Origin of the sequence: Pantoea sp. DY-17, from assembly GCF_019795975.1 — a bacterium.
Classification (GTDB): Bacteria; Pseudomonadota; Gammaproteobacteria; order Enterobacterales; family Enterobacteriaceae; genus Pantoea; species Pantoea leporis.
Genome location: NZ_JAIMIG010000005.1, coordinates 229,279 through 276,108, shown reverse-complemented (window position 1 = coordinate 276,108; position 46,830 = coordinate 229,279). Strand labels below are relative to the sequence as shown.

Sequence of the window (46,830 nt, the reverse complement as noted above, 5' to 3'; positions counted from 1 at the left end):
GTCCGCCACTCGTCACCCGAGAGCAAGCTCTCTGTGCTACCGTTCGACTTGCATGTGTTAGGCCTGCCGCCAGCGTTCAATCTGAGCCATGATCAAACTCTTCAATTTAAGTTTGATTTGCTGAAACAAGTTCAGCGATGCTCATCTGTAAAACGTCATAATGAATTTCATTATGTGTTCACTCGTGAGGCTTTGATATTTTTTGCGTCCGGAGACGCGGATATCAATCCTGCGAGTGCCCACACAGATTGTCTGATAAATTGTTAAAGAGCGTTGCGAACAGCGGCTGAACCGTCTGTCGCGAGGTGGCGTATACTACGCTACTCTCCTTCGGAGTCAAACACTTTTTTCAGCGTTTTCATCCGGCGGGATGAATTTCTTCACTCCCTGCTGAGCCGTCTGCGTTGCCGCTTTGCCGTCTCAGTGGTGGCGCATTATAGGGAGTTATTCGGAGCTGACAAGGGTTAATTGCAAAAAAATGACTGAGCGCCTCTTTTTTAAACGAACGCGTTAAAAACGGACATTTCCCGGCGAAGAATCAGTCAAAATCGCCGCTTCATCGGCATAAATCAGCGCCATCACCTTAAACACCAATGCTATTCTCTTTAACCAAACGTAATTTCTTTGTCGCAGGCTGACAATTATTCGAGAAGGACTTTCAATGATTCGCTCCGCGCGCAGCATGGCCGGCTTGCCCTGGATCGCCGCCATGGCGTTTTTCATGCAAGCACTTGATGCCACCATCCTGAATACTGCGCTCCCTGCTATCGCCACCAGCCTTGAACGTTCCCCTCTTGCCATGCAATCCGCCATCATCAGTTACACGCTAACGGTAGCGATGCTGATTCCGGTGAGTGGCTGGTTAGCCGATCGCTACGGCACACGCAAAATCTTCATTCTTGCGGTATCGCTATTTACGCTGGGTTCGCTAGCCTGCGCCTTATCCGGCTCGCTGAGCATGCTGGTGGTCTCGCGCGTGGTACAAGGGATTGGCGGGGCGATGATGATGCCCGTCGCGCGCCTGGCGCTGTTACGCGCTTATCCACGCAGTGAACTGCTGCCGGTGCTGAACTTCGTCACCATGCCGGGTTTAGTGGGTCCGATTCTGGGCCCAATGCTGGGCGGATTGTTAGTGACCTACGCCAGCTGGCACTGGATATTCCTCCTCAACATTCCCATCGGTATCGCCGGCATCTTCTACGCACGCAAATATATGCCGGACTTCACTACCCCAAAACGCCGCTTCGACTTTTCAGGCTTCCTGCTGTTTGGTTTGGGTCTGGTGCTGATCTCGGTCGGTATCGAGTTGTTTGGCGAGCGCGTGGTGTTGCCGTGGCAAGCGTTGTTGGTGCTGTTTGGCGGCATTGCATTACTTCTTCTCTATATAGTGCACGCGCGTCGCCATCCGGCACCGCTGATTAATCTGCCAATGTTTAAAACCCGCACCTTCTCGGTCGGCATCATTGGCAACATAGCTTCGCGCCTGGGTACCGGCTGCATTCCGTTCCTGATGCCGCTGATGTTGCAGGTGGGCTTTGGTTATCCCGCACTGATTGCCGGTTGCATGATGGGTCCAACGGCGATTGGCGCGCTGCTGGCGAAATCCACGGTGACGCAAGTGCTACGCCGCTTTGGTTATCGCCATACGCTGATAGGTATCACCATTATTATTGGCATATTGATCGCCACCTTCTCACTGCAATCGCCGGGTGGCAGCGTGGTGATGTTGCTGGCGGCACTGTTGATTCTGGGGATGGCGATGTCAACGCAGTTCACCGCGATGAACACCATCACGCTGGCAGATTTAAATGATGAGAACGCCAGCGGCGGGAACAGTGTGCTAGCGGTAACGCAGCAGCTGTCGATCAGCTTTGGCGTGGCGGTGAGTGCCGCAGTGCTGCGTTTCTATCAGGATGTCGAGGCCACAACCGTCGCGCAATTCCACGCCACCTTCCTGACGATGGGCGTCGTCACGGTGTTGTCTGCCTTTACCTTTATGATGTTACGTCCGAGCGATGGGCGTAATCTGATCGCCAACCGCGAGAAAAAGAAGAAAGCGACTTAGACCGAACCGCGCTCCACCAGCTCCGGCGTCAGCACCAGCGTTTGCTGACTGGCGTCGGGATCGCCCATACGATGAATCAAGGTATCAATCGCCAGTTCACCTAACTCATCTTTCGGCTGATGGATGGTACTAAGCGGCGGAGTCAGGTAACGCGCCAGCTCAATGTTGTCATAGCCCATCACCGCAATATCCTGCGGCACGCGCAATCCGGCCTGGAACAAGGCGTGATAGACGCCAACCGCCATCGCATCGTTGCTGGTAAATATCGCTTCTGGCAGCGTATCCAGCGTCAGCAGTTGATTCATGGCGTTGAAGCCGCCCTGAAACTCGAAATCGCCATCAACCACATAACCCGGCGGCACCGATAATCCGCTGTTGGCCATCGCTTTATGAAAACCTTCAAGACGCAAACGCGCGGGCGTTTTATCCTGCGGCCCGGCGATACAGGCAATGCGCGTATAGCCACGATCGATCAGATGCTGGGTTGCCAGTTCGCCGCCGAGCAGCGCATTGTCCTGAATGATGTCGCCGCGCCCTTCAAATGGCGCCCAATCCATCATCACCATCGGCACCGAGGGATAACGATTGAGGATCTCCGCCGACGGCAGATGGGTTTCGGTGCACATCATCAGTAAACCATCGACGCGCTTTTGCATCAGCGTTTCGAGGCTGCGATTCATACGCTCTTCATCGCCTTCGGTATTACACAGAATCAGGCTGTAGCCGCGTTCGTAGCAGCTGTTTTCTACGCCGCGCACCACTTCGGAATAGAACGGGTTACTGCTGGCGGTCAGCAGCATGCCGATGGTGCGGGTTTGTTTGATCTTCAGGCTACGTGCCAGCGCGGACGGCGCATAGTTCAGCTCACGAATTGCCTGTTCCACCTTTTCACGCACCTGCTCGCTGACAAAGCGATTGTTGTTGATGACGTGTGAAACGGTGGAGGTAGAGACGCCCGCCAGGCGGGCGACATCTTTCATGGTAGCCAAGCGCTTAGCCCTGTTGTTGCAGGAAGGCGTCAATCTCAGTGCGCCACGGCACTGAGGGCTGCGCGCCCGGACGCGTCACTGCAATCGCAGCGGCGGCATGGGCGAAACGTACAGCATCATGCATCGCCACACCTTCCAGACGTGCGGTAATAAATGCCCCGTTGAAGGTATCGCCCGCTGCGATAGTATCGATGGCCTGCACGCTGAAGCCCGGAATGCGCACGCCGTTGCCTTGCTCACTCAGCCACACACCGCGACGGCCCAGCGTGATCAACACGGTAGCAATACCTTTCGCATGCAATGCCGCAGCAGCACGCGCGGCATCTTCATCGCTCTTTACCGCAATGCCGGTGAGAATTTCAGCTTCGGTTTCATTTGGCGTGATGATGTCGATAAGCGCGAGCAGCTCATCAGAGAGCGCCGTGGCCGGTGCGGGATTCAGGATCACTTGCGTCTGCTGCGCGCGAGCAATCTTCGCGGCGGCCAGAACGCTTTCCAGCGGAGATTCCAGCTGCATCAGCAACGCATCAGCATCGGCAATCACCTGCTGATGCTGCGCAACGCGAGCCGGCGTCAGCGCGGCATTGGCACCGGAATAGATGCCGATATTATTTTCGCCTTCGCCATTCACGAAGATCATCGCTACACCGGTCGATTCATCTGCGACGGTTTCAACCGGTGCAGTATCAATGCGGTCTTGCTGCAACTGCTGACGAATACGCTCGCCAATATCATCAGCGCCTACGCAGGCAATAAAAGCAATGTCTGCACCGGCACGGCCCGCAGCCACTGCCTGATTGGCCCCTTTGCCGCCAAAAGCAATTTGATACTGTTTCCCGATCACCGTTTCGCCCGGACGTGGAAAATGGGCGAGGTTAAGGATGTGATCGGCATTGATGCTGCCGAGAACGGCCAGTTTTGCGCTTGTGGTCATTGGGATTCATCCAGAAAGATGCGCCACCAGGACGGTGGCGCGTTGCCCTGCTTTTCTTTACTTATTATTTGGTCACCAGCTTCAGGTCAACCGGATTAACCGCCTGCACCTTCTCGCCTTTCAATACTTTATCGGCAGTCTGCACGCCAATCACACCAATCTTGTCTGGCATCTGCGCCACAGTCGCGGTCAGTTTACCCGATTCTACGGCTTTCACACCGTCAGCGGTGCCGTCAAAACCCACCACCAGCACGTCGGTTTTACCCGCGGTTTGCAGCGCACGCAGCGCGCCCAGCGCCATTTCATCGTTCTGAGCGAAGACGGCCTGCACATCCGGATGTCCCTGCAGTAGGTTCTGCATGACGTTCAGACCTTTAGTACGGTCGAAGTCAGCAGGCTGGCTCGCCAGGATGTTGAATTTGTGGGCATCGGCTGCCTGTTTGAAGCCTTCGCCGCGCTCACGCGCCGCAGAGGTACCGGCAATGCCTTGCAGTTCAATAATTTTCGCGCCATCGCCCAGTTTTTTGGCGATGAAGTCACCGGCCATTTTGCCGCCGAAGCGGTTGTCAGAAGCCACGTGGCTCACCACGGTGCCTTGTGCTGCTACGCGGTCCAGCGTGATCACCGGAATATTCGCCTGGTTCGCCATCTTTACGGCGTTACCCACCGCATCAGAATCAGTTGGGTTGATCAGCAGCAGCTTGGTGCCGCGCACCGTCAGATCCTGCACGTTCGCCAGCTCTTTCGCCGGGTTGTTCTGCGAATCCAGCACCACGAGGTTATAACCCAATTGGTCAGCTTCTTTCTGTGCGCCATCTTTCAGTGACACAAAGAACGGATTATTCAGCGTAGATACCACCAGAGCAATGGTGTCCTTTGCCATCGCGCCAGCACTGAGGGTGGCGCCAAGAATGACGGCCAATGCAGTTAACTTTTTCATTTTTAAATCCTGTGTGAAGGTCAGAGTTATTTACTGCTTTTGTTATCCACCAGCACCGCTAGCAGAATGACGACGGCTTTAACAATCATTTGGTAGTAAGACGATACGCCCATCAGATTCAGGCCGTTATTCAGGAAACCGAGGATCAACGCACCAATCAGCGTGCCCATGATGCGACCTTTACCGCCCGCCAGGCTGGTACCGCCCAGCACCACCGCAGCAATCGCATCCAGTTCATAACCGGTGCCCGCTGTAGGTTGTGCGGAAGAGAGACGCGCCACTTCGATGGTGCCCGCCAATGCCGCCAGCAGGCCGCACAGCGAATAGACGATGATTTTAACGCGATTAACGTTGATGCCCGACAAACGCGTGGCCGCTTCGTTGCCACCCAGCGCATAGATGTAACGACCAAGGCGCGTGTGATGCAGCATGTACCACGCCAGCCCGAACACCGCGACCATCAGCCACACCGGCGTTGGAATGCCCAACGGGCGACCGATACCGAACCAGCCGAACAGATCGGCGTTATCGTTAAAACCGGTATTAATTGGGCTGCCGTTGGTGTAAACCATGGTGACGCCGCGCAGCAGCAACATCATCACCAGCGTGGCGATGAAAGCCTGCACCTTGCCGCGCGCCACAATCACGCCGGTAATACCGCCAATCGCCGCCCCCAGCGCCAGCGAAGCCGCAACGGCCACCAGCGCATTCACCTCTAATCCGACAATCGATGCCGCCACCGCGCCGGTCAGCGCCAGCAGCGATCCCACCGATAGATCAATGCCCGAGGTCAGAATCACCAGCGTCATGCCGACCGCCATGATGGCGTTGACCGACGTCTGCTGCAGAATGTTGAACATGTTAGCCAGCGTGAAGAAGTTCGGACTCTGGCTGGCAACCACGGCAATCAGCACTATCAATGCAATCAGTGATTTCTGCTCCAGCAGCCAGGCTTTGCTGAACCAACGACGGCTGGCGGGTAAGGTTTGGGTGCTCATACTACTAACTCCTCGCTGTGTTGCTTACCGACTGCCGCCGCCATCAGGGATTCCTGGGTAGCTTGCTCACGGGAAAATTCGCCACTCAGATGGCCTTCATGCATCACCACGATGCGATCGCTCATGCCCAGCACTTCCGGCATTTCCGACGACACCAAAATGATGCTCAGCCCTTCGGCTTTAAACTGGTTAATTAACTGATAAATTTCTTTTTTTGCCCCGACATCTACGCCGCGTGTCGGCTCATCAAGAATCAGCACATCGGGGCGCGTCATCAGGCCACGCGCAATCGCCACTTTTTGCTGATTACCGCCAGACAGCAGACCAATCGGCTGCTCCATTGACGGGGTTTTAACGTTGAACAGGCGGATAAAATCGCCCACCGCCAGCTGCTCGTCGCTGTGGCGCAGGTTGCCCGCGCCAGTGCTGAAATAGCGCAGCGCGGTCAACGACATGTTCTCTTTCACCGACATGCCGAGCACCAGACCATCGCGCTTGCGATCTTCCGAGATATACACAATGCCGCTGGCGAGGCCATCCTGCGGAGAGCGGGTCACGATCTCGCGGCCGTTCAGCGTCACTTTGCCTTTGCTGCGCGGCAGCGCGCCGTACAGCACTTTCATCAGTTCAGTACGTCCTGCGCCCATCAGACCCGACACGCCAAGGATTTCCCCTTTGCGCAGCGTAAAGCTGACGTTATCAACGCCCGGACCGCTGAGATTTTCGACTTTTAAGCGGATCTCGCCCGGCTGTTGATCGATACGCGGATATTGATCTTCCAGCTTGCGGCCGACCATCATCTCGATCAGGCTCTCTTCGCTGAGATCGCACACCGCGCGTTCGGCAATAAACTGCCCATCGCGGAACACAGTGACGTCATCGCAAATCTCGAAGATCTCTTTCATGCGGTGCGAGATATAGACGATGCCGCAGCCTTGCGCTTTCAGTTCATTGATGACGCGGAACAGCGACAGCGTTTCGGTATCAGTCAGCGCATCGGTCGGTTCATCCATAATGATGACTTTCGACTCGAAGCTGAGCACCTTGGCGATCTCGACCATCTGCTGATCGCCAATCGACAAATCGCCCACCAGCTTGTGGCTGTCGAAACGCAGATTGAGGCGCTTTAATAGCGCATCCGCTTCGGCATACATCTTTTTCCATTCGATGCGGCCAAAGCGGTTAACACATTCGCGGCCAAGGAAGATATTCTCGGCAACAGTCAGCTGCGGAATCAGGTTCAGTTCCTGATGGATAATGCCAATGCCGGCTTCCTGCGACGCCTTTGGACCGGAGAACGCCACATCCTTACCCAGCCACTGCAGGGAACCGGCATCCATGCTGTAAATGCCGGTCAGCACTTTCATCATGGTGGATTTGCCCGCGCCGTTTTCACCCACCAGCGCCATCACGCGTCCCGAATAAACGGCCAGCGATGCGCCATTCAACGCCTTCACGCCAGGAAACGACTTTTCAATTCCTTTGAGTTGCAATAACGGTTGCATAGCGGCCTCAGAAGGTCACGCCGGCGCTCAGGATGACATTCGCATACGGAGAACACTCTCCGCTGCGAATGACCGCCTGACTACGCTGCGTATGTTGTTTGAATTGTTCATGGCTGGTGTAACGGATGGTGATGACATTCCCCTGGTGCTGTTGCAAGGCTTCGAGCACGGCGAGCAGTGCGCTGTGGAGCTGCGGATTGTGCTGCTTAATCTCCTCCGCCATCAGGGCGCTTTCGACCTGCATCTCCTGCGTGACAACGTCAACTACCTGTAGAAATTCGGGCGTACCCGGCGTTAACGCCAGATCGATGCGCTGTGGACCGGCCGGAATCGGCAAGCCTGCATCTGCAATCGTCAGCGTATCGGTGTGCCCCAGGCGAGCAATCACATGTGAGACTTCAGCGTTTAACAAGCGACCTTTTTTCATTTATTCCACTCCACAGCGAAACGTTTCGCTGATCGGGAGTGTATAAAATGCGCACGGCAACTCAATGGCGGCATCGCGGAAATGTGATCGCCATCGAAACGTTTCGCTTGTGCCAGAGAGAATTTGAGTTTGGTGGGATTTTGGAGCCGCTGCTGCGGCCCCGAAGATGGGATTACGGCAGTTTACGTACCTGTTTCACGTCCAGTTCGATGGAGTTGAAATCTTTATCCAGTTCGCCGGTCAGTTCTACCTGATCCTTCGGCGTGATGGTCAAACCGTTCCAGCGTTTATGATCGATTTCAACTTTCATGGTGCCGGTGGCATCACGGAACTGATAATCCTCATCACCGATTTGCTTCTCAAGCGTACCGCGCACGGTAATCCAGCTATCGTCTTTCATCTCTTCGGCCTGTTTCACCGTGACAACGCTGGTGTTATCGGCTTTGAACCCACCGGACTTCACCTGCGCGGATGGCGCATTGGGATCAACAAAGCCACCTTGCTGAGCGGCAAGAACCGGCGTGGCGGCCAGGGCGACAATCGCTAACAGAGCTGCAGACTTTTTCATAATTCACCTCTTTTCCATGAATGTGTCGGTTTACGGGAGCAATTTCACCATAAGGTTCTTAACAGGATCTTAAGAGAATCCGTTTGGCTAACATTCATGAAAAATAGTCTATTTGACGGGATTTTCGCTGTACAAGAGCAATTGTGCTTCGTATAACTCCGCTTAACAGAAGGAGAGTTGATGCGCATTTTACTGATTGAAGATGACACGCTGATTGGCGACGGTTTGAAAGTCGGGTTGACCAAACTCGGTTTCAGCGTGGATTGGTTTGTCTCCGGTGAAGACGGATTTCAGGCGTTGACCGCCGCGCCCTGGGACGCGGTGGTGCTGGATCTGTCGCTGCCCGAACGCGATGGTCTGGATATCCTGCGTCAGTGGCGCCAGCAAGGACACGATGTGCCGGTGCTGATCCTCACCGCGCGCGATGCGCTCGATCAGCGCGTCCAGGGATTACAACTCGGCGCCGACGATTACCTGTGTAAGCCGTTTGCGTTAACAGAAGTGGCGGCACGCTTGCAGGCGCTAATCCGTCGCCGTCACGGGCAACTGCAGCCGGAACTGAAACACGGCGACGTGGTAATGGCGCCCGGCAGCCACAGCGTGCTGTGCGATGGCGAAGCCGTCAGCCTGAAGAGCCGCGAACTGGCGCTGCTAGAACTGTTTCTGCGTAATCCTGGCCGCGTGCTGACGCGCAGTCAGCTGGAGGAGAAGCTCTACAGCTGGGATGAAGATGTCTCCAGCAATGCGGTGGAAGTGCACATTCATCATCTGCGCAAGAAACTCGGCAGCCAGTTTATTCGTACCGTACACGGCGTCGGTTATACGCTGGGAGCGGCGGAATGAGTCTGTTTCTGCGCCTCGCCATCGGCTTTGTGCTGCTGATTATAGTGTGCGGCGGCCTGGCCGGCCTCAGCGCCTGGCATCAAACCCGCGATACGGTGAACGAGCTGTTTGATACTCAGCAAATGCTGTTCGCCAAACGGCTGATAGCGCTTGATCCCACCTCACTGCAGGACGTGACGTTGCCGAAAACCAAAGCGATTCTGCGCCATCACCGCGGCGATCAGGATGATGATGCGCTGGCATTTGCCATTTTCAGCGCGGCAGGCCAACCATTGTTGAACGACGGCGAAAACGGTCGCGATCTGCAATTCGATCATCAGCGCGATGGCTTTGTTGATGGACGACTGCGCGGCGATAAAGACAGCTGGCGCCTGGTGTGGCTCACCTCCGAGGATAAGCGCTATCGCGTGGTGGTCGGGCAAGAATGGGAATACCGCGAAGATATGACGCGCGATCTGGCGCTCAGCAGCCTGCTGCCGTGGCTGATTGCCATGCCCTTTATGTTGCTGCTGCTGCTGGCGCTGGTGTGGTTCGAGCTGCGCCCGTTGAAACGCCTCACGCTTTCCCTGCATCAGCGTGCGCCGGATGATGCCACGCCATTGCCGGACACGCGCTTGCCTAAAGAGGTGAAGCCGCTGGTGGTGGCGCTCAACGGTTTGTTCAGTCGTATGGCGCATCTGGTGCAGCGCGAACGTCGCTTTACCTCCGATGCCGCCCATGAACTGCGCAGCCCGCTGGCGGCACTGCGCGTGCAGAGTGAAGTGATTCAGCTGGCAGATGATGATGAGGCGATGCGCAAACGGGCGATTCAACAACTGGATAGCGGCATCGTGCGTGCCACGCGTCTGGTGGATCAGCTCTTAACGCTGTCACGCGTGGAAGCCGACGATCTGCGCAGCGAGTTTCAACCGGTGGCGCTGGCGCCGCTGCTGCAAAACCTGCTGGCGGAGCACTTCCCGCAGGCAGAACAACAAAACACCGCTTTGCAGTTTACCAGCCACGCCGAACCGGTGATGAACGGTCATCCGCTGTTGCTGGGGTTGATGGTGCGCAATCTGCTGGATAACGCGCTGCGCTATTCGCCGTCGGGCAGCACTATTGATGTGCAGCTCAATGCCCGCGCCATTACCGTTGATGATAACGGGCCAGGCGTCAGCGATGAGCAGTTGATAAGGTTGGGTGAACGCTTCTGGCGACCGCCAGGACAGGCGCAAACCGGCAGCGGATTAGGGCTTTCCATCGTGAAAAATATTGCCCAGCTGCACGGCGTTCGCTTGCAGTTCAGCCAGCGCGCCAGCGGAGGATTGCGCGTCACCTTAAGTTGGTGACGCGCACAGCGTTAAATCTCGACCTGAGTTCCCAGCTCGATCACGCGGTTCGGTGGGATTTCAAACTGATCGGGCGCGCGCAGCGCATTGCGTTGCAGCGCGAGGAACAGCTTGCCGCGCAGGCGCAGATACCACGGACGATCGCCGATAATCAGCGATTCATGCGACATAAAGAAGGAGGTTTCCATCATGCGGCAGTTCAGGCCTTCAAGACCGCAGCGGTGGAAAATCTCTTCGACGTTTGGCGTTTCGCGCCAGCCGTAACTCGCCACCACGCGCCAGAAGGTCGGCGACAACTGTTCGATGGTCACACGACGGACGTTGTGCACGTAAGGCGCATCTTCCGTACGCAGCGTCAGCAGCACCACGCGCTCATGCAACACTTTGTTGTGCTTGAGGTTATGCAGCATGGCAAACGGAATCACATTCAGCGCACGCGACATATACACCGCGGTGCCCGGCACGCGTACCGGCGGCGATTTCTCCAGCGACGCAATCATCGCTTCCAGTGAATTGCCGTGCTCATGCATACGACGCAGCAGACGGAAACGCTCGCTTTTCCAGGTAGTCATGATGATGAACATCATCAGCGCCAGCGTCAGCGGCAGCCAACCGCCGGAGAACACCTTGATCAGGTTGGCGGAGAACAGCGACACGTCGATGATCAGCATGGCAATCAGAATCAGCACCACCAGATAGCGGTTCCAGTGCCAGTTTTGAATCGCCACGGTAGAACAGAGAATGGCGGTCAGCACCATGGTGCCGGTGACCGCGATGCCATAAGCCGCCGCCAGATTGCTGGAGTGCTCGAAGCCGACAATCACAATCACCACCGAGAAGTAGAGCAGCCAGTTAATCACCGGAATATAGATCTGCCCGGACTCCTCTTCTGAGGTGTGCACAATGCGCATCGGCGGCAAATAGCCGAGACGCACTGCCTGACGCGTTAATGAGAACACGCCGGAAATCACCGCTTGCGAGGCGATCACTGTGGCTAAGGTGGCGAGAATCAACATCGGGATCAGCATCCAATCCGGCGCAAGCAGGAAGAACGGGTTTTTGATCGCTTCAGGATGTTTGAGCAGCAGCGCGCCCTGACCAAAGTAGTTGAGCACCAGTGAAGGCAGCACCACGATAAACCAGGCGAGACGAATCGGGAATTTACCGAAGTGGCCCATATCGGCATACAGCGCTTCCACGCCGGTAATCGCCAGCACCACCGCGCCTAGCGCGAAGAAAGAGACACTTTTGTATTGAATAAAGAAGTGCAGCGCCCAGTAAGGATTCATGGCGTGCAGCACGTCAGGATTATTAATGATGCTACGCGCACCCAATACGGCGAGGATGATAAACCACAGCAGCATTACCGGCGCGAACAGCTTACCGACAATGCCGGTGCCGTGCTTCTGGATGACAAACAGCAAGGTCAGCACCGCAATCGCCAACGGCACGATGTAGGTATCGAGGCTCGGCGCGGCAATTTCCAGACCTTCTATCGCCGATAGCACCGACACCGCCGGCGTGATCACCACTTCCCCGTAGAAGAAGCTGCCGCCGATCAGGCCCATGATCACCAGTATCGCGGTGGCTCTGGCGCCGGTATTTCGTCCGGCCAGCGACATCAGCGTTAAAATCCCGCCTTCACCGGCGTTATCTGCACGCATCACGTAGCTGATGTACTTTAGCGACACCACCAGAATCAGCAGCCAGAAAATCAGCGACAGGAAGCCAAAAACCGCTTCGCGCTCCACGCCAAATCCAAACTGACCAGAGAGGCATTCACGCAATGTATAGAGTGGGCTGGTACCGATATCGCCATACACCACGCCAATTGCCGCCAGCGTGACTGCCCCAAGGGACTGTTTCTTATCCGAGCTCATAAGTTGTCTTTTGTTGGAGCCGGAGGCGCTTGCCTTCCGCTCAAGCCATCAAAAAGCGCACAGTATGCACATATTCCCAAAAAAACCTACTCTTACAAAGTGTCACCATCGCGTCGGTGACGCGGTTTTTCGCCGAAAATAGCGCCAAAAAACCGTTGGAAGCGGCGAGTTTTCTCGCATCAACCTTCTGAAACAAAAAAGCTGACGGCTATCAACGCAATCGCGCATGATAATCAGTAGAGTATTGCGCTCGCCAGACTATGACGGCACCAGTATCAAAAGGATAATGATGTGATTATGGCTCAACCCCATCTTTTGGCAGAAAGAATTTCTCGCCTGAGCAACGCTCTGGAAAAAGGGCTGTATGAACGCCATCATGCGATCCGCCTCTGTTTGCTGGCTGCCTTAAGTGGCGAAAGCGTGTTTCTGCTCGGGCCGCCGGGCATCGCCAAAAGTCTGATTGCCCGCCGATTGAAATATGCCTTCCAGCACGCCCGCGCATTTGAATACCTGATGACCCGTTTTTCCACCCCCGAAGAGGTGTTTGGCCCGCTGTCGATTCAGGCATTGAAAGATGAAGGGCGTTATCAGCGTCTGACCAAAGGTTATCTGCCGGATGCCGAAATTGTCTTCCTCGACGAAATCTGGAAAGCCGGCCCGGCGATTCTTAATACCTTGTTGACCGCCATCAACGAACGCCGCTTCCGCAATGGCGACAGCGAAGAAAAAATCCCAATGCGCCTGCTGGTTACCGCTTCCAATGAATTGCCGGAAGCCGATAGTGGCCTGGAAGCGCTGTATGACCGCATGTTGATTCGCCTGTGGCTGGATAACGTGCATGAGAAGCAGAATTTCCGCAGCATGCTCACCCACCAGCAGGATGAAAACGACAATCCGGTGGCGGAATCGTTGCGCATCAGCGACGAAGAGTATGAGCAGTGGCAGAAAGGCATCAGCCAGGTCAGTTTACCGGATCACGTGTTTGAACTGATCTATCAGCTTCGTCAGCAGTTAGAAACGCTGCCGGACGCGCCGTACATTTCCGATCGTCGCTGGAAGAAAGCCATTCACCTGTTGCAGGCTAGCGCCTTTTACAGCGGCCGCGTGGCCATCGCGCCCATCGACTTAGTGCTGCTGAAAGATTGCCTGTGGCATGACGTGGCGTCGATGAAAATGCTGGATCGCGAAATCGATACCCTGATGTCGCAACATGCGTGGCAGCAACAGGCGCTGCTACACAAGCTGCAGCAGATCAAAGGCCGCCGGCTGGCGCTGCAACAGCAGCAAAGCGTGGCGCAAGCGCTGACGCTGGAGAAACACAGCGGCATGTTCAGCCGCAAACCGCACTACGAATTACCCGCCGCCATCACCGATGATCAACTGACGCTAATGCTGCAACAACCGTTGATGCTGCACGACATGCAGGTGACGCACATTCTGATTGGCCGCGAAGCGCTGGATCAGTGGCTGCTGAAGGGCGGTGAAATCCGTGGCAAGCTGAACGGCATCGGCTTTGGTCAGACGCTGGATATGCTGGTGGATACCCATCACTGTTTGACGCTGCGCGATGTCAGCCTGCAATCCACGCGTCTGACGCTGCCGGGCGCCAGCAGCAGCAGCGAGATGCCGCAGGAGATCGCTGATGAATATGACGCGCTGGAAACCCAGCTGCGCGCGCAGCGCACGCTGTTCAGCCAGCATCAGCGCTGTCTGTTCATTAGCGATGACTGGCTGGCACGCATCGAAACCAGCCTGCAGGATGTCGCGGAACAGCTGAAACAGGCGAGAAAATGATCTCACTGGAGACGCTGAGTGCGCTGTTGTCGATTGGCGAAACCGAGTTAATCGAAGAGCTGATTATCGCGCTGCTCGCCTCGCCGCAACTGGCGCTGTTCTTTGAGAAATTTCCCCGCCTGAAACAAGCCATGATGCACGATCTGCCGCGCTGGCGATCGGAGATCGCCGAGCAGATCAAAGTCACGCCGGTGCCAGAAGCGCTGGCGCAGGAGTTTCAGCTGTTTCAACAGATGCAGCTACTCAGCACGCAACATTTCACCCAGCAGTTACCCAACATTATGACGCAGCTGAAAAGCCTGCCGTCGCCGTTCATCGAAGAAGCCAGCAAACTGCTGCTGAATGCTGAAAGCGACCAGCTCAGCAACGCGCAACACACCTTGTTCCTGCAACGCTGGCGCCTCAGCCTGACGCTGCAAACGCTGACGCTGAATGAAACCCTTCTGGAAGAGCAGCGCGAACGCTTGATGGCCGAGCTGCAGCAGCGCATGGCGATCAGCGGTCAGCTGGCGCCGATTCTTACCGATGACGATGAAGCCGCCGCCGGACGCCTGTGGGATTTAAGCAAAGCGCCGCTGCAGCACGGCGATTATGAACTGATCGTGCAGTACGGCGATTTCCTCGCCCAGCAGCCGGAATTGATGAAGCTGGCGCAGCAGCTGGGTCGCAGCCGCGAGGCCAAATCGGTGCCGTCGCAGGATGCGCCGCTGGAAGCGTTTCACCAGCTGGTGCGCGAACCGGATAACGTACCGGAAGAAGTCAGCGGCATTCATCAAAGCGATGATGTGCTGCGTCTGTTGCCACCTGAGCTAGCGGCATTGAGCATTAGCGAGTTAGAGCTGGAGTTTTATCGGCGTTTAGTCGAGAAACGCTTGCTGACTTATCGTCTACAGGGCGATGCGTGGCACGAAAAAATCACCATGAGTCCGGTCAGCCACCAGCAGCATGAAGAGCAACCGCGCGGCCCGTTTATCGTCTGCGTTGATACGTCTGGATCGATGGGCGGTTTCAATGAGCGCTGCGCCAAAGCCTTTTGCCTGGCGCTGCTGAAAGTGGCGCTGGCGGATAAGCGCCGCTGCTACATCATGCTGTTTGCTCATGAAGTGATCGGTTATGAACTCACCGCTGATAACGGCATTGAGCAGGCGATCCGTTTCCTCAGCCAGCGTTTTCGCGGCGGTACCGATCTCGCTGCCTGCCTTGCGGCGGTGGTGAAACGCATGGAAGGCAGCGCGTGGCAGGAAGCGGATGCGGTGATCGTTTCGGATTTTATTGCCCAGCGTTTGCCGGACGACATCGTCAGCACCATTAAGCAGCGTCAGCGCCAACATCAACAGCGCTTCCACGCGGTAGCAATGTCGCTGCATGGCAAACCCGGCATTCTGCGCATCTTCGATCACATCTGGCGCTTCGATACCGGCCTGAAAAGCCGTCTGCTGCGCCGCTGGCAGCGCTAATTCATCTGGCGGAAATGCTAATTTGCTATATTGATAAGTTCGAGCATTTAGCAAACTGGAGCACCTTGTGACGACCGCCCAACTTCCCGCACCGACCCGTACGCTGAAACTTTCCGGCCAACACTCCGAACAAAAACGGGCCGAGCTGCTGGCGTACTTCACCCAAACCTGGGAACTGTATGAAAGCCTGTTTGATTGCCTGGCGGACGAGCGCGCCTGGTTTAACAAAGCCATTTCGCTGCGCCATCCGCTGATCTTCTATTTTGGCCACACCGCAACCTTCTACATTAATAAGCTGATGGCGGGCCGCTACCTCGATCAACGCGTTGACGATCGTATTGAGGCGATGATGGCGATCGGCGTGGATGAGATGAGTTGGGACGATCTCAACGACAGCCATTACGACTGGCCGACCATCGCAGAAGTGCGCGACTATCGTGGCAAAGTGAAAAGCCTGGTGAGTGAGTTTATTCGCACCATGCCGCTGGAACTGCCGATCGACTGGGACAGCCCGGCGTGGGTGATTTTGATGGGCATCGAACACGAACGTATTCATCTGGAAACCTCCAGCGTGCTGATGCGCCAGTTGCCGATTGAATGGGTTAAGCCACAGCCGCACTGGCCAGTTTGCCCGCAGGCGCGTCACGATCGTCAATCGGTACCGGAAAATTCTCTGATCGCGATGCCCGGCGGCCGTGTGCAGCAGGGCAAAACCGACGACACTTATGGCTGGGATAACGAATACGGTAGCCAGCAAACCGAACTGAAGCCGTTTAAGGCCAGCAAAATGCTGGTCAGCAATGCTGAGTTTTATCGTTTTATTGCGGCGGACGGTTATAACAATCGCCGCTGGTGGGATGACGAAGGTTGGGGCTGGCGTGAATTTTCCGGTGCGCAGATGCCGACATTTTGGGTCGGTGACGAAAAGCTGCCCGATCAGCTAAAACTGCGCGTGCTGGCCGAAGAAGTGGCGATGCCGTGGGATTGGCCGGCGGAAGTGAATCAACTGGAAGCCGCCGCGTTTTGTCGCTGGCTGGCGGAAGAGACCGGTAAATCTGTTCAGCTTCCCTGCGAAGCCGAATGGGCGCAGCTGCGTGAGCAAGTTGGCGGCGATCAGCCGGACTGGACTGAAGCGCCGGGCAATATCAATCTGGCATACTGGGCTTCCTCCAGCCCGGTCGATCGCTTCGCACAAGGTGAGTTTTACGACATCGTCGGCAACGTCTGGCAGTGGACCACGACGCCAACCAACGGTTTCGAAGGCTTTAAGGTACATCCGCTCTACGACGATTTCTCCACACCCACCTTTGATGGCAAACATGCGCTAATCAAAGGTGGCAGCTGGATTTCCACCGGCAACGAAGCGCTGAAATCTGCGCGCTACGCTTTCCGTCGTCACTTCTTCCAGCACGCCGGTTTCCGCTATGTCGTTTCTTCCCATGAAGAGAGCATGACGCTCAATCCTTATGAAACCGACAGCATGGTGTCGCAGTATCTCGATTTCCAGTACGGGCCGAGCTACTACAACGTGCCCAACTACGCGGCTGCGCTGGTGGAAAAACTGCTGCCGCACTGTACTGCGCGGGGTCAGGCGCTGGATATCGGCTGCGCCACCGGGCGGGCCAGCTTTGAACTGGCGCGCCACTTCGAGGCGGTAACGGGCATGGATTACTCGGCGCGCTTTATTGATGTTGCGCTGCAGCTGACCTCCGGTGAGGATTTCCGCTATGTGGTGCCTGAAGAGGGCGATCTGGTGGAGTATCGTCAGGTGCGGCTGAAAGAGTTTGGTCTGGAAGCTGAGCAAGCGCAGCGTATTCAGTTTGTGCAGGGCGATGCCTGTAACCTGAAGCCGCAGCCGGACCGTTACGATCTGGTGCTGGCCTCTAACCTGATCGATCGTCTGCGTCAGCCAAAACGTTTCCTGCAGGATGTCACGCCGATGATCCGCGCCGGTGGTTTGCTGGTGCTGTCATCGCCGTATACCTGGCTGGAAGATTTCACGCCGAAAGAGAACTGGCTGGGCGGTGTTCGCGAAAATGGTGAAGCGCTGACAACCTATCAGGCGCTGCAGCGTCTGTTACGTGATGCCTTTGACGAAGTGGCAGCGCCGCAGGATGTACCCTTTGTGATCCGCGAAACGGCGCGCAAATTCCAGCACACGCAGGCGCAAGTGACCTTCTGGCGTAAGCGCTAAAAAGCAGGCAGACAACGGCATGGCTGTTGTCTGCACCTTGCCTGCACCGCTAATTTGCTGCACATTCTCCTCTATTCATAGAAGAAGAACTCAACGAGGATGGACAATGGCGGAACACCTTCAGCTGGATAACCTGGATCGCGGAATTCTGAATGCGCTGCTACAGAATGCGCGTACCGCCTATGCCGAGCTCGCCAAGCAGTTCAACGTCAGCCCCGGCACCATTCATGTGCGGGTGGAGAAGATGCGTCAGGCGGGTATTATTTTGGGCACGCGCGTGGAGATCGATCCGCGTCAGCTCGGCTTCGATGTGTGCTGCTTTATCGGCATTATCCTTAAAAGCGCGCGCGATTATCCGGCGGCTCTGAGCAAACTCGACGCGCTGGATGAAGTGGTGGAAGCCTGGTATACCACCGGCCACTACAGCATCTTTATCAAAGTGATGTGCCGATCAATCGATGCCTTGCAACAGGTGTTGATCAACAAGATCCAGACCATCGACGAAATTCAGTCCACCGAAACCCTGATCTCCCTGCAAAACCCGATCATGCGCACCATTAAGCCGTAACCCCTCTCTAATCTGTGCACAAACTTATCCCCGGCAGATCGCGCGTATGGCGCGACTTGCCGCCTGATGCTTTCTACTATTAACCCTGTTTTCCACAGGTGGATCACGGCTTGATCACAGCGTACAATGCTCGCCTTTAGTGCGGGAGAGCATCATGGCCGATATTACGTTAATCAGTGGAAGTACCCTTGGCAGCGCCGAATATGTTGCTGAACATCTGGAAGAAAAACTGCAGGAAGCGGGCTTCTCAACCGAGGTGCTGCATGGCCCAGAGCTGGATGAGCTGCAACCGGAAGGGATTTGGCTGATCGTTACCTCCACGCACGGTGCCGGTGAACTGCCTGATAATTTGCTTCCTTTATATGAAGCACTGCAGGAAACAAAACCGGACCTCTCTGGCTTACGTTATGGCGCAGTCGGCATTGGTAATCATGAATACGATCTTTTCTGCGGCGCGATCAAACTGCTGGAAGAGCAATTGAACCAGTTGGGCGCCAAACGCATTGGCGATCGCCTGGAGATCGACGTGCTGGAGCATGAGATCCCGGAAGACGCGGCCGAAGTGTGGGTCGCCACATGGAAAACGCAGATTTAAAACGATCTTTAGTGGCTGGGGATCGGGAAAATAGAATGATCCCCAGTTGATTGCGCTGTTTTTTTACCTTAAACCCGCGATCGACTGTGGATAACATGGCCTGTTTCATGCGTATAACCAGTAGTTATCCAAAGAACAACGCCTGTTTCTTTTTTAGGCTGTGCATAAGTAGCCATTTTGATCCCAGCTTATACGGATCAGGATCACCGATCATTCACAGCTAATGATCATCGCTAATTTGCTGTTTAGCCTGCACTTTTTGGGGTTATCAACAGCCGGATGCGATCCTAATAGTAGATCTAACAGAAAGATCATATAAAAGACTTAAGATCCTTTCTTTTAAACCTCGGGATCCCGCGACTTTCGCCGCCGACATTATTTCAGTAGAATCCACCGCCCAGGGCAACGATCCCTGTCCGAAACACTAACGAGGACCCACTTCATGTTTTATCCAGATCCTTTTGACGTCATCGTAATCGGTGGTGGTCATGCGGGCACAGAGGCCGCGATGGCCGCAGCCCGAATGGGTCAGCAAACCCTGTTACTCACCCATAACATTGATACGCTTGGACAAATGTCCTGTAACCCGGCGATCGGTGGCATCGGGAAAGGACATCTGGTGAAGGAAGTGGATGCCTTAGGCGGTTTGATGGCCACGGCAATTGACCAGGCAGGTATCCAGTTTAGGATACTAAACGCGAGTAAAGGCCCCGCCGTTCGCGCCACTCGTGCTCAGGCTGACCGTGTACTGTATCGCCAGGCGGTACGCACCGCATTAGAGAACCAGCCAAACCTGATGATCTTCCAGCAGGCGGTTGACGATCTGATTGTGGAAAACGATCGTGTCGTCGGTGCTGTGACGCAAATGGGCCTGAAGTTCCGCGCCAAAACCGTGGTGCTGACCGTCGGGACCTTCCTCGATGGCAAAATCCACATCGGGCTGGATAACTACAGCGGTGGCCGTGCAGGCGATCCGCCATCAATCCCATTGGCAAAACGCCTGCGTGCACTGCCGCTGCGCGTAAACCGTCTGAAAACCGGTACGCCGCCACGTATCGACGCACGCTCGATTGATTTTTCGGTGCTGACACCGCAGCACGGTGATAATCCGATGCCGGTGTTCTCGTTCATGGGCAAAGTTTCACAACATCCACAACAAGTGCCATGCTGGATCACTTACACCAACGAACAGACGCATGACGTGATCCGCAACAACCTTGATCGCAGCCCGATGTATGCCGGGATCATCGAAGGTATTGGTCCACGTTATTGCCCATCGATCGAAGACAAAGTGATGCGCTTTGCCGATCGTAATGCGCACCAGATCTTCCTGGAGCCGGAAGGCCTGACCAGCAACGAGATCTACCCGAATGGTATCTCCACCAGCCTGCCGTTTGACGTACAGATGCAGATCGTACGTTCGATGAAAGGACTGGAAAATGCGAAGATCATCCGTCCGGGTTACGCCATCGAGTATGATTTCTTCGATCCACGCGATCTCAAACCGACGCTGGAAAGCAAATTTATCCACGGTCTGTTCTTTGCCGGCCAGATCAACGGCACCACTGGCTACGAAGAAGCGGCAGCGCAAGGTTTGCTGGCCGGCCTCAATGCAGCACGCGCTTCCGCCGACAAAGAGGGCTGGGCGCCACGTCGCGATCAGGCTTACCTTGGTGTGCTGGTTGATGATTTGTGCACATTGGGCACGAAAGAGCCGTACCGCATGTTTACATCACGCGCGGAATACCGCCTGATGCTGCGCGAAGACAACGCCGATCTGCGTTTGACCGAAGCCGGTCGCGAACTCGGTCTGGTTGATGATGACCGCTGGGCGCGCTACAACCAGAAACTGGAGGCGATTGAGCAGGAGCGTCAACGCCTGCGCGATCTGTGGGTGCATCCAAAATCGGATAACGTGGCGGAAGTGAACGCGGTGATCAGTGCGCCGCTCACCAAAGAAGCCAGCGGTGAAGATCTGCTGCGTCGTCCAGAGATGACCTATCCGCTGCTGACGTCACTCGCCAGCTACGGTCCGGCACTGTCAGATGAGCAAGCTGCTGAGCAGGTGGAGATTCAGGTGAAATACGAAGGGTACATTGCGCGTCAGCAGGAAGAGATTGATCGCCAGCTGCGCAATGAAAACACCTTGTTGCCTGTCGAGCTCGACTATCGTCAGGTAAATGGCTTGTCGAATGAAGTGATCGCCAAACTCAACGATCACAAACCGACTTCCATCGGCCAAGCTTCTCGTATTTCGGGCATCACGCCTGCCGCAATCTCAATTCTGCTGATTTACCTGAAAAAACAGGGCCTGCTACGTAAAAGCGCCTGATCGACTTTGGGGCGAGGCAACTCGCCCCCGTTAATGGAATTCTCGTTGTGATCAACAAACTCTCCTCGCTGCTAAAAGCGGCAAACATTTCCCTTACCGATCAACAAAAACAGCAGTTGGTTGGCTATGTTGAGTTGCTGCATAAGTGGAATAAGGCCTATAACCTGACATCAGTGCGCGACCCGCAGCAGATGCTGGTACGCCATATTCTCGACAGCGTGGTGGTTGAGCCACATTTGCAGGGCGAACGCTTTATTGATGTCGGCACCGGTCCGGGCTTACCAGGCATTCCGCTGGCCATTGTGCGACCGCAATCGCATTTCACCTTGCTGGATAGCCTCGGCAAACGCGTGCGTTTCCTGCGTCAGGTGCAGCATGAGTTAGGACTTACTAACGTCACGCCGGTGCAGAGCCGCGTTGAAGAGTACCCGTCTGAGCCGCCATTCGACGGTGTTATCAGTCGTGCATTTGCTTCACTCGAGGATATGCTGACCTGGTGTCATCATCTGCCGGGTCCTGAAGGTCGCTTTTATGCCCTGAAAGGTGTGCGTCCGGATGATGAGATTGCTGCATTACCCGCTGGCTTTACGGTGGAAAAAATTCAACCGCTGCAGGTACCCGAGCTGGATGGTGAACGTCATTTGGTGGTGATTACCCGCCAATAGCCTTTTAAACGGTATGGATTTAAGCTGCTTCATGCCGTTTGTCTTAGTTATTGCCCTGAACGAAAAAGCAGCGATTGAACACTTTTAGGTAAAAGCTTTTATTTCGCAGGGCAGGGCGCGCGAGTTAACATCCCCGGCGGAAATTATCCGAAAATCTCTGTTACATTTAACGAATAATTCACATTTCATTATCACGGAGATCACTTTTTTGGGTGTATTTACCCAACCAAATAATCACTGGTGAAAATATAACTTTGCAATAAATTGGCGTACGTAATATCAGTTTTGCGTTTTTATTGCAGCGCATGATGTCAATAGAGTGTTTTTCTCGAAAATCGAAGTGCGACAGTTAAATAAAAAATCTAAATCTCTGATTTATTAGTGTTTTAGTCGATTTTGAAATTCTATAAATCTTGTCTGAAACAAATTCAGTCAGGCATTCCTTGTTTATTATGTGATCTAAAGCACGCTTTAAAAGCAAGTCGGTCGGGCATTTTCAGACTTAAAGTCAGACATTGCCTGAAGACGATGTTTTGAAAAATAGCCCTTCAGAAAGAAATTTAAATAATTGTTCACCTTTTCGCTACTTACCGATTGAAATCGCAGGTGGCGCCCGTATAATTTGCACGGCTTTTGCTGCTTGACTCAAATGAGTAAAGGCAGTCTTATACGACACGCGACATACCCCGTTCGGGGCAGGAGAGTTCAGCGTCATGTCAGTGTCTCTTTACAGTGTGAAATTAGCCCGGGCCGTGCTGATCATTCAGCTGGTGACCTTTGTCACCATCGGTGCGCTCTTTACCCTGAAAGAGGTTACCTGGGGCGCCTCCGCCATCGCGGGTGGCGTGGCAGCCTGGCTGCCGAACGTGTTGTTTATGTTTTTGGCCTGGCGCCTGCAGGATCAAACGCCTGCGAAAGGACGTGTTGCCTGGAGCTTCGCCCTTGGTGAAGTGTTGAAGGTGTTCACAACCGTCATTTTCCTCGCGGTGGCGTTGGGTGTGTTTGGAGCGGTCTTCTGGCCACTCGCAATCACGTGGTTATCGGTGCTGGTGGTGCAGATCGTCGCTCCGGCTGTAATTAACAACAAAGGGTAAGAGGCATCATGGCTGCTGGAGAAATCTCTACTCCGCAAGAATACATAGGTCACCACCTGAATAACCTTCAGTTGGACCTGCGTACTTTCGAGTTGGTGAATCCGCACGACGCTCCCGCGACGTTCTGGGTATTAAATATCGATTCCATGTTTTTCTCTGTGGTGCTGGGACTGATTTTCCTGGTGTTGTTCCGCAAAGTGGCGAAAAGCGCTACCAGCGGTGTTCCAGGGAAATTACAAGCGGCTATCGAACTGGTTGTCGGCTTCGTTGATAACAACGTGCGCGACATGTACCACGGTAAAAGCAAACTTATCGCCCCGCTGGCTCTGACGATTTTCGTCTGGGTCTTCCTGATGAACTTCATGGATCTGCTGCCTATCGATTTGCTGCCGTTTATCGGCGAGCACTATTTAGGCCTGCCGGCGCTGCGCGTCGTGCCGTCTGCAGACGTGAACATCACGCTGTCTATGGCGCTGGGCGTATTTATTTTGATTCTGTTCTACAGCATCAAAATGAAAGGCATTGGCGGCTTCACCAAAGAGTTGACGCTGCAGCCTTTTAATCACCCGATCTTCATCCCCATTAACCTGATTCTTGAAGGTGTTAGCCTGCTGTCCAAGCCTGTTTCACTGGGTCTGCGACTGTTCGGCAACATGTATGCGGGTGAGTTGATCTTTATCCTGATTGCCGGCTTGCTGCCGTGGTGGTCGCAGTGGTTGTTGAATGTGCCTTGGGCCATTTTCCACATCCTGATCATTTCGCTGCAGGCTTTCATTTTCATGGTCCTCACGATCGTCTATCTGTCGATGGCATCTGAAGAACATTGATTTTTATCTCAACACTTAAGCTTTTAACTGAAACAAACTGGAGACTGTCATGGAAAACCTGAATATGGATCTGCTGTACATGGCTGCCGCTGTGATGATGGGCCTGGCGGCAATCGGTGCTGCGATCGGTATCGGCATCCTCGGAGGTAAATTCCTGGAAGGCGCCGCGCGTCAACCGGATCTGATCCCTCTGCTGCGTACGCAGTTCTTTGTTGTAATGGGTCTGGTGGATGCAATCCCGATGATCGCTGTAGGTCTGGGTCTCTACGTGATGTTTGCTGTCGCTTAAACCTGGTAGCCTTGTTCACTCATGGCACCTGGTGTGATGAGGGACGGATTCTGCCGTTTATCTCTGATAGCGGCAGAGCAAGTTAACTTAATAAGAGGCATTGTGCTGTGAACATTAATGCAACAATCCTCGGCCAGGCCATCGCGTTCATTCTGTTTGTCGCGTTCTGCATGAAGTACGTATGGCCGCCGATTATGGCTGCCATCGAAAAGCGCCAGAAAGAAATTGCTGAAGGCCTTGCTTCTGCTGAGCGCGCGAAGAAAGATTTAGATCTCGCGCAGGCCAATGCGACCGACCAGCTGAAAAAAGCGAAAGAAGACGCTCAGGTCATTATCGAGCAGGCGAACAAACGCCGTGCCCAGATTCTGGACGAAGCGAAAACCGAAGCTGAGACTGAACGTAACCGCATCGTGGCGCAGGCGCAGGCAGAAATTGATGCCGAGCGTTCGCGTGCCCGTGAAGAGCTGCGTAAGCAAGTCGCGTTGCTGGCATTAGCTGGCGCCGAGAAAATCATCGAACGTTCCGTGGATGAAGCTGCTAACAGCGACATCGTTGATAAACTGGTCGCTGAACTGTAAGGAGGGAGGGGCTGATGTCTGATCTGATTACTGTAGCTCGCCCCTACGCCAAAGCAGCTTTTGACTTTGCTGTTGAGCATCAAAGCATCGATCGCTGGCAATCAATGCTGGCGTTTGCCGCAGAAGTGGCTCGCAACGAACAGATCGCAGATCTTCTTTCCGGTGCGCTCGCACCGGAAGCTTTGTCTGCTTCTTTCATTGCAGTTTGTGGCGATCAACTTGATGAAAACGCCCAGAACCTGATTAAGGTAATGGCCGAAAACGGACGTTTGACAGCGCTTCCAGCCGTACTGGCTCAGTACATTCAACTGCGTGACGCTTATGAAGCGACAGCCGAAGTTGATGTGATTTCTGCCAGCACGCTGAGTGACAGTCAGCTGACTAAAATCAGCGCCGCGATGGAAAAACGTCTGTCACGTAAAGTTAAGCTGAATTGCAAAATTGATAAGTCTGTAATGGCAGGTGTGGTTATCCGTGCGGGTGACCTGGTCATTGATGGCAGCGTACGCGGCCGTCTTGATCGTCTGGCAGACGTCTTGCAGTCTTAAGGGGACTGGAGCATATGCAACTGAATTCCACCGAAATCAGCGAACTGATCAAGCAGCGCATTGCTCAGTTCAATGTCGTGAGTGAAGCTCACAACGAAGGTACTATTGTTTCTGTAAGTGACGGTATCATCCGCGTACACGGCCTGGCCGATGTCATGCAGGGTGAGATGATTGCCCTGCCGGGCAACCGTTACGCTATCGCACTGAACCTCGAGCGTGACTCGGTTGGTGCAGTAGTGATGGGCCCGTATGCTGACCTCGCGGAAGGCATGAAAGTAAAATGTACGGGTCGTATTTTAGAAGTTCCAGTTGGCCGTGGCCTGCTGGGCCGTGTGGTGAACACCCTGGGTGCACCGATCGACGGTAAAGGCGCAATCGAAAACGACGGCTTCTCGCCTGTTGAAGTGATTGCACCGGGCGTTATCGACCGTCAGTCAGTAGACCAGCCTGTTCAGACCGGTTACAAATCTGTCGATGCGATGATTCCAATCGGCCGTGGCCAGCGTGAGCTGATCATCGGTGACCGTCAGACCGGTAAAACTGCAATGGCAATCGACGCCATCATTAACCAGCGCGATTCAGGCATCAAGTGTGTCTACGTTGCGATTGGTCAGAAAGCGTCAACCATTTCTAACGTAGTACGCAAACTGGAAGAGCACGGCGCGCTGGCTAACACCATCGTGGTTGTCGCTTCTGCTTCTGAATCTGCAGCACTGCAGTACCTGTCACCGTACGCCGGTTGTGCGATGGGTGAGTACTTCCGTGACCGCGGTGAAGATGCACTGATCGTGTACGATGACCTGTCTAAGCAGGCTGTTGCTTACCGTCAGATTTCTCTGCTGCTGCGCCGTCCACCAGGTCGTGAAGCATTCCCTGGTGACGTGTTCTATCTCCACTCTCGTCTGCTGGAGCGTGCATCACGCGTTAGCGCTGACTACGTTGAGCGCTTCACCAACGGTGAAGTGAAAGGCCAGACCGGTTCTCTGACCGCACTGCCAATCATCGAAACTCAGGCGGGTGACGTTTCTGCGTTCGTTCCGACCAACGTAATCTCGATTACTGATGGTCAGATCTTCCTGGAATCTAACCTGTTCAACTCCGGTATTCGTCCAGCCGTTAACCCGGGTATTTCGGTATCCCGTGTTGGTGGTGCTGCACAGACCAAGATCATCAAGAAACTGTCCGGTGGTATTCGTACCGCGCTGGCACAGTATCGTGAACTGGCTGCGTTCTCTCAGTTCGCTTCCGATCTGGACGATGCAACGCGCAAACAGCTGAGCCACGGTCAGAAAGTGACCGAGCTGCTGAAACAGAAACAGTATGCGCCGATGTCAGTCGCGCAACAGGGTCTGGTGCTGTTTGCTGCTGAGCGCGGCTATCTGAACGATGTTGAACTGGCGAAAGTCGGCAGCTTCGAAGCCGCTCTGCTGGCGTTCGCGGATCGCGATCACGCTGAGCTGATGGCTGAAATCAACCAAGCGGGTAACTTCAATAACGAAATCGAAGAGAAGCTGAAAGGCCTCCTCGAAACGTTTAAAGCAACCCAGTCCTGGTAATGTCTGGCGGCTTGTCTGAAAAGGCAGGCCGCAAGGCTTTGAGGAGAAGCTAATGGCCGGCGCAAAAGAAATACGTAGTAAGATCGGAAGCGTAAAAAATACGCAGAAGATCACCAAAGCGATGGAAATGGTCGCCGCCTCCAAAATGCGTAAAACGCAGGAACGCATGGCGGCCAGCCGTCCGTATGCAGATACCATGCGCAAAGTGATTGGTCACCTTGCCTTGGGTAATCTGGAATACAAGCACCCTTACCTGGATGAGCGTGACGTTAAGCGCGTCGGCTACCTGGTCGTTTCGACTGACCGCGGGCTTTGTGGTGGTTTGAACATTAACCTGTTCAAAAAATTGCTGGCAGATATGAAAAGCTGGGCGGATAAAGGCGTACAGAGCGATCTGGCTGTTATCGGTTCGAAAGGCAATTCATTCTTCGGCTCTGTAGGTGGCAACATCGTGGCACAAGTCACCGGTATGGGCGATAAGCCTGCACTGTCTGATTTGATCGGCCCGGTAAAAGTGATGTTGCAGGCCTACGATGAAGGTCGCATCGACAAGCTGTATATCGTTGCCAACAAGTTTAACAACACCATGTCTCAGACTCCGACCATTACCCAACTGCTGCCGTTACCGCCAGCGGAAGGTGAAGAAGAGATGAAGGCGAAGACCTGGGATTACCTGTACGAACCCGATCCGAAAGCGCTGCTGGATACCCTGCTGCGTCGTTACGTCGAATCGCAGGTTTATCAGGGTGTGGTGGAAAACCTGGCCAGTGAGCAGGCCGCACGTATGGTTGCAATGAAAGCTGCAACCGACAACGGCGGAAACCTGATCAAAGAGCTGCAGTTGGTTTACAACAAAGCTCGTCAGGCCAGCATCACCCAGGAACTTACCGAGATCGTCTCGGGAGCCTCCGCGGTTTAACCAGGCATATATCCTGTCGCGCGAGCGCGGCTGGGTATTTTCGTATTAGGTAGAGGATTCAAGATGGCAGCTGGAAAGATTGTCCAGATTATCGGCGCCGTAGTTGACGTCGAATTCCCTCAGGACGCGGTACCGCAGGTATACAGCGCTCTCGAGGTGAAAAATGGTGATGCTCGTCTGGTGCTGGAAGTTCAGCAGCAGCTGGGTGGTGGCGTGGTTCGTACCATCGCCATGGGTACTTCTGACGGCCTGAAGCGCGGTCTGGAAGTTACCGACCTGAAAAAACCTATCCAGGTTCCGGTTGGTAAAGCAACCCTCGGCCGTATCATGAACGTATTGGGTGAGCCAATCGACATGAAAGGCGACCTGCAGAATGACGACGGCACTGTAGTAGAGGTTTCCTCTATTCACCGTGCAGCACCTTCGTATGAAGATCAGTCTAACTCGCAGGAACTGCTGGAAACCGGCATCAAGGTTATCGACCTGATGTGTCCGTTCGCTAAGGGCGGTAAAGTTGGTTTGTTCGGTGGTGCGGGTGTAGGTAAAACCGTAAACATGATGGAGCTGATCCGTAACATCGCGGCTGAGCACTCAGGTTATTCGGTATTTGCTGGTGTGGGTGAGCGTACTCGTGAGGGTAACGACTTCTACCACGAAATGACTGACTCCAACGTTATCGATAAAGTAGCGCTGGTGTATGGCCAGATGAACGAGCCGCCGGGTAACCGTCTGCGCGTAGCACTGACCGGTTTGACCATGGCGGAAAAATTCCGTGATGAAGGCCGTGACGTTCTGCTGTTCATCGACAACATCTATCGTTACACCCTGGCCGGTACTGAAGTATCAGCACTGCTGGGTCGTATGCCATCTGCGGTAGGCTATCAGCCAACGCTGGCAGAAGAGATGGGTGTGTTGCAGGAGCGTATTACCTCCACGAAGACCGGTTCAATCACCTCTGTACAGGCCGTTTACGTTCCTGCGGATGACTTGACTGACCCGTCACCAGCAACCACCTTTGCTCACTTAGACTCAACCGTTACGCTGAGCCGTCAGATCGCCTCTCTGGGTATCTACCCAGCCGTTGACCCGCTGGATTCTACCAGCCGTCAGCTGGATCCACTGATCGTGGGTCAGGAGCACTATGATGTTGCGCGTGGCGTGCAGTCTCTGCTGCAGCGTTACCAGGAACTGAAAGACATCATCGCTATCCTGGGTATGGACGAGCTGTCTGAAGAAGACAAACTGTTGGTGGCACGTGCGCGTAAGATTCAGCGCTTCCTGTCTCAGCCGTTCTTCGTTGCTGAAGTCTTCACCGGTTCTCCAGGTAAGTACGTCACCCTGAAAGACACCATCCGTGGCTTCAAAGGCATCATGGAAGGCGAATTCGACCACCTGCCAGAGCAGGCGTTCTACATGGTCGGCGCTATCGAAGAAGCCGTAGAAAAAGCGAAGAAACTGTAATTTAGGTTTCCCAGGAGGAATGGTATGGCTATGACTTATCATCTGGACGTGGTCAGCGCGGAGCAACAAATGTTCTCCGGTCTGGTCGAGCGTATCCAGGTGTCAGGTAGCGAAGGTGAGCTGGGGATTCGTCCTGGCCACGCCCCGCTGCTGACAGCCATCAAGCCTGGTATGATTCACATCGTGAAACAGCACGGCGAAGAGGAGTTTATTTACCTCTCTGGCGGCGTGCTGGAAGTTCAGCCTGGCAGCACCACCGTTCTGGCCGACACCGCGATTCGCGGTGAAGACCTCGACGAAGCGCGCGCGCTGGAAGCGAAACGTAAAGCGGAAGAGCACATGAACAGCAGCCACGGCGACGTGGATTATGCTCAGGCTTCTGCGGAACTGGCGAAAGCCATCGCGAAACTGCGTGTCATCGAGCTGACCAAAAAAGCGATGTAATCAGGCTTTATGCGTCACGAAATGCCAGCCCTTTGGGTTGGCATTTTTTTTGCCCAAAATTTGCCGCCTGGCGCTGAGCCCGGCTAATTTCGACCCGAGAAAAATGTAGTAATCTCGGGGTTAAACCTTACACTTTCGAAAGTTGAAGAGAATCAGGATAGTTATGTCTACGAACGCGATGAGTGTGGTGATCTTAGCCGCTGGCAAAGGCACCCGAATGTATTCCGACCTGCCCAAAGTTCTGCATACTCTTGCAGGTAAACCAATGGTTCAGCACGTTATTGATGCCGCAACCGGTTTGGGCGCCCAGCAGATCCATCTGGTTTATGGCCACGGCGGAGATTTACTGCAGTCAACGTTAGCGCATAACGCACTCAACTGGGTGCTGCAGGCAGAGCAACTGGGTACTGGTCATGCGATGCAGCAGGCGGCACCCTTCTTTGCCGATGACGAAGATATTCTGATGCTGTACGGCGACGTGCCGCTGATCTCGCAGGCCAGTTTGCAACGTCTGCGCGACGCGAAACCCGCGGGCGGCATTGGCTTACTCACCGTGGTTCTGGATAACCCCACCGGCTACGGTCGTATCGTGCGTGAAAACGGCACGGTGATCGGCATCATTGAGCAGAAAGATGCCTCGCCAGAACAGCTAAAAATTCAGGAAATTAACACCGGCATATTGGTTGCCAACGGTGGCGACCTCAAGCGCTGGCTGGCACAACTTAACAACAATAATGCGCAGGGCGAATTCTATATCACCGACATCATCGCCATGGCGCACCACGAAGGCCGCGTGATCAATGCGGTGCATCCGGCGCGCATCAGCGAAACCGATGGCGTCAACAATCGCCTGCAGCTGGCAACGCTTGAGCGTGTCTACCAAAGCGAGCAGGCAGAAAAGCTGCTGCTGGCGGGTGTGATGCTGCGCGATCCGGCGCGTTTCGATCTGCGCGGTGCGTTGCAACACGGCCGCGATGTGGAGATCGACACCAACGTGATCATCGAAGGCAAAGTCACGCTCGGCAACCGCGTCAAAATCGGTGCCGGCTGCATCATCAAAAACAGCGTGATTGCTGACGACTGTGAAATCAGCCCTTATTCGGTGATCGAAGATGCCACGTTAGCCGCTGCTTGTACGGTTGGGCCTTTTGCGCGTCTGCGTCCGGGCAGCGAGTTGGCGGAAGCGGCGCATGTGGGCAACTTTGTAGAGATGAAGAAAGCCACGCTCGGCAAAGGCTCCAAAGCCGGTCATCTCTCTTATCTCGGCGATGCGGAAATTGGCGCGGGCGTGAATATCGGTGCGGGTACCATTACCTGTAACTATGATGGCGCCAACAAATCCAAAACCATCATTGGCGACAACGTGTTTATCGGTTCGGATACCCAGCTGGTGGCGCCAGTCAGCGTGGCGAGCGGTGCGACCATCGCCGCGGGCACCACGATAATGAAAGATGTGTTAGCTGCGGATCTGGTCTACAACCGTAAAGAACAGAATCAAAAATCGGGCTGGCAGCGTCCTGTTAAGAAAAAATAAATTTTAAAGGCCGACAACGATCGGCCTGTTAGCAGTGCCATAAAAAAATATCCCCACTCTCTACAAGGCTCGGGGAAATCAGGTCGTATGACAACGCAATGGCCGAAAGCCATGAAGTCAGGAAATTACTATGTGTGGAATTGTTGGTGCAGTAGCGCAGCGTGACATCGCAGAAATTCTGCTGGAAGGTTTGCGTCGTCTTGAGTATCGCGGTTATGACTCCGCGGGATTAGCCGTCGTCGATCGTCAGGGCCATATGACGCGCCTGCGTCGTCTGGGTAAAGTGCAGAACCTGGCGGAAGCCGCAGAGCAGCAGCCGCTGATTGGCGGCACCGGTATCGCACATACGCGCTGGGCGACACACGGTGAACCGTCGGAGGCCAATGCGCATCCGCACGTTTCCGAGCACATCATCATCGTGCACAACGGCATCATTGAGAACCATGAGCCGCTGCGCGCGCAGTTGCTTGAGCGCGGCTATCATTTTGCCTCAGAAACCGACACCGAAGTGGTGGCGCATCTGGTTCATTGGGAGCAGAAGCAGGGCGGCACGCTGCGTGAAGTGGTGCTGCGCGTCATTCCGCAGCTGCGCGGTGCATATGGCATGGTGATCATGGACAGCCGCGATCCTTCGCTGCTGGTGGCGGCGCGTTCCGGTAGCCCGCTGGTGATTGGCCGTGGCGTGGGTGAAAACTTTATTGCTTCCGATCAGCTGGCTCTGCTGCCGGTGACGCGTCGCTTCATCTATCTGGAAGAGGGCGATATTGCCGAGATCACCCGCCGCGAGGTCACCATTATCGATCGTGACGGTAAAACGGCTAAGCGCGCTGAAATTGAATCGACCGCGCAGTACGATGCCGGCGACAAAGGCATCTATCGTCATTACATGCAGAAAGAGATTTACGAGCAGCCGAACGCGATCAAAAACACCATCACCGGTCGTTTTAATCACGGCGAAGTCGATCTCAGCGAGCTGGGCCCGGATGCTGAGACGCTGTTGAGCCAGGTCGAACATATTCAGATCATCGCCTGCGGTACGTCATACAACTCCGGCATGGTTTCGCGTTACTGGTTTGAGTCGCTGGCTAACCTGCCTTGTGATGTGGAAATCGCCTCGGAATTCCGTTATCGCAAATCTGCAGTGCGTAAAAATAGCCTGCTGATCACGCTGTCACAATCGGGTGAAACCGCCGATACGCTGGCGGCGCTGCGCCTGTCGAAAGAGCTGGGTTATCTCGGTTCGCTGGCCATCTGTAATGTGGCCGGTTCATCGCTGGTGCGTGAATCCGATTTAGCGCTGATGACCAAAGCCGGCACTGAAATTGGCGTGGCATCCACCAAAGCCTTCACCACGCAGCTGGCAGTATTGCTGATGCTGGTGGCGAAACTCGGTCGTCTGCACGGCATGAAAGCCGAAACCGAGCACGAGATTGTGCACGCGCTGCAGGCCTTGCCGAGCCGCATCGAACAGATGCTGGCGCAGGACAAAGTGATCGAAAACCTGGCGGAAGGTTTCTCTGATAAGCATCACGCGCTGTTCCTTGGCCGTGGCGATCAGTATCCGATCGCGATGGAAGGCGCGCTGAAGCTGAAAGAGATCTCCTATATCCACGCCGAAGCCTATGCGGCGGGCGAGTTGAAGCACGGCCCGCTGGCGCTGATTGATGCGGATATGCCAGTGATCGTGGTCGCGCCCAACAACGAACTGCTGGAGAAGCTGAAATCCAATATTGAAGAGGTACGCGCGCGCGGCGGTTTGCTGTATGTGTTTGCCGATCAGGATGCCGGTTTCAGCGACAGCGATGGCATGAAAATCATCTCCCTGCCGCACGTAGAAGAGGTGATTGCACCGATCTTCTACACCGTGCCGTTACAGCTGCTCTCGTACCATGTGGCGCTGATTAAAGGTACCGATGTTGACCAGCCGCGTAACCTGGCGAAATCGGTTACCGTTGAATAATCAGTAACAAGAGTGGGCCCGCAACGGGCCCGCTTCATTTCTGTACGCTGTCATATAACTGTCACATTTCGTACATTTCACTGTCATCAAACTGTCCTATTTTCCCTCCAGCAGCAATCACTGACTCCTACTAAAAAGGCATTGAGCCTGATTTTTTTGAATCCCCTGGAGGGAACATGACACTGATGCGTAGCACCGTAGCCCGAATCCTCGCCGCCACCTTCGCAGTAAGCGCGGTTTCTGCTTTTGCAGCCACCGATCTGACGGGCGCAGGCGGGACATTCCCGGCGCCGGTTTATGCCAAGTGGGCAGCCGAGTACCAGCAAGCCACCGGTAGCAAAATCAACTATCAGGGTATTGGTTCTTCCGGCGGCGTGAAGCAAATCATCGCGAAAACCGTCGATTTCGGTGCGTCTGATGCGCCAATGAAAGAAGAAGATCTGCAGAAAAATGGCCTGTTCCAGTTCCCTACCGTCATTGGTGGTGTGGTGCTGGCGGTTAACATCCCAGGTGTGAAATCTGGTGAACTGACTCTTGACGGTAAAACCGTGGGCGACATCTACCTCGGCACCATCAAAAAGTGGAACGACCCGGCGATCACTAAACTGAACCCAGGCGTGAAACTGCCAGATTCCAACATCAACGTGGTTCGCCGCGCTGACGGTTCCGGTACTTCTTTCGTCTTCACCAGCTACCTGGCAAAAGTGAACGAAGAGTGGAACAGCAAAATCGGTAAAGGTAACACCGTTAACTGGCCAACCGGTCTGGGCGGTAAAGGTAACGACGGCGTGGCCGCGTTTGTACAGCGTCTGCCGGGTTCAATTGGCTATGTGGAATACGCTTACGCCAAGCAGAACAACCTGACCTACACCAAACTGGTTGATGCCGACGGTAAAGCGGTCGCACCAAGTGAAGAGAGCTTTGCTAACGCCGCGAAAGGCGCAGACTGGAGCAAAACCTTTGCTCAGGATCTGACCTTCCAGAAAGGCAACGATGCATGGCCGATCACCTCAACCACCTTCATCCTGATTTACAAAGATCAGGCGAATGCGGAGAAAGGTAGCGAAGTGCTGAAGTTCTTCGACTGGGCATACAAAGGTGGCAGCAAAACCGCAACCGACCTGGATTACGCCGCGCTGCCAGAAAGCGTAGCTAACCAGATTCGTGCAGCGTGGAAAGCGAACATCAAAGATAGCTCCGGTAAAGCGCTGTACCAGTAACAGATTGACCCGGCCAGCCGAGACGGTTGGCCAACCCCAATGGGCGGCCTGCGTGCCGCCCTGACATCCCCCTGAGAACAGAGAATTCTATGGCTGCCACTAAGCCGACGTTCAAAGCCCCCGGTAAACAAGGCGACATGATTTTCGGCGCGCTGGTGAAGCTATCCGCGCTTGTCGTGTTGCTGTTGATGGGCGGCATTATCGTCTCCCTGATTTTCTCCTCCTGGCCAAGCATCCAAAAATTTGGTTTCTCTTTCCTGTGGAACAAAACCTGGGATGCGCCAAACGAACAATTTGGTGCGCTGGTACCGATTTACGGCACCCTCGTCACCTCGATTATTGCCTTGATCATTGCCGTGCCGGTGAGCTTCGGCATCGCGCTGTTCCTGACCGAACTGGCGCCAGGCTGGCTGCGTCGCCCGTTGGGCACCGCCATTGAGCTGCTGGCGGCCATCCCCAGCATCGTGTACGGCATGTGGGGCCTGTTTGTTTTCGCGCCGCTGTTCGCCGAATATTTCCAGACGCCGGTTGGCAACGTGATGGCGAATATCCCGATTGTCGGCACGCTATTCTCTGGCCCGGCATTCGGTATCGGTATTCTGGCGGCGGGCGTGATTCTCGCCATCATGATCATCCCGTACATCGCCTCGGTGATGCGCGACGTATTTGAACAAACGCCGGTGATGATGAAAGAGTCGGCTTACGGTATCGGCTGCACCACGTGGGAAGTGATCTGGCGCATCGTGCTGCCGTTCACCAAAAATGGCGTGATCGGCGGCGTGATGCTTGGCCTGGGCCGCGCGTTGGGTGAAACCATGGCGGTGACCTTTATCATCGGTAACACCTACCAGCTCGACAGCGCCTCGCTGTTTATGCCGGGCAACAGCATCACCTCCGCGCTGGCCAACGAATTCGCCGAAGCGGAATCCGGTGTCCATGTTGCGGCTCTGATGGAGCTGGGTCTGATTCTGTTCGTGATTACCTTTATCGTGCTGGCGATCTCCAAACTGATGATCCTGCGTCTGGCGAAGAGTGAAGGAGCCCGTTCATGACCGCTATTGAAGTTCAGGCTCGCGCTGAGCTGGAAGCCTCGCGCCGCAAAATGCAGGCATGGCGCAGTACCAAAAACAAAATTGCCCTGACGCTGTCGCTGATGACCATGGCATTCGGTCTGTTCTGGCTGGTGTGGATTCTGTTCACCACTGTTACGCGCGGCGTTGATGGGTTGAGCTGGGAGCTGTTTACCGAATCGACACCGCCGCCCAACACCGCAGGCGGTGGTTTAGCCAATGCCTTACTCGGCAGCGGTTTACTGATTTTCTGGTCAACGATCATCGGAACGCCGCTCGGCATCATGGCTGGGATTTATCTGGCGGAATATGGCCGTAAACACTGGCTGGCGGAAGTGATTCGCTTCATCAACGACATTCTGCTGTCAGCACCGTCGATTGTGGTGGGGCTGTTTGTTTACACCATTGTGGTATCGCAGATGCAGCACTTCTCCGGTTGGGCGGGCGTAGTAGCGCTGGCGCTGCTGCAAATCCCGATTGTGATTCGTACCTCCGAAAATATGCTGCGTCTGGTACCCGACAGCATGCGTGAAGCGGCTTATGCGCTGGGTACGCCGAAGTGGAAGATGATTTCGGCGATTACGCTGAAAGCCTCGGTTTCCGGCATCATCACCGGTGTGCTGTTGGCCGTGGCGCGTATCGCCGGTGAAACCGCACCGCTGCTGTTTACTGCGCTGTCGAACCAGTTCTGGAGCACCGACATGATGCAGCCGATCGCTAACCTGCCGGTCACCATCTTTAAATTCGCCATGAGCCCGTTTGCCGAGTGGCAAAGCCTGGCGTGGGCGGGTGTGCTGATTATTACCGTGTGCGTGCTGCTGCTAAACATTGTGGCGCGTGTGGTTTTCGCCAAGGGCAAACACTAATTTCCCGGCGCGGCTTCGGCGGCGCTGCTTATGAGAGACGAGAATGAGTAACGTGACTTCATCAGCCGGTAAAATTCAGGTCCGTAATCTGAACTTCTATTACGGTAAGTTTCACGCGCTGAAAAACATCAATCTGGATATCACCAAAAACCAGGTGACCGCGTTTATCGGCCCATCAGGCTGCGGTAAATCCACTTTGCTGCGCACCTTCAACAAAATGTACTCGCTCTATCCGGAGCAGCGTGCTGAAGGTGACATCCTGCTGGATGGCGATAACATTCTGGCTTCCAATCAGGATATCGCCCTGCTGCGCGCCCGCGTCGGTATGGTGTTCCAGAAGCCGACGCCATTCCCGATGTCGATTTATGACAACATCGCCTTCGGCGTGCGGCTGTTTGAGAAGCTGTCGCGTGCCGATATGGATGAGCGCGTACAATGGGCGCTGACCAAAGCCGCGCTGTGGAATGAAACCAAAGACAAGCTGCATCAGAGCGGTTACAGTCTTTCCGGCGGTCAGCAGCAGCGTTTGTGCATCGCCCGCGGCATCGCGATTCGCCCGGAAGTGCTGTTGCTGGATGAGCCTTGCTCCGCGCTGGATCCGATCTCAACCGGTCGTATTGAAGAGCTGATCACCGAACTGAAGCAGGATTACACTGTGGTGATCGTGACTCACAACATGCAGCAGGCTGCGCGTTGTTCTGACCACACCGCTTTTATGTATCTGGGCGAGCTGATTGAGTTCAGCGATACCGATACCTTGTTCACTAAGCCCGCAAAGAAGCAGACCGAAGATTACATCACCGGTCGTTACGGCTGATTCAGGAGACGCACATGGATAATTTAAATCTGAACAAACACATCTCCGGTCAGTTCAACGCGGAGCTGGAGCACATTCGCACGCAAGTGATGATCATGGGCGGCATGGTTGAGAAGCAGCTGATGGACGCCATCACCGCGATGCACAACCAGGATGGCGAGCTGGCGCGTCACGTCATCGACGGCGACCAGAAGGTCAACATGATGGAAGTGGAGATTGATGAAGCCTGCGTGCGCATCATCGCCAAACGCCAACCGACCGCCAGCGATTTGCGCCTGGTAATGGCGATCATCAAGACCATTTCTGAGCTGGAACGCATTGGCGACGTGGCAGAAAAAATCAGCCGCACTGCGCTGGAGAAGTTCAGCCAGCAGCATCTGCCGCTACTGGTGAGCCTTGAAGCGCTTGGTCATCACACTGTGCAGATGCTGCACGACGTGCTGGATGCGTTCGCGCGCATGGATCTCAACGAAGCCATCAAAATTTACCGCGAAGATAAGAAGGTGGATAAAGAGTACGAAGGCATCGTGCGTCAGCTGATGACCTACATGATGGAAGATCCGCGCACTATCCCAAGCGTGCTGACCGCGCTGTTCTGCGCCCGCGCCATCGAGCGTATCGGCGATCGCTGCCAGAACATCTGCGAAATTATCTTCTATTTCGTTAAAGGTCAGGATTTCCGTCATGTGGGCGGCGACAAGCTGGATGAACTGCTGTCGGGCGATGACGGCAGCAATAAACCCTCTTGATTGATGCGTCGGCGGCCCGTTGCCACTGTGGCTAACGGGCCGCCTGCTTAAATTCTGTCTGTTCTCGGCGATTCCCTCTCTTTATACTTGGCGCACTTTTTTCTGCCAGGTGCTGTTACATGTCTTCCCCAACTCCTAAAAAACAAGCCATTACACCGGCGAAAGCCATGGTGGCTGCTATCAGCGGCTACGCGATGGACGGATTTGATCTGCTGATTCTTGGTTTTATGCTGCCGGCGATCAGCGTCTCGCTGGCGCTCGATCCTTCTCAGGCCGGTTCGCTGGTCACCTGGACGCTGATCGGCGCGGTGATCGGCGGCATCGTGTTTGGCCATCTCAGCGATCGCTATGGTCGCATCCGTATCCTTACCGTCACTATTCTGGTGTTCTCGGTATTCACTGGCTTGTGCGCTGTGGCGCAGGGTTATTGGGATCTGCTGGTGTACCGCACGCTGGCGGGCGTGGGATTGGGCGGAGAGTTCGGCATCGGCATGGCGCTGATTGCCGAAGCCTGGCCGAAAGAGAAGCGCAACCGCGCCTCGGCGTGGGTGGGCATTGGCTGGCAGCTCGGTGTGCTGCTGGCGGCCTTTATCACGCCGCCGCTGCTGAGCGTGATTGGCTGGCGCGGCATGTTCCTCGTCGGTTTGCTGCCGGCGCTGGTCTCCTTTGTGATTCGCCGCAGCATGGGCGAGCCGGAGAGCTTTACCCGCCACGTGGAGAAAACGCCGCAGCTCTCGTTTGGCGCACGTCTTAAATTGCTGTTTGCCGATCGTGCCACCAGCAAAGCCAGCCTGGGGATTTTCATTCTCTGCTCGGTGCAGAACTTTGGTTACTACGGATTGATGATCTGGATGCCGAGCTATCTGTCGTCCAGCTTCGGTTTCAGCCTGACCAAATCAGGCTTGTGGACCGCGGTGACGGTGGTGGGCATGACGTTCGGCATCTGGCTGTTTGGCGTGCTGGCCGATCGCTTCGCGCGCTGGAAAATCTTCCTGCTGTATCAGTTCGGCGCGGTGGTGATGGTGGTGGTGTATGCGCAGCTGCGCGATCCTACGGTGATGCTGTTTACCGGCGCGCTGATGGGGATGTTTGTGAACGGCATGATCGGCGGCTACGGCGCGCTGATTTCCGATACTTTCCCACCGCAGGCGCGCGCAACAGCGCAGAACGTGTTGTTTAATTTGGGGCGTGGCGTGGGCGGATTTGGTCCATTGGTGATTGGCCTGCTGGCGACCAATATCTCTTTCACCGCGGCGATCACGCTGCTGGCGCTGATTTATCTGCTGGATATCGCCGCCACGCTGTTCCTGCTGCCGAAGAAGCAGAGCAACGAGGATTCGTTAGGGGCGATTGGCTGATTTGGATTGTGCTGGCTGTCCCCCTCCTCGGTCCTCCCCCATGAATGGGGGAGGAAGATGCTGCAATATGTGGGTTGGGAGTTGCATGTGGCAGCATCTCCTTCCCCCATTCATGGGGGAAGGTCGGGATGGGGGACAGCCAGCACTACCCCACCAAATCCCAGCCACGCGCGCGCCACAAATCCGGCAACTGCGCCATATCATCAAAGCGCGTCACCAGCGGATGATCGAGTTCGGGATTGTGCGCATCGGCGCAGTAGTAAAACACCGGAATCCCGGCCGCGATCCCGGCACGCGCGCCCGCTTCGGAATCATCCACCAGAATGCACTTCTCAATCGGCACCTGCATCTGCTCGGCGGCGTGATACATCAATTCCGGATCCGGCTTCCAGTGGTTAATGTCATACCCGCTGTACAGCTTGCCATCGAGATACGGCAGCATGCCGGTCAATCCCAGCGAATGCTGCATCTTCTTCACCGTGCCGTTTGAAACCACACACATCGGCACGTTGACACTTTCCACCAGCGCTTTGGCACCGGTAATTGGCTTCAAATCGAGATCAAACAATCTAGCCACTTCGGCGCGATAGGCGGTTTCCACTTCTTCGAGCGGCAGTTCAACCTGATGTTCGGCCGCCACATCGCGGATGATGTCGTAGAGCTTTACCCCTTTATACTGCTCAAACATCTGTTGCAGAGAGCGTTCAATACCGTAGCGGGCAAAGGTGTTGACGTAAGCTTGCGTACAGATCACTTCGCTGTCGACCAGCGTGCCGTCGCAATCAAAAAAAATACATTCCACCGACATCGCACATCATCCTTTTGTTAAACAATAAGCTGACACTCTAGCGCACTGAGCGTAGAAAGCGACCCTGAGCAACCGGTTGCGAAAAATCAGTGTTTTGCCACGCTAAACTCTATAGGATACGCGGCGATAAATTTTTTAGCGGAACAGTGGAATGACTAATCAGGGCCTTTTGCAGCGCATCTTTAAACTGCAGGAACACGGAACCACCGTGCGTACCGAAGTGATTGCCGGTTGCACGACTTTCCTGACGATGGTGTACATCGTTTTCGTTAACCCGCAAATTCTCGGTGTAGCGGGCATGGATACGCAGGCAGTGTTTGTTACTACCTGCTTGATTGCCGCGTTCGGCAGTATTCTGATGGGGCTGGTGGCGAATTTGCCGGTAGCACTGGCACCGGCGATGGGCCTGAACGCCTTCTTCGCCTTTGTGGTGGTCGGGGCCATGGGATACTCGTGGCAGATTGGTATGGGCGCGATTTTCTGGGGCGCGCTGGGTCTGCTGATCCTCACACTGCTGCGCGTGCGTTACTGGATGATTGCCAACATTCCGCTCAGCCTGCGTGTTGGCATCACTGCCGGTATTGGTCTGTTTATCGCCATGATGGGGCTGAAAAACGCCGGAATTATCGTGCCAAACGCCGATACCATTGTAGCTGTGGGTAATCTGACCTCGCACAGCGTGCTGCTTGGGGCGCTGGGTTTCTTCATCATCGCAATTCTGGCTTCCCGCAATATCCATGCGGCGGTGCTGGTGTCGATTGTGGTGACGACCGCGCTGGGCTTGATCATTGGCGATGTGAAATTCAGCGGCGTGTTCGCCGCTCCGCCAGCGATCACTTCTGTTGTGGGCCAGGTTGATATCAAAGGCGCGTTCAACATCGGCATGGCCGGGGTGATCTTCTCCTTTATGCTGGTGAATCTGTTCGACTCCTCCGGCACGCTGATTGGCGTGACCGATAAAGCCGGGCTGACTGACGAGAAAGGTACTTTCCCGCGCATGAAGCAGGCGCTGTACGTCGATAGCATCAGTTCGGTGACCGGTTCGCTGATTGGTACCTCATCGGTAACCGCCTACATTGAAAGTTCGTCCGGTGTGGCGATCGGCGGTCGTACTGGCTTGATGGCGGTGATCACCGGGATTCTGTTCCTGCTGGTGATGTTCCTGTCACCGCTGGCGGCGATGGTGCCTTCTTATGCGGCGGCGGGTGCGCTGATTTACGTTGGCGTATTGATGACGGCGTCGCTGTCACGCGTGCAGTGGGACGATCTCACCGAAGCGGTGCCAGCGTTTGTTACTGCGGCGATGATGCCTTTCAGCTTCTCGATCACGGAAGGTATCGCGTTGGGCTTTATCTCTTACTGCGTGATGAAGTTGGGAACCGGCCGCTGGCGTGAAATCAGCCCGTGCGTGGTGGTGGTCGCGCTACTGTTCGTGCTGAAAATCGTCTTTATCGATGCCCACTAAACAGTAAAGGCCGCTGATGCGGCCTTTTTTACGGATGTCCCATCTCATGCGGCGTGACCAAACTGGTCAGGCGCAGCGTATGCGGCCCGATATTGGGTTTACTCATCTCGACATCGCGCAGTGCTTGCCACTGCTGCGCGCCATCAATCTCCCACAGATGTAAGCGTTCGGTGCCGGGCGACAGCGCGCACGACCACACCAGCGTGGGCTCAGCATCACACACCGCCTGAATATCGGGGAACACGGTGGAACGCAGCCGACCGGCCGCAGGATGCAAACGCAGTGAATCAATACCGCTATCGGTTTCGCCGGTGAGCTTGAGAATACTTTGGCGCAGCGTCCAGATTTGCGTCAGCGCTTCCATGAAATCCTGCTGCGCGTTAATCCATGCTTTTTCGCCGGAGGAGAGATCCTGTGTCAGCATATCCTGTGTTTGGCGACTGTGTGCGCGCACAATTTCCATATCCAGTCCGGCGCGGCCGCCTTCTTCGGCCAGCAGCACACCGATAGTGTTTCCGGCGTAGGAGATGCTGAAATCGGGCAGGTTGGCATCGGCAAAACAGGGACGTCCGCTGCTGCTGGTCGTCAGCGCGGGGAGTTCGCGGATACCGTAGACGCGTAACATCAGCTGAGCCAGCAGTTCGCGTGCGGCGAGAAAGCGTCCGCGACGCTTGTCAGCGAAGCGCTGAGCGCTGTTGATTACTTCTTGTGGCACCCGCATGTTCTCAGAAGAAAAGGGCGGATTACCTATCCAACGTACAAAATGACTAGCCATCTGTCGCTCCATGAAAATGGTCGAATAATCATCAGTGCCATTGTAAGAATTTTCTCATGGGTTTGCATCCGGCTTAAGATGGAATAGGCGATATTTCAGATAAGGACGAAGCCATGCGGCAATCCCATTTGGCAACTTTGCATAGAACGCTTTTGCAGAAACCTGCCGGATTGAGTGCCTAACTGTGTGATGTGGTGTAGGATTTGGGCAGTAAAACAGCACATCAAAGTGCGCTAACTCTTCATTCATCTGCCCATTGTGCGCATTGTTAAAACAGGCACGTCGGAGTTTTTTATGTCAGATACCGCTATTTCTCGCCAGGAATCGATCTCGCTTGATGAGTTTCGTCACGGCATGCGTCGCTTAACCGCGGGTGTTTCTCTGGTTACCACCGAATTTCAGGGCGAAAAGCTTGGGCTGATTGCCACGTCGGTCAGTTCGCTGGCGGCAGAGCCACCCAGCCTGCTGGTGTGCGTGAATCGTAGCGCGTCCAGTCATGATGCTTTTATCGCAGCCGGCCATTTTGCCGTGAACGTGCTGCGTGAGCAGCATGACGACTTATGTGCCCAGTTCAGCCAATCCTCACGCCGCGCCGAGCGTTTTCAAAACGGTACGTGGCAGACGCTGAATACCGGCGCGCCGATTCTGGCTGATGCGCTGGTGAGTTTTGATTGCCAGCTGGAGAAGGTAGTGGAGTGGAACACGCACAGCGTGCTGCTGGCGCGTATCGTGGGCATTGCTCTGCCAGGTGAAGCGGCAGAGCCGATGATCTACTTCAACAGCGGCTTCCATTCACTGGGATAACCGCTTGAAACGGGCGTCGTGGGCTAAGCCCGACGCCTTTTCTCAATCAGGCAAAGGTGCTGGCTTCATCAAAGCCGAGACGTGGCAGACGCGCGTGCAGTTTGCTGGCTTCGCCATAGCCGAGATTGATCAGTAAGTTCACCTGCCATTTGCTCTCGCTAAAGAAGGCGTCGTTCACTTTTGTCGGATCGAAACCGGACATCGGGCCGGCATCCAGGCCCAGCGAACGCGCGGCCAGAATCAAATAACCTGCCTGCAAGCTGCTGTTACGGAACGCGGTCTCTTTCGCCAGATCCGGGCTGCTGGTAAACCAGCTGCGCGCATCACCATGCGGGAACAGCTTCGGCAGCGCTTCGTAGAACTCAGGATCCCACGCCACGATCACCGTTACCGGAGCGGACATGGTTTTGTCGACGTTGCCGGAGGAAAGCGCGGGTTTCAGCTTCTCTTTGCCTTGCTGCGAGGTCACAAACACAAAACGGCCCGGCGAGCAGTTAGCCGAGGTTGGGCCCAGCGCGGTCAGGTGATAGAGCTGCTCCAGCACCTCTCGAGAAACCGGTTTGTCCTGCCAATAGCTGTGGGTGCGGGCTTCAATGAACAGCGTGTTCAGCGCCACGCTGTCGAGCGTTGTACTCATGTTTCTCTCCTGTTCAGGCAGCAACTTGCGCCCAATATTTAGCATGAATAATGAATGTACCCAGCAGGACCTGTTCGCCGGGCAATGATCGTTATACTGCAAAGGCGTGGGAGAGCCAAATAACAAAGACGCATGTCTACCGGGCGCCAGATGCGCATGAATGCGCACCCGACATGAGAACGCCGCAGGCCATTACTTACCAATACAGAAACTGGAGAAAATTCTGCCCAGCAAATCGTCGGAGGTGAATTCACCGGTGATTTCGCTCAGCGCCTGCTGCGCTAAACGTAACTCTTCTGCCAGTAATTCGCCGGCCCACGCGCCTAAAAGCTGATGCTTGCCCTGCTGCAAGTGCGTTGCGGCTAACTCCAGTGCTTGCAGATGGCGGCGGCGGGCGAGAAATCCGCCTTCCATATTGCCGGCAAATCCCATGCTCTGTTTCAGGTGATCGCGCAGCGCTTCCACACCTTCCCCGGTGCGCGCCGAGAGACGAATCAGTGAGTGACCGTTCACTTCAGTGAGGCCCAGCTCTTCGCCGGTCATATCCGCTTTGTTACGCACCACGGTAATTGGCAGCGCTTCCGGCAAACGGGCAACAAAATCTGGCCAGATGGCGGCGGCTTCAGTCGCGTCTGTGGTGGTGCCATCGACCATAAACAGCACGCGGTCGGCCTGCTCGATCTCCTGCCACGCGCGTTCAATACCAATGCGCTCGACCTCGTCGCTGGCTTCACGTAAACCGGCAGTATCGATGATGTGCAGCGGCATGCCGTCAATATGGATGTGCTCGCGCAGGACGTCGCGCGTGGTGCCAGCGATATCAGTCACAATCGCCGCTTCGCGTCCGGCTAAGGCATTCAGCAGGCTCGATTTTCCGGCATTGGGACGACCGGCAATCACCACTTTCATCCCTTCACGTAGCAGGCTGCCCTGACGCGCTTCGGCACGCACGCCGTCGAGGTCGCCGATCACCACATTGAGCTGTGCTTCAATTTTGCCGTCGGAAAGGAAATCGATCTCCTCATCCGGGAAGTCGATGGCCGCTTCCACATAGATGCGCAGGTGAGTAAGTGCTTCCACAAGTGCGTTGATGCGCAGGGAAAACGCGCCCTGCAGCGAGTTCACCGCCGAGCGGGCGGCTTGCTCTGAGCTGGCATCGATCAGATCGGCAATCGCTTCGGCTTGCGCCAAATCGAGCTTGTCGTTAAGGAAGGCGCGTTCGGAGAATTCACCTGGTTGCGCAATGCGTAAGCCGGGCAGCGCCACGATGCGCTTGAGCAGCAGGTCGAGAATCACCGGGCCGCCATGGCCTTGCAGCTCCAGCACATCTTCACCGGTGAAGGAGTTCGGGCCAGGAAACCACAGCGCAATGCCCTGATCCAGCACGCTGCCATCGGCGTCGGTAAAGGGCAGATAGTCGGCATAGCGCGGCTTTGGCAGCTTGCCGAGCACGGCTTGCGCTACCTCAGCGGCTTTGGCGCCGGAGATACGCAGAATGCCAACGCCGCCACGGCCGGGAGGCGTCGCCTGGGCAACGATAGTGTCGCTGTGGCTCATGATTCCACCTTAAACTTTTAGGGTATTAATAAATAAAAATAGGGCGACATAAATGTCGCCCTTTGATTATACGCTGCTGCTGGTCGCAGTCAGGCGTTACGCTTTCTTCTTGTCGCGGCTATGCAGACCACGTTTTTCCAGGCCGCGATAAATCAGCTGCTGCTGGAGAATGGTCACCAGGTTGCTGACGATGTAGTACAGCACCAGACCTGATGGGAACCACAGGAAGAACACGGTAAAGATCACCGGCATGTAGGTCATGATCTTCTGCTGCATCGGATCGGTCACGGTGGTCGGTGACATCTTCTGAATGAAGAACATGGTGATACCCATGATGATCGGCAGAATGTAGTACGGATCCTGCGCTGACAGGTCATGAATCCACAGAATAAACGGCGCATGACGCAGTTCAACCGAGCCTGACAGCATGTAGTACAAGGCCAGGAAGATTGGCATCTGGATAACCAGTGGCAGACAGCCGCCCAGCGGGTTCACTTTCTCCGCCTTATACAGCGCCATCATTTCCTGGCTCTGTTTCTGCTTATCATCGCCCAGACGTTCACGCATCGCCTGAATCTTTGGCTGCAGCATACGCATCTTCGCCATGGAGGTGTACTGCGCTTTGGTCAGCGGGTACATGATGCCACGCACGATGAAGGTGATAACGATAATGGAGAAGCCCCAGTTACCGATAAAGCTGTGGATGAACTTCAGCAGCTTAAACAGCGGCTGCGAGATGAACCACAACCAGCCGTAATCCACGGTCAGATCCAGGTGAGGCGCGATGGCTGCCATCTGGTCCTGAATTTCCGGGCCTACCCACAGCGTTGCGCCGAGATCTTGCTGTGCGCCTGCGCCAACGGTCACAGGAGCAGATTTGTAGCCAATTGCCGCTACGCCATTGCCGAGGTTAGTGGTGTACAGCGTGTTATTACCCTGCGTGCGCGGCACCCAGGCGGTAGCAAAGTACTGCTGCAGCATCGCCACCCAACCATTGCTGGTGGTGGTGTTCAGGTTCTCGTTATCCGCGATGGTGTCGAATTTATATTTTTCGTATTTCGCATCGCTGGTTGAGTACGCTGCGCCACGGAAGGTGTGCAGAGCAAAGTTGTTGCTGCCGGTATCGCGGTGCTTAGGCACGTCGATGGTCTGCTTCAACTGACCAAACATCGACACTTCCAGCGGCTGCTGAGTGGTGTTGTTGATGTTGTAGTCAACGTTTACCGCATACTCACCGCGCTTGAAGACGAAAGTCTTGGTGTAAACCACGCCGTTTTCACCGGTCCAGGTCAACGGTACGCGCAGTTCGCTCTGGCCATCTGCCATCACGAAGCTATCTTGCGAAGTGGTATACAGCGGACGTGCGCCATTGTTCGGGTTATCCGGGCCGTTGCGGCCAGTTAAGCCACTCT

Annotated in this window: 43 protein-coding genes and 1 rRNA gene (1 of these 44 only partly in view); 29 read left to right on the top strand and 15 right to left on the bottom strand. The window is 55.0% G+C overall.

Going from position 1 to position 46,830, the window contains the following annotated elements; translation table 11 throughout:
• Together K5Y33_RS20880 and K5Y33_RS20875 are read right to left on the bottom strand one after the other, a co-directional pair.
• Positions 1–108, bottom strand: a 16S ribosomal RNA gene (locus tag K5Y33_RS20880); the annotation flags it as partial.
• Between the two features lie 402 nt (positions 109–510).
• The gene (locus K5Y33_RS20875) at positions 511–723 is read right to left on the bottom strand and encodes a hypothetical protein (RefSeq protein ID WP_167391204.1); all 213 of its coding nucleotides are present in this window, start codon (positions 721–723) and stop codon (positions 511–513) included.
• On the opposite strand from K5Y33_RS20875, the gene mdtD reads away from it, so the two are divergent.
• The gene (gene mdtD / locus K5Y33_RS20870; RefSeq protein ID WP_222235023.1) at positions 662–2,065 is read left to right on the top strand and encodes a multidrug transporter subunit MdtD; all 1,404 of its coding nucleotides are present in this window, start codon (positions 662–664) and stop codon (positions 2,063–2,065) included. The genes K5Y33_RS20875 and mdtD overlap by 62 nt on opposite strands.
• On the opposite strand, the gene rbsR is transcribed toward mdtD, so the two are convergent.
• From rbsR to K5Y33_RS20835, 7 genes are all read right to left on the bottom strand, one after another.
• Positions 2,062–3,045: a ribose operon transcriptional repressor RbsR gene (gene rbsR / locus K5Y33_RS20865; protein ID WP_210081088.1), complete on the bottom strand. Its 984-nt coding sequence runs from the start codon at positions 3,043–3,045 to the stop codon at positions 2,062–2,064. The two genes, mdtD and rbsR, sit on opposite strands and share 4 nt — an antisense overlap.
• 13 nt (positions 3,046–3,058) lie before the next feature.
• Positions 3,059–3,988, bottom strand: coding sequence for a ribokinase (gene rbsK / locus K5Y33_RS20860; RefSeq protein ID WP_192236788.1), 930 nt, complete (start codon positions 3,986–3,988; stop codon positions 3,059–3,061).
• Positions 3,989–4,052: 64 nt separating this feature from the next.
• Positions 4,053–4,928 carry a ribose ABC transporter substrate-binding protein RbsB gene (gene rbsB / locus K5Y33_RS20855; RefSeq protein ID WP_008106759.1) on the bottom strand — a complete coding sequence of 292 codons (876 nt, stop codon included), beginning with the start codon at positions 4,926–4,928 and terminating at the stop codon, positions 4,053–4,055.
• 26 nt (positions 4,929–4,954) lie between these two features.
• A complete protein-coding gene (gene rbsC / locus K5Y33_RS20850) occupies positions 4,955–5,926 on the bottom strand; it encodes a ribose ABC transporter permease (protein ID WP_008106756.1) in 972 nt (323 codons plus the stop codon).
• A complete protein-coding gene (rbsA, locus tag K5Y33_RS20845) occupies positions 5,923–7,431 on the bottom strand; it encodes a ribose ABC transporter ATP-binding protein RbsA (protein WP_192236789.1) in 1,509 nt (502 codons plus the stop codon). Before rbsA ends, rbsC begins: the two co-directional genes overlap by 4 nt.
• 7 nt (positions 7,432–7,438) lie before the next feature.
• Positions 7,439–7,858, bottom strand: coding sequence for a D-ribose pyranase (gene rbsD, locus K5Y33_RS20840; RefSeq protein WP_101763922.1), 420 nt, complete (start codon positions 7,856–7,858; stop codon positions 7,439–7,441).
• Between the two features lie 172 nt (positions 7,859–8,030).
• Entirely contained in the window at positions 8,031–8,426 is a 396-nt protein-coding gene (locus K5Y33_RS20835) for a YgiW/YdeI family stress tolerance OB fold protein (RefSeq protein ID WP_176973313.1), read from the bottom strand.
• A 180-nt stretch (positions 8,427–8,606) separates the two neighbouring features.
• Here K5Y33_RS20835 and qseB point away from each other — a divergent pair, with 180 nt between their 5' ends.
• Positions 8,607–9,269, top strand: coding sequence for a quorum sensing response regulator transcription factor QseB (gene qseB / locus K5Y33_RS20830; protein WP_222235022.1), 663 nt, complete (start codon positions 8,607–8,609; stop codon positions 9,267–9,269).
• The gene (gene qseC / locus K5Y33_RS20825; protein WP_222235021.1) at positions 9,266–10,597 is read left to right on the top strand and encodes a quorum sensing histidine kinase QseC; all 1,332 of its coding nucleotides are present in this window, start codon (positions 9,266–9,268) and stop codon (positions 10,595–10,597) included. Before qseB ends, qseC begins: the two co-directional genes overlap by 4 nt.
• An 11-nt stretch (positions 10,598–10,608) precedes the next feature.
• On the opposite strand, the gene kup is transcribed toward qseC, so the two are convergent.
• Complete coding sequence (kup, locus tag K5Y33_RS20820; RefSeq protein WP_101763918.1) at positions 10,609–12,477, bottom strand: low affinity potassium transporter Kup; 1,869 nt, start codon at positions 12,475–12,477, stop codon at positions 10,609–10,611.
• Between the two features lie 297 nt (positions 12,478–12,774).
• On the opposite strand from kup, the gene ravA reads away from it, so the two are divergent.
• The 24 genes from ravA (at position 12,775) to K5Y33_RS20700 (ending at position 39,372) form a co-directional block, all read left to right on the top strand.
• Entirely contained in the window at positions 12,775–14,271 is a 1,497-nt protein-coding gene (gene ravA / locus K5Y33_RS20815; protein WP_137386815.1) for an ATPase RavA, read from the top strand.
• Entirely contained in the window at positions 14,268–15,728 is a 1,461-nt protein-coding gene (gene viaA / locus K5Y33_RS20810; protein WP_222235020.1) for an ATPase RavA stimulator ViaA, read from the top strand. Before ravA ends, viaA begins: the two co-directional genes overlap by 4 nt.
• A 67-nt stretch (positions 15,729–15,795) precedes the next feature.
• The gene (ovoA, locus tag K5Y33_RS20805; RefSeq protein WP_222235019.1) at positions 15,796–17,922 is read left to right on the top strand and encodes a 5-histidylcysteine sulfoxide synthase; all 2,127 of its coding nucleotides are present in this window, start codon (positions 15,796–15,798) and stop codon (positions 17,920–17,922) included.
• 106 nt (positions 17,923–18,028) lie between these two features.
• Positions 18,029–18,490, top strand: coding sequence for a transcriptional regulator AsnC (gene asnC / locus K5Y33_RS20800; protein ID WP_008106733.1), 462 nt, complete (start codon positions 18,029–18,031; stop codon positions 18,488–18,490).
• 154 nt (positions 18,491–18,644) lie between these two features.
• Complete coding sequence (gene mioC / locus K5Y33_RS20795; RefSeq protein ID WP_064738315.1) at positions 18,645–19,085, top strand: FMN-binding protein MioC; 441 nt, start codon at positions 18,645–18,647, stop codon at positions 19,083–19,085.
• Between the two features lie 442 nt (positions 19,086–19,527).
• Complete coding sequence (gene mnmG / locus K5Y33_RS20790; RefSeq protein ID WP_101763914.1) at positions 19,528–21,417, top strand: tRNA uridine-5-carboxymethylaminomethyl(34) synthesis enzyme MnmG; 1,890 nt, start codon at positions 19,528–19,530, stop codon at positions 21,415–21,417.
• Positions 21,418–21,464: 47 nt separating this feature from the next.
• On the top strand, positions 21,465–22,082 hold the full coding sequence (gene rsmG, locus K5Y33_RS20785; protein WP_110868235.1) for a 16S rRNA (guanine(527)-N(7))-methyltransferase RsmG: 618 nt from the start codon (positions 21,465–21,467) through the stop codon (positions 22,080–22,082).
• Positions 22,083–22,795: 713 nt separating this feature from the next.
• Positions 22,796–23,176, top strand: a complete 381-nt coding sequence (gene atpI, locus K5Y33_RS20780) for a F0F1 ATP synthase subunit I (protein WP_222185617.1) — start codon at positions 22,796–22,798, stop codon at positions 23,174–23,176.
• Positions 23,177–23,184: 8 nt separating this feature from the next.
• Complete coding sequence (atpB, locus tag K5Y33_RS20775) at positions 23,185–24,003, top strand: F0F1 ATP synthase subunit A (protein WP_007893608.1); 819 nt, start codon at positions 23,185–23,187, stop codon at positions 24,001–24,003.
• A 49-nt stretch (positions 24,004–24,052) separates the two neighbouring features.
• Complete coding sequence (gene atpE, locus K5Y33_RS20770) at positions 24,053–24,292, top strand: F0F1 ATP synthase subunit C (protein WP_003849523.1); 240 nt, start codon at positions 24,053–24,055, stop codon at positions 24,290–24,292.
• 107 nt (positions 24,293–24,399) lie between these two features.
• Positions 24,400–24,870: a F0F1 ATP synthase subunit B gene (gene atpF / locus K5Y33_RS20765; protein WP_007893603.1), complete on the top strand. Its 471-nt coding sequence runs from the start codon at positions 24,400–24,402 to the stop codon at positions 24,868–24,870.
• Between the two features lie 14 nt (positions 24,871–24,884).
• Positions 24,885–25,418, top strand: a complete 534-nt coding sequence (gene atpH / locus K5Y33_RS20760) for a F0F1 ATP synthase subunit delta (protein WP_008106723.1) — start codon at positions 24,885–24,887, stop codon at positions 25,416–25,418.
• Between the two features lie 14 nt (positions 25,419–25,432).
• Positions 25,433–26,974, top strand: a complete 1,542-nt coding sequence (atpA, locus tag K5Y33_RS20755) for a F0F1 ATP synthase subunit alpha (RefSeq protein WP_008106721.1) — start codon at positions 25,433–25,435, stop codon at positions 26,972–26,974.
• Positions 26,975–27,026: 52 nt separating this feature from the next.
• Entirely contained in the window at positions 27,027–27,893 is an 867-nt protein-coding gene (atpG, locus tag K5Y33_RS20750; protein ID WP_101763910.1) for a F0F1 ATP synthase subunit gamma, read from the top strand.
• A gap of 63 nt (positions 27,894–27,956) precedes the next feature.
• Complete coding sequence (gene atpD / locus K5Y33_RS20745; protein WP_008106718.1) at positions 27,957–29,354, top strand: F0F1 ATP synthase subunit beta; 1,398 nt, start codon at positions 27,957–27,959, stop codon at positions 29,352–29,354.
• 24 nt (positions 29,355–29,378) lie between these two features.
• On the top strand, positions 29,379–29,798 hold the full coding sequence (locus K5Y33_RS20740) for a F0F1 ATP synthase subunit epsilon (RefSeq protein WP_008106717.1): 420 nt from the start codon (positions 29,379–29,381) through the stop codon (positions 29,796–29,798).
• Between the two features lie 163 nt (positions 29,799–29,961).
• Complete coding sequence (gene glmU, locus K5Y33_RS20735) at positions 29,962–31,332, top strand: bifunctional UDP-N-acetylglucosamine diphosphorylase/glucosamine-1-phosphate N-acetyltransferase GlmU (RefSeq protein WP_222235018.1); 1,371 nt, start codon at positions 29,962–29,964, stop codon at positions 31,330–31,332.
• A 130-nt stretch (positions 31,333–31,462) separates the two neighbouring features.
• The gene (gene glmS, locus K5Y33_RS20730; RefSeq protein WP_101763908.1) at positions 31,463–33,292 is read left to right on the top strand and encodes a glutamine--fructose-6-phosphate transaminase (isomerizing); all 1,830 of its coding nucleotides are present in this window, start codon (positions 31,463–31,465) and stop codon (positions 33,290–33,292) included.
• A 176-nt stretch (positions 33,293–33,468) separates the two neighbouring features.
• Positions 33,469–34,512 (top strand): phosphate ABC transporter substrate-binding protein PstS, encoded by a 1,044-nt coding sequence (pstS, locus tag K5Y33_RS20725; protein WP_049852409.1) that lies wholly within the window; start codon positions 33,469–33,471, stop codon positions 34,510–34,512.
• Positions 34,513–34,601: 89 nt separating this feature from the next.
• A complete protein-coding gene (gene pstC / locus K5Y33_RS20720) occupies positions 34,602–35,564 on the top strand; it encodes a phosphate ABC transporter permease PstC (protein ID WP_222235017.1) in 963 nt (320 codons plus the stop codon).
• A complete protein-coding gene (gene pstA, locus K5Y33_RS20715; protein ID WP_101763906.1) occupies positions 35,561–36,448 on the top strand; it encodes a phosphate ABC transporter permease PstA in 888 nt (295 codons plus the stop codon). Before pstC ends, pstA begins: the two co-directional genes overlap by 4 nt.
• Before the next feature lie 43 nt (positions 36,449–36,491).
• Positions 36,492–37,265 (top strand): phosphate ABC transporter ATP-binding protein PstB, encoded by a 774-nt coding sequence (gene pstB, locus K5Y33_RS20710; RefSeq protein ID WP_101763905.1) that lies wholly within the window; start codon positions 36,492–36,494, stop codon positions 37,263–37,265.
• 14 nt (positions 37,266–37,279) lie between these two features.
• On the top strand, positions 37,280–38,014 hold the full coding sequence (gene phoU / locus K5Y33_RS20705; RefSeq protein WP_007893583.1) for a phosphate signaling complex protein PhoU: 735 nt from the start codon (positions 37,280–37,282) through the stop codon (positions 38,012–38,014).
• 119 nt (positions 38,015–38,133) lie between these two features.
• Entirely contained in the window at positions 38,134–39,372 is a 1,239-nt protein-coding gene (locus K5Y33_RS20700; protein ID WP_101763904.1) for an MFS transporter, read from the top strand.
• Between the two features lie 145 nt (positions 39,373–39,517).
• On the opposite strand, the gene yieH is transcribed toward K5Y33_RS20700, so the two are convergent.
• Complete coding sequence (yieH, locus tag K5Y33_RS20695) at positions 39,518–40,180, bottom strand: 6-phosphogluconate phosphatase (RefSeq protein ID WP_101763903.1); 663 nt, start codon at positions 40,178–40,180, stop codon at positions 39,518–39,520.
• A gap of 151 nt (positions 40,181–40,331) precedes the next feature.
• Between yieH and K5Y33_RS20690 the strand changes: the two genes are divergently transcribed.
• Positions 40,332–41,645, top strand: coding sequence for an NCS2 family permease (locus K5Y33_RS20690; protein ID WP_101763902.1), 1,314 nt, complete (start codon positions 40,332–40,334; stop codon positions 41,643–41,645).
• 28 nt (positions 41,646–41,673) lie between these two features.
• Here K5Y33_RS20690 and K5Y33_RS20685 read toward each other — a convergent pair whose 3' ends face one another.
• Positions 41,674–42,420, bottom strand: coding sequence for a 4'-phosphopantetheinyl transferase superfamily protein (locus K5Y33_RS20685; protein ID WP_110868240.1), 747 nt, complete (start codon positions 42,418–42,420; stop codon positions 41,674–41,676).
• Positions 42,421–42,714: 294 nt separating this feature from the next.
• Between K5Y33_RS20685 and K5Y33_RS20680 the strand changes: the two genes are divergently transcribed.
• Positions 42,715–43,224 carry a flavin reductase family protein gene (locus tag K5Y33_RS20680; protein WP_101763900.1) on the top strand — a complete coding sequence of 170 codons (510 nt, stop codon included), beginning with the start codon at positions 42,715–42,717 and terminating at the stop codon, positions 43,222–43,224.
• Between the two features lie 46 nt (positions 43,225–43,270).
• Here K5Y33_RS20680 and K5Y33_RS20675 read toward each other — a convergent pair whose 3' ends face one another.
• The 3 genes from K5Y33_RS20675 to yidC form a co-directional block, all read right to left on the bottom strand.
• Positions 43,271–43,861: a malonic semialdehyde reductase gene (locus K5Y33_RS20675; RefSeq protein ID WP_222235016.1), complete on the bottom strand. Its 591-nt coding sequence runs from the start codon at positions 43,859–43,861 to the stop codon at positions 43,271–43,273.
• A 192-nt stretch (positions 43,862–44,053) separates the two neighbouring features.
• On the bottom strand, positions 44,054–45,418 hold the full coding sequence (gene mnmE, locus K5Y33_RS20670; RefSeq protein WP_137386828.1) for a tRNA uridine-5-carboxymethylaminomethyl(34) synthesis GTPase MnmE: 1,365 nt from the start codon (positions 45,416–45,418) through the stop codon (positions 44,054–44,056).
• A gap of 96 nt (positions 45,419–45,514) precedes the next feature.
• A protein-coding gene (yidC, locus tag K5Y33_RS20665) for a membrane protein insertase YidC (RefSeq protein WP_137386829.1) crosses the window boundary here: on the bottom strand, positions 45,515–46,830 show its 3' portion. Its footprint extends 331 nt past the window's final position; only the last 1,316 of its 1,647 coding nucleotides appear in the window; its start codon lies off the right edge, out of view; the stop codon is at positions 45,515–45,517.

Excerpts from the sequence above, each read along its gene's own strand:
- ravA (WP_137386815.1), top strand. The coding sequence starts at position 12,775 with ATGGCTCAACCCCATCTTTTGGCAGAAAGAATTTCTCGCCTGAGCAAC.
- rbsR (WP_210081088.1), bottom strand. The coding sequence starts at position 3,045 with ATGAAAGATGTCGCCCGCCTGGCGGGCGTCTCTACCTCCACCGTTTCA.
- mnmE (WP_137386828.1), bottom strand. The coding sequence starts at position 45,418 with ATGAGCCACAGCGACACTATCGTTGCCCAGGCGACGCCTCCCGGCCGT.
- mioC (WP_064738315.1), top strand. The coding sequence starts at position 18,645 with ATGGCCGATATTACGTTAATCAGTGGAAGTACCCTTGGCAGCGCCGAA.
- K5Y33_RS20680 (WP_101763900.1), top strand. The coding sequence starts at position 42,715 with ATGTCAGATACCGCTATTTCTCGCCAGGAATCGATCTCGCTTGATGAG.
- K5Y33_RS20875 (WP_167391204.1), bottom strand. The coding sequence starts at position 723 with ATGAAAAACGCCATGGCGGCGATCCAGGGCAAGCCGGCCATGCTGCGC.
- rbsK (WP_192236788.1), bottom strand. The coding sequence starts at position 3,988 with ATGACCACAAGCGCAAAACTGGCCGTTCTCGGCAGCATCAATGCCGAT.
- atpA (WP_008106721.1), top strand. The coding sequence starts at position 25,433 with ATGCAACTGAATTCCACCGAAATCAGCGAACTGATCAAGCAGCGCATT.
- atpE (WP_003849523.1), top strand. The coding sequence starts at position 24,053 with ATGGAAAACCTGAATATGGATCTGCTGTACATGGCTGCCGCTGTGATG.
- rbsA (WP_192236789.1), bottom strand. The coding sequence starts at position 7,431 with ATGCAACCGTTATTGCAACTCAAAGGAATTGAAAAGTCGTTTCCTGGC.
- rbsB (WP_008106759.1), bottom strand. The coding sequence starts at position 4,928 with ATGAAAAAGTTAACTGCATTGGCCGTCATTCTTGGCGCCACCCTCAGT.
- atpI (WP_222185617.1), top strand. The coding sequence starts at position 22,796 with ATGTCAGTGTCTCTTTACAGTGTGAAATTAGCCCGGGCCGTGCTGATC.
- qseC (WP_222235021.1), top strand. The coding sequence starts at position 9,266 with ATGAGTCTGTTTCTGCGCCTCGCCATCGGCTTTGTGCTGCTGATTATA.
- mdtD (WP_222235023.1), top strand. The coding sequence starts at position 662 with ATGATTCGCTCCGCGCGCAGCATGGCCGGCTTGCCCTGGATCGCCGCC.
- mnmG (WP_101763914.1), top strand. The coding sequence starts at position 19,528 with ATGTTTTATCCAGATCCTTTTGACGTCATCGTAATCGGTGGTGGTCAT.
- pstS (WP_049852409.1), top strand. The coding sequence starts at position 33,469 with ATGACACTGATGCGTAGCACCGTAGCCCGAATCCTCGCCGCCACCTTC.
- K5Y33_RS20685 (WP_110868240.1), bottom strand. The coding sequence starts at position 42,420 with ATGGCTAGTCATTTTGTACGTTGGATAGGTAATCCGCCCTTTTCTTCT.
- viaA (WP_222235020.1), top strand. The coding sequence starts at position 14,268 with ATGATCTCACTGGAGACGCTGAGTGCGCTGTTGTCGATTGGCGAAACC.
- rbsD (WP_101763922.1), bottom strand. The coding sequence starts at position 7,858 with ATGAAAAAAGGTCGCTTGTTAAACGCTGAAGTCTCACATGTGATTGCT.
- yieH (WP_101763903.1), bottom strand. The coding sequence starts at position 40,180 with ATGTCGGTGGAATGTATTTTTTTTGATTGCGACGGCACGCTGGTCGAC.
- glmS (WP_101763908.1), top strand. The coding sequence starts at position 31,463 with ATGTGTGGAATTGTTGGTGCAGTAGCGCAGCGTGACATCGCAGAAATT.
- glmU (WP_222235018.1), top strand. The coding sequence starts at position 29,962 with ATGTCTACGAACGCGATGAGTGTGGTGATCTTAGCCGCTGGCAAAGGC.
- pstB (WP_101763905.1), top strand. The coding sequence starts at position 36,492 with ATGAGTAACGTGACTTCATCAGCCGGTAAAATTCAGGTCCGTAATCTG.
- K5Y33_RS20690 (WP_101763902.1), top strand. The coding sequence starts at position 40,332 with ATGACTAATCAGGGCCTTTTGCAGCGCATCTTTAAACTGCAGGAACAC.
- K5Y33_RS20835 (WP_176973313.1), bottom strand. The coding sequence starts at position 8,426 with ATGAAAAAGTCTGCAGCTCTGTTAGCGATTGTCGCCCTGGCCGCCACG.
- atpD (WP_008106718.1), top strand. The coding sequence starts at position 27,957 with ATGGCAGCTGGAAAGATTGTCCAGATTATCGGCGCCGTAGTTGACGTC.
- atpG (WP_101763910.1), top strand. The coding sequence starts at position 27,027 with ATGGCCGGCGCAAAAGAAATACGTAGTAAGATCGGAAGCGTAAAAAAT.
- K5Y33_RS20740 (WP_008106717.1), top strand. The coding sequence starts at position 29,379 with ATGGCTATGACTTATCATCTGGACGTGGTCAGCGCGGAGCAACAAATG.
- phoU (WP_007893583.1), top strand. The coding sequence starts at position 37,280 with ATGGATAATTTAAATCTGAACAAACACATCTCCGGTCAGTTCAACGCG.
- qseB (WP_222235022.1), top strand. The coding sequence starts at position 8,607 with ATGCGCATTTTACTGATTGAAGATGACACGCTGATTGGCGACGGTTTG.
- K5Y33_RS20675 (WP_222235016.1), bottom strand. The coding sequence starts at position 43,861 with ATGAGTACAACGCTCGACAGCGTGGCGCTGAACACGCTGTTCATTGAA.
- rbsC (WP_008106756.1), bottom strand. The coding sequence starts at position 5,926 with ATGAGCACCCAAACCTTACCCGCCAGCCGTCGTTGGTTCAGCAAAGCC.
- asnC (WP_008106733.1), top strand. The coding sequence starts at position 18,029 with ATGGCGGAACACCTTCAGCTGGATAACCTGGATCGCGGAATTCTGAAT.
- pstC (WP_222235017.1), top strand. The coding sequence starts at position 34,602 with ATGGCTGCCACTAAGCCGACGTTCAAAGCCCCCGGTAAACAAGGCGAC.
- pstA (WP_101763906.1), top strand. The coding sequence starts at position 35,561 with ATGACCGCTATTGAAGTTCAGGCTCGCGCTGAGCTGGAAGCCTCGCGC.
- kup (WP_101763918.1), bottom strand. The coding sequence starts at position 12,477 with ATGAGCTCGGATAAGAAACAGTCCCTTGGGGCAGTCACGCTGGCGGCA.
- atpH (WP_008106723.1), top strand. The coding sequence starts at position 24,885 with ATGTCTGATCTGATTACTGTAGCTCGCCCCTACGCCAAAGCAGCTTTT.
- K5Y33_RS20700 (WP_101763904.1), top strand. The coding sequence starts at position 38,134 with ATGTCTTCCCCAACTCCTAAAAAACAAGCCATTACACCGGCGAAAGCC.
- atpB (WP_007893608.1), top strand. The coding sequence starts at position 23,185 with ATGGCTGCTGGAGAAATCTCTACTCCGCAAGAATACATAGGTCACCAC.